Source organism: Streptomyces sp. NRRL F-5630 (genome assembly GCF_000719475.1).
In the GTDB taxonomy this organism is placed as follows: Bacteria; Actinomycetota; Actinomycetes; order Streptomycetales; family Streptomycetaceae; genus Streptomyces.
Genome location: NZ_JOGO01000027.1, coordinates 1 through 56,356 on the forward strand (window position 1 = coordinate 1; position 56,356 = coordinate 56,356).

At 73.6% G+C, this 56,356-nt stretch carries 51 protein-coding genes and 1 rRNA gene; 29 read left to right on the top strand and 23 right to left on the bottom strand.

Annotated features, from left to right (window positions below; genetic code table 11):
• The 8 genes from rrf to IF99_RS0114905 form a co-directional block, all read left to right on the top strand.
• Positions 1-91 (top strand): 5S ribosomal RNA (gene rrf, locus IF99_RS31640); the annotation flags it as partial.
• 88 nt (positions 92-179) lie between these two features.
• The gene (locus tag IF99_RS0114875) at positions 180-824 is read left to right on the top strand and encodes an HAD family hydrolase (RefSeq protein WP_030996956.1); all 645 of its coding nucleotides are present in this window, start codon (positions 180-182) and stop codon (positions 822-824) included.
• A gap of 41 nt (positions 825-865) precedes the next feature.
• Positions 866-2,107, top strand: a complete 1,242-nt coding sequence (locus IF99_RS0114880; RefSeq protein WP_030996957.1) for an MFS transporter — start codon at positions 866-868, stop codon at positions 2,105-2,107.
• A complete protein-coding gene (locus IF99_RS0114885) occupies positions 2,076-3,248 on the top strand; it encodes an acetoin utilization protein AcuC (protein ID WP_030996958.1) in 1,173 nt (390 codons plus the stop codon). The genes IF99_RS0114880 and IF99_RS0114885 overlap by 32 nt, the downstream gene beginning before the upstream one ends.
• Before the next feature lie 611 nt (positions 3,249-3,859).
• On the top strand, positions 3,860-4,072 hold the full coding sequence (locus tag IF99_RS0114890) for a helix-turn-helix domain-containing protein (protein WP_030996959.1): 213 nt from the start codon (positions 3,860-3,862) through the stop codon (positions 4,070-4,072).
• A 186-nt stretch (positions 4,073-4,258) separates the two neighbouring features.
• On the top strand, positions 4,259-4,357 hold the full coding sequence (locus tag IF99_RS32335; protein ID WP_003948845.1) for a 30S ribosomal protein bS22: 99 nt from the start codon (positions 4,259-4,261) through the stop codon (positions 4,355-4,357).
• A gap of 201 nt (positions 4,358-4,558) precedes the next feature.
• Positions 4,559-5,587 carry an NAD-dependent epimerase/dehydratase family protein gene (locus IF99_RS0114900; RefSeq protein ID WP_030996960.1) on the top strand — a complete coding sequence of 343 codons (1,029 nt, stop codon included), beginning with the start codon at positions 4,559-4,561 and terminating at the stop codon, positions 5,585-5,587.
• 28 nt (positions 5,588-5,615) lie between these two features.
• Positions 5,616-6,581, top strand: a complete 966-nt coding sequence (locus IF99_RS0114905; protein ID WP_030996961.1) for a lysophospholipid acyltransferase family protein — start codon at positions 5,616-5,618, stop codon at positions 6,579-6,581.
• Between the two features lie 128 nt (positions 6,582-6,709).
• Here IF99_RS0114905 and IF99_RS0114910 read toward each other — a convergent pair whose 3' ends face one another.
• The 3 genes from IF99_RS0114910 to IF99_RS0114920 form a co-directional block, all read right to left on the bottom strand.
• Positions 6,710-7,996, bottom strand: coding sequence for a DUF5667 domain-containing protein (locus IF99_RS0114910; protein WP_030996962.1), 1,287 nt, complete (start codon positions 7,994-7,996; stop codon positions 6,710-6,712).
• A 234-nt stretch (positions 7,997-8,230) separates the two neighbouring features.
• Complete coding sequence (locus IF99_RS0114915; protein ID WP_009067884.1) at positions 8,231-9,004, bottom strand: ECF subfamily RNA polymerase sigma factor, BldN family; 774 nt, start codon at positions 9,002-9,004, stop codon at positions 8,231-8,233.
• Between the two features lie 392 nt (positions 9,005-9,396).
• Complete coding sequence (locus tag IF99_RS0114920; protein ID WP_030996963.1) at positions 9,397-10,314, bottom strand: HAD family hydrolase; 918 nt, start codon at positions 10,312-10,314, stop codon at positions 9,397-9,399.
• 98 nt (positions 10,315-10,412) lie between these two features.
• Between IF99_RS0114920 and IF99_RS0114925 the strand changes: the two genes are divergently transcribed.
• The 7 genes from IF99_RS0114925 (at position 10,413) to IF99_RS0114955 (ending at position 17,671) form a co-directional block, all read left to right on the top strand.
• The gene (locus IF99_RS0114925) at positions 10,413-10,694 is read left to right on the top strand and encodes a glutaredoxin family protein (protein WP_420705673.1); all 282 of its coding nucleotides are present in this window, start codon (positions 10,413-10,415) and stop codon (positions 10,692-10,694) included.
• A gap of 352 nt (positions 10,695-11,046) precedes the next feature.
• Positions 11,047-11,859, top strand: coding sequence for a redox-sensing transcriptional repressor Rex (locus tag IF99_RS0114930; RefSeq protein ID WP_030996965.1), 813 nt, complete (start codon positions 11,047-11,049; stop codon positions 11,857-11,859).
• Positions 11,856-13,262, top strand: coding sequence for a glutamyl-tRNA reductase (locus IF99_RS0114935; protein WP_030996966.1), 1,407 nt, complete (start codon positions 11,856-11,858; stop codon positions 13,260-13,262). Before IF99_RS0114930 ends, IF99_RS0114935 begins: the two co-directional genes overlap by 4 nt.
• Positions 13,259-14,230 carry a hydroxymethylbilane synthase gene (hemC, locus tag IF99_RS0114940; RefSeq protein WP_030996967.1) on the top strand — a complete coding sequence of 324 codons (972 nt, stop codon included), beginning with the start codon at positions 13,259-13,261 and terminating at the stop codon, positions 14,228-14,230. The genes IF99_RS0114935 and hemC overlap by 4 nt, the downstream gene beginning before the upstream one ends.
• A complete protein-coding gene (locus IF99_RS0114945) occupies positions 14,227-15,894 on the top strand; it encodes a uroporphyrinogen-III synthase (protein ID WP_030996968.1) in 1,668 nt (555 codons plus the stop codon). The genes hemC and IF99_RS0114945 overlap by 4 nt, the downstream gene beginning before the upstream one ends.
• 32 nt (positions 15,895-15,926) lie before the next feature.
• Positions 15,927-16,922, top strand: coding sequence for a porphobilinogen synthase (gene hemB, locus IF99_RS0114950; RefSeq protein WP_030996969.1), 996 nt, complete (start codon positions 15,927-15,929; stop codon positions 16,920-16,922).
• A gap of 236 nt (positions 16,923-17,158) precedes the next feature.
• Positions 17,159-17,671, top strand: coding sequence for a GNAT family N-acetyltransferase (locus IF99_RS0114955; RefSeq protein WP_030996970.1), 513 nt, complete (start codon positions 17,159-17,161; stop codon positions 17,669-17,671).
• A 6-nt stretch (positions 17,672-17,677) separates the two neighbouring features.
• Here the strand turns inward: IF99_RS0114955 and IF99_RS0114960 are convergent, their stop codons facing one another.
• From IF99_RS0114960 to IF99_RS31645, 4 genes are all read right to left on the bottom strand, one after another.
• On the bottom strand, positions 17,678-20,113 hold the full coding sequence (locus IF99_RS0114960; protein WP_030996971.1) for a beta-L-arabinofuranosidase domain-containing protein: 2,436 nt from the start codon (positions 20,111-20,113) through the stop codon (positions 17,678-17,680).
• Between the two features lie 300 nt (positions 20,114-20,413).
• Positions 20,414-21,892: a SulP family inorganic anion transporter gene (locus IF99_RS0114965; RefSeq protein WP_030996972.1), complete on the bottom strand. Its 1,479-nt coding sequence runs from the start codon at positions 21,890-21,892 to the stop codon at positions 20,414-20,416.
• Positions 21,889-22,467 carry a carbonic anhydrase gene (locus IF99_RS0114970; protein WP_030996973.1) on the bottom strand — a complete coding sequence of 193 codons (579 nt, stop codon included), beginning with the start codon at positions 22,465-22,467 and terminating at the stop codon, positions 21,889-21,891. Before IF99_RS0114970 ends, IF99_RS0114965 begins: the two co-directional genes overlap by 4 nt.
• A 74-nt stretch (positions 22,468-22,541) precedes the next feature.
• A complete protein-coding gene (locus IF99_RS31645) occupies positions 22,542-22,889 on the bottom strand; it encodes a hypothetical protein (protein WP_051703511.1) in 348 nt (115 codons plus the stop codon).
• A gap of 465 nt (positions 22,890-23,354) precedes the next feature.
• Here IF99_RS31645 and IF99_RS0114980 point away from each other — a divergent pair, with 465 nt between their 5' ends.
• Positions 23,355-24,014, top strand: coding sequence for a hypothetical protein (locus tag IF99_RS0114980; RefSeq protein WP_030996975.1), 660 nt, complete (start codon positions 23,355-23,357; stop codon positions 24,012-24,014).
• 70 nt (positions 24,015-24,084) lie between these two features.
• On the opposite strand, the gene IF99_RS0114985 is transcribed toward IF99_RS0114980, so the two are convergent.
• The 6 genes from IF99_RS0114985 to IF99_RS0115010 form a co-directional block, all read right to left on the bottom strand.
• Positions 24,085-25,050 carry a hypothetical protein gene (locus IF99_RS0114985; protein ID WP_030996976.1) on the bottom strand — a complete coding sequence of 322 codons (966 nt, stop codon included), beginning with the start codon at positions 25,048-25,050 and terminating at the stop codon, positions 24,085-24,087.
• A 40-nt stretch (positions 25,051-25,090) separates the two neighbouring features.
• Positions 25,091-26,017 carry an NAD-dependent protein deacetylase gene (locus tag IF99_RS0114990; RefSeq protein WP_030996977.1) on the bottom strand — a complete coding sequence of 309 codons (927 nt, stop codon included), beginning with the start codon at positions 26,015-26,017 and terminating at the stop codon, positions 25,091-25,093.
• A gap of 61 nt (positions 26,018-26,078) precedes the next feature.
• Entirely contained in the window at positions 26,079-26,594 is a 516-nt protein-coding gene (locus tag IF99_RS0114995; protein WP_030996978.1) for a DinB family protein, read from the bottom strand.
• A gap of 43 nt (positions 26,595-26,637) precedes the next feature.
• The gene (locus IF99_RS0115000) at positions 26,638-26,994 is read right to left on the bottom strand and encodes a VOC family protein (protein ID WP_030996979.1); all 357 of its coding nucleotides are present in this window, start codon (positions 26,992-26,994) and stop codon (positions 26,638-26,640) included.
• Positions 26,995-27,039: 45 nt separating this feature from the next.
• Complete coding sequence (locus IF99_RS0115005; protein ID WP_030996980.1) at positions 27,040-27,546, bottom strand: cupin domain-containing protein; 507 nt, start codon at positions 27,544-27,546, stop codon at positions 27,040-27,042.
• Between the two features lie 118 nt (positions 27,547-27,664).
• Complete coding sequence (locus tag IF99_RS0115010; RefSeq protein ID WP_030996981.1) at positions 27,665-28,225, bottom strand: TetR/AcrR family transcriptional regulator; 561 nt, start codon at positions 28,223-28,225, stop codon at positions 27,665-27,667.
• A gap of 110 nt (positions 28,226-28,335) precedes the next feature.
• Here IF99_RS0115010 and IF99_RS0115015 point away from each other — a divergent pair, with 110 nt between their 5' ends.
• Positions 28,336-29,820: a DHA2 family efflux MFS transporter permease subunit gene (locus IF99_RS0115015; RefSeq protein WP_051703512.1), complete on the top strand. Its 1,485-nt coding sequence runs from the start codon at positions 28,336-28,338 to the stop codon at positions 29,818-29,820.
• Positions 29,821-29,949: 129 nt separating this feature from the next.
• Here the strand turns inward: IF99_RS0115015 and IF99_RS0115020 are convergent, their stop codons facing one another.
• Complete coding sequence (locus IF99_RS0115020; RefSeq protein ID WP_030996984.1) at positions 29,950-32,385, bottom strand: terpene synthase family protein; 2,436 nt, start codon at positions 32,383-32,385, stop codon at positions 29,950-29,952.
• Between the two features lie 387 nt (positions 32,386-32,772).
• Between IF99_RS0115020 and IF99_RS0115025 the strand changes: the two genes are divergently transcribed.
• Positions 32,773-34,176, top strand: a complete 1,404-nt coding sequence (locus tag IF99_RS0115025; protein WP_030996985.1) for a family 2B encapsulin nanocompartment shell protein — start codon at positions 32,773-32,775, stop codon at positions 34,174-34,176.
• A 122-nt stretch (positions 34,177-34,298) separates the two neighbouring features.
• Here IF99_RS0115025 and IF99_RS0115030 read toward each other — a convergent pair whose 3' ends face one another.
• Positions 34,299-35,093 (bottom strand): DUF4232 domain-containing protein, encoded by a 795-nt coding sequence (locus IF99_RS0115030; RefSeq protein ID WP_030996986.1) that lies wholly within the window; start codon positions 35,091-35,093, stop codon positions 34,299-34,301.
• A gap of 255 nt (positions 35,094-35,348) precedes the next feature.
• Here IF99_RS0115030 and IF99_RS0115035 point away from each other — a divergent pair, with 255 nt between their 5' ends.
• Complete coding sequence (locus IF99_RS0115035; protein ID WP_030996987.1) at positions 35,349-36,833, top strand: helix-turn-helix domain-containing protein; 1,485 nt, start codon at positions 35,349-35,351, stop codon at positions 36,831-36,833.
• A gap of 186 nt (positions 36,834-37,019) precedes the next feature.
• A complete protein-coding gene (locus IF99_RS0115040) occupies positions 37,020-38,243 on the top strand; it encodes a PLP-dependent aminotransferase family protein (protein WP_030996988.1) in 1,224 nt (407 codons plus the stop codon).
• Positions 38,244-38,427: 184 nt separating this feature from the next.
• Here the strand turns inward: IF99_RS0115040 and argS are convergent, their stop codons facing one another.
• Positions 38,428-40,248 (bottom strand): arginine--tRNA ligase, encoded by a 1,821-nt coding sequence (argS, locus tag IF99_RS0115045; RefSeq protein WP_030996989.1) that lies wholly within the window; start codon positions 40,246-40,248, stop codon positions 38,428-38,430.
• A 203-nt stretch (positions 40,249-40,451) separates the two neighbouring features.
• Between argS and lysS the strand changes: the two genes are divergently transcribed.
• Positions 40,452-42,191 carry a lysine--tRNA ligase gene (gene lysS, locus IF99_RS0115050; protein WP_030996990.1) on the top strand — a complete coding sequence of 580 codons (1,740 nt, stop codon included), beginning with the start codon at positions 40,452-40,454 and terminating at the stop codon, positions 42,189-42,191.
• Positions 42,192-42,260: 69 nt separating this feature from the next.
• Here the strand turns inward: lysS and IF99_RS0115055 are convergent, their stop codons facing one another.
• The 3 genes from IF99_RS0115055 to IF99_RS0115065 form a co-directional block, all read right to left on the bottom strand.
• Positions 42,261-43,844: a DUF2637 domain-containing protein gene (locus IF99_RS0115055; protein ID WP_030996991.1), complete on the bottom strand. Its 1,584-nt coding sequence runs from the start codon at positions 43,842-43,844 to the stop codon at positions 42,261-42,263.
• A 236-nt stretch (positions 43,845-44,080) separates the two neighbouring features.
• On the bottom strand, positions 44,081-45,043 hold the full coding sequence (locus tag IF99_RS0115060) for a hypothetical protein (RefSeq protein ID WP_030996992.1): 963 nt from the start codon (positions 45,041-45,043) through the stop codon (positions 44,081-44,083).
• Between the two features lie 140 nt (positions 45,044-45,183).
• Positions 45,184-46,098, bottom strand: coding sequence for a hypothetical protein (locus tag IF99_RS0115065; protein ID WP_030996993.1), 915 nt, complete (start codon positions 46,096-46,098; stop codon positions 45,184-45,186).
• 329 nt (positions 46,099-46,427) lie between these two features.
• Between IF99_RS0115065 and IF99_RS0115070 the strand changes: the two genes are divergently transcribed.
• The gene (locus IF99_RS0115070) at positions 46,428-47,621 is read left to right on the top strand and encodes an RtcB family protein (RefSeq protein WP_030996994.1); all 1,194 of its coding nucleotides are present in this window, start codon (positions 46,428-46,430) and stop codon (positions 47,619-47,621) included.
• Between the two features lie 166 nt (positions 47,622-47,787).
• Here the strand turns inward: IF99_RS0115070 and IF99_RS0115075 are convergent, their stop codons facing one another.
• From IF99_RS0115075 to IF99_RS0115085, 3 genes are all read right to left on the bottom strand, one after another.
• Entirely contained in the window at positions 47,788-47,982 is a 195-nt protein-coding gene (locus tag IF99_RS0115075) for a hypothetical protein (RefSeq protein WP_030996995.1), read from the bottom strand.
• Positions 47,972-48,733, bottom strand: a complete 762-nt coding sequence (locus IF99_RS0115080; protein ID WP_030996996.1) for an SDR family NAD(P)-dependent oxidoreductase — start codon at positions 48,731-48,733, stop codon at positions 47,972-47,974. The genes IF99_RS0115075 and IF99_RS0115080 overlap by 11 nt, the downstream gene beginning before the upstream one ends.
• A 116-nt stretch (positions 48,734-48,849) precedes the next feature.
• Positions 48,850-49,185, bottom strand: coding sequence for a YnfA family protein (locus IF99_RS0115085; protein ID WP_030996997.1), 336 nt, complete (start codon positions 49,183-49,185; stop codon positions 48,850-48,852).
• Positions 49,186-49,262: 77 nt separating this feature from the next.
• On the opposite strand from IF99_RS0115085, the gene IF99_RS0115090 reads away from it, so the two are divergent.
• The 5 genes from IF99_RS0115090 to IF99_RS0115110 all read left to right on the top strand — a co-directional run bounded on the left by IF99_RS0115090 (position 49,263) and on the right by IF99_RS0115110 (position 53,174).
• Positions 49,263-50,036, top strand: coding sequence for a hypothetical protein (locus IF99_RS0115090; RefSeq protein ID WP_030996998.1), 774 nt, complete (start codon positions 49,263-49,265; stop codon positions 50,034-50,036).
• Positions 50,037-50,249: 213 nt separating this feature from the next.
• Positions 50,250-51,344, top strand: a complete 1,095-nt coding sequence (locus IF99_RS0115095) for an LLM class flavin-dependent oxidoreductase (protein ID WP_030996999.1) — start codon at positions 50,250-50,252, stop codon at positions 51,342-51,344.
• Positions 51,344-51,976, top strand: coding sequence for an FMN reductase (locus IF99_RS0115100; protein ID WP_030997000.1), 633 nt, complete (start codon positions 51,344-51,346; stop codon positions 51,974-51,976). The genes IF99_RS0115095 and IF99_RS0115100 overlap by 1 nt, the downstream gene beginning before the upstream one ends.
• 71 nt (positions 51,977-52,047) lie before the next feature.
• Positions 52,048-52,530, top strand: coding sequence for a cupin (locus tag IF99_RS0115105; RefSeq protein ID WP_078655103.1), 483 nt, complete (start codon positions 52,048-52,050; stop codon positions 52,528-52,530).
• 68 nt (positions 52,531-52,598) lie between these two features.
• Complete coding sequence (locus IF99_RS0115110; RefSeq protein ID WP_030997002.1) at positions 52,599-53,174, top strand: Uma2 family endonuclease; 576 nt, start codon at positions 52,599-52,601, stop codon at positions 53,172-53,174.
• Between the two features lie 82 nt (positions 53,175-53,256).
• Here IF99_RS0115110 and IF99_RS0115115 read toward each other — a convergent pair whose 3' ends face one another.
• The gene (locus IF99_RS0115115; protein WP_078491270.1) at positions 53,257-53,820 is read right to left on the bottom strand and encodes a hypothetical protein; all 564 of its coding nucleotides are present in this window, start codon (positions 53,818-53,820) and stop codon (positions 53,257-53,259) included.
• A 321-nt stretch (positions 53,821-54,141) separates the two neighbouring features.
• Here IF99_RS0115115 and hemL point away from each other — a divergent pair, with 321 nt between their 5' ends.
• Positions 54,142-55,464: a glutamate-1-semialdehyde 2,1-aminomutase gene (hemL, locus tag IF99_RS0115120; protein WP_030997003.1), complete on the top strand. Its 1,323-nt coding sequence runs from the start codon at positions 54,142-54,144 to the stop codon at positions 55,462-55,464.
• Positions 55,465-55,524: 60 nt separating this feature from the next.
• Positions 55,525-56,229 (top strand): histidine phosphatase family protein, encoded by a 705-nt coding sequence (locus tag IF99_RS0115125; RefSeq protein WP_030997004.1) that lies wholly within the window; start codon positions 55,525-55,527, stop codon positions 56,227-56,229.
• Positions 56,230-56,356 lie beyond the last annotated feature (127 nt).

A 56,356-nucleotide genomic window follows, 5' to 3' on the forward strand; every position in this document is an offset into this window, starting at 1 on the left:
GCCCGGTCCCATTCCGAACCCGGAAGCTAAGCCTCAAAGCGCCGATGGTACTGCAAGGGGGACCTTGTGGGAGAGTAGGACGCCGCCGAACAATCTTTGTGGGGAGCCCCGCACCGTTTATGGTGCGGGGCTTTTCCGCGTTCAGGGCCCGTATTCCGTGCCGCGTTATTGTCGGAGCCATGCGCTACGACCTGGTCATCTTCGACAACGACGGAGTCCTCGTGGACAGCGAACCGCTGTCCAACACGGTGCTCGCCGCGTACCTCACGGAACTCGGCCACCCCACCACGTACGAGGACTCCCTCCGGGACTACATGGGCGGCGCTCTGCACCGGGTGCACGACACGATCCTCGAACGGACCGGACAGAGGCTGCCCGAGACCTTCGACGCGGACTTCCACGAGCGGGTCTTCGCGGCCTTCGCGCGCGAGCTGAAGCCGGTTGAGGGTGTCATCGAGGTCCTCGCCCGGCTGAAGGAGAGCGGGACGCCGTACTGCGTCGCCTCCTCCGGCAGCCACGAGCGCATCCGCTTCGGGCACGGCGTCACCGGGCTCGACCGCTGGTTCCCCGAGGACCGCGTCTTCAGCGCCGAGGACGTCGGCCGGGGGAAGCCGGCTCCCGACCTCTTCCTGCACGCGGCCCGCGCGAGCGGAGTGCCCCCGAAGCGGTGCGCGGTCGTCGAGGACAGCCCGCTCGGCGCCGAAGCCGCGCGGGCCGCCGGGATGGACGTGTACGGATTTACCGCCATGACCCCGGCGGCCGCACTCGGCCCGGTCACCGCCGACTTCGGGCGCATGGCCCAACTCCCCGATTTGCTCGGCTGATTGGCCTACCGGCTGGTAGTGCGGGCGCCTACGCTCCCGCCATGACCGCTCCCGCCACCGTCGAGGGACGCCTGCGGCACGGCAGGGCCGCGCTCGCCCTGAGCTTCTTCGTGCAGGGTGCGGCCTTCGCGCTGCTCGTCACCCGCATCCCCGCCGTCCAGGACACGTACGGGATATCCGACGGGCTCCTGCCCGTCTTCCTCGCCGCGGTCCCCGTCCTCGCCGGTGCCGGGAGCGTCGTCACCGAACAGCTCGTCAAGCGGGCGCGGCCCAGCCGGGTGCTGCGCTGGTCGCAACCCCTCGCGCTGCTCGCCCTCCTCGGCGTCGGCTACGGCGACCGCGTCGTGGCCCTCGCCCTCGCCCTCGCCGTCTTCGGGCTCGGCGTCGGGGCACTCGACGCCTCGATGAACATGCTCGGCGTCAGCCTCCAGCGGGCCTACGGCCGCAGCATCATGCTCGGCTTCCACGCCGTCTACAGCCTCGGCGGCATCCTCGGCGCCTCGCTCGCCTGGGCCGGCGCGCACTGGCACCTCTCCCTCGGCGTCTCGTACCTCCCGCTCGTCGCCGTCACCCTCCCCGCCGCCCTCATCGGCAGCCGCTGGTACGCGGACACGCGCAAGAGCGAGCAGGAAGAGGCCGTCCCCGGGCCGCGAGAGCAGGAGCGGCAGCGGGCGCCGGAAACCGGCGTCGTCTTCCGGACGCTGCTCCCGCTCTGTCTCGTCATGACCTTCGCCTACATCGGCGACTCGACGGTCTCCAACTGGAGTGCGAAGTACCTCCAGGACGTCCTCGGCAGCTCGGAGCAGCTTTCGACCGTTCCCTACAACGTGTACATGGTCACGACGCTCATCGGGCGGGGGCTGGGGGACTTCGGGGTGCGGCGCTTCGGCCCCGTCCTGGTCGTACGGGCCGGTGCCGTGCTCGCCGCGACAGGCTTCGGGGCCGTGGCGCTCGCGCCCGGTCCCTGGGCGGGGATGCTGGGGTTCACGCTGCTCGGGCTCGGGCTGTGCGTCCTCGTACCGCAGACCTTCGCCGCCGCCGGGCGGATGTTCCCGCACGCCTCGGACGCGGCCGTCGCGCGGCTCAACGTCTTCAACTACGTCGGTTTCCTCGTCGGCTCCCCGCTCGTCGGGGCGCTCGGCGACGCCTGGAACTACCGGGGCGCGATGATCGTCCCGCTCGTCCTCGTCCTCCTCACGCTGGGATACGCGCGTTCCTTCGCGCCCGCGCCCGCCCGGTACGGTGACGGGCATGAGCGGCCTCGCGCACTTGATGTGGGATGACGGCGTCACCGCGTACGACTTCGGCGACGGTCACCCGATGGACCCCGTACGGCTCGACCTGACCCGCAAGCTCGTCGCGGGCCTCGGTGTCGACGCCGCGCTCAAGGTCGTCGCGGCCCCGCCCGCCGGGGACTCGACGCTGCGGCTCGTCCACCGCGAGGACTACATCGCCGCGGTCAGAGCCGCCTCCGCCGACCCGGAGCACGCCGACCAGCGGTACGGGCTCGGCACCACCGACGACTGGGCGTTCGCCGGAATGCACGAGGTGTCGGCGCTCATCGCCGGGCAGTCCGTGGCCGCCGCGGAGGCGCTGTGGCGCGGGGACACCGCGCACGCCGTGAACTTCACCGGCGGCCTCCACCACGCGATGCCGGCCGCCGCCTCCGGATTCTGCGTCTACAACGACGCGGCGCTCGCGATCGCACGGCTCCTCGAACTGGGCGCCGAGCGGGTCGCGTACGTCGATACGGACGTGCACCACGGGGACGGCGTCGAGGCCGCGTTCTGGACCGATCCGCGTGTCCTGACCATCTCGGTCCACGAGCACCCGCGCACCCTCTTCCCGAACTCCGGCTGGCCGCAGGAGACGGGCGCCGAGGAAGCGGAGGGCTCGGCGGTGAACCTCCCGCTGCCCGCGGGGACCGGGGACGCGGGATGGCTGCGCGCCTTCCACGCCGTCGTGCCCGAACTGCTCGCGGACTTCGACCCGCAGTTCCTCGTCACGCAGCACGGCGCCGACACCCACTTCGAGGACCCGCTCGCACACCTCGCCGTCTCGCTCGACGCGCAGCGCGCCGTGCAGTCCGCGTGCCACGACCTCGCGCACACGTACGCGGGAGGACGCTGGCTCGCGCTCGGCGGCGGTGGCTACGCGGTCGCCGACATCGTGCCGCGCTCCTGGACGCACCTCACCGCGATCGCCGCGCACCGGCCCGTCGAACCGCTCGCGGCCGTGCCGGAGGAGTGGCGGCAGCAGGTGTACGCCGGGACGCGGCAGCAGGCGCCGTACCGGATGACGGACGGCCGCTGGCCCGTGCGGTGGCAGCCGTGGGAAGAGGGCTACGACCCGGCGGACCGGATCGACCAGGCGGTCATCGCGACGCGCAAGGCCGTCTTCCCCCTGCGGGGGCTCCTTCCGTAAGGCGCGGCGCGGCCCTCGGCGCACCCGCCCTACGCCCAACGCGGGACCTCCCCCTGGCCGCTTCGCCCTCCTCGTCTCCTCCCGTGTCCGCACCGAGGTGTCGACGCAACGACCCGCTTCGGCCTACGCCCGCCCTGCCTCGCCTACGTTTTCCCGTTTCCTCCCCTCGCTTCGGCGCCCTCCGCTCGCGCCGGGTGTGAGCCGGGCGCGAGCCCTTGGCGGGGGCCTCCCGGGACGGACCGGCTCACGGGGGGCGGACGAGGGAGGAGCCGTGGTGGGGCGCGGGGGAAGGGCCGGGGTGGCGGTGCAGGTCAGCTCGGTCGTGGGGCGGCGGGGCACGGGGGGCGCACAGGGACCCCGCCGGGCGGCGGTGGGAGGGAGGGGCGGGGGACGTTCCCCGTTCCGCTTGGTGGTGCCGTGCGGACCGGGTACTACCGGTCGATTACTCGTTATGTACTCAATCCGGCGTGTCTGTCACGGTAAACAGAGGATGCCTGCTCCTCTTCCCCACTCGCATCACCCGCCCCTAATCTGGGGAGTGAGCGCTCAGCGACGAGGAGTCACCGGAGGGGAAGCCGGTGCGCGTCCGAGCGGAAGGTACAGGTGTAGTGATGGCCACTGCTGACGAGCGTCCTCTCCACGAGGTCCAGTTCCTGACCGTCGCCGAGGTCGCCTCGGTGATGCGAGTGTCGAAGATGACCGTGTACCGCCTGGTGCACAGCGGTCATCTGCCCGCCATCCGGGTCGGAAGGTCCTTCCGGGTCCCCGAGCAGGCGGTGCACGAGTACCTCCGCGAGTCCTACGTGGGGGTGGAGACCGCCTGAGGCCGCTCCTCCCTGCCCGGAACCCGGTGCTCGGCCGGGCCCCGGGCAGGGGGGATGCCCTCGATTTAGGGCTCGGAGCGGGTGGCGGGTAGGCTGGGCCGACGTAGGTCGTGTGGGCCCATGCAGCCCCGCACCAAGTGCCCCCGCCAGTTGCGGGGGTGTTCCGAGTAGTGAGCGAGGGTTGTTGTGGGCTCTGTCATCAAGAAGCGGCGCAAGCGGATGGCCAAGAAGAAGCACCGCAAGCTGCTGAAGCGTACGCGCGTCCAGCGTCGTAACAAGAAGTGAGCCCTTCCCCGCGAGAGCGGGGCGCTCCACCGCGGCCCTTCCCCGGTTCACTCCGGGGGAGGGCCGCGGTCCTGTGTCCGGGCGGGCGCGCGGCCTCACGGGGCTGAGACCGCCCCCACCGCCCCCACCGCTCCCCACCCCGTGTCCCCCGCCCGCTACCGTGGCCCCATCGGCGTACGCCACGGAAGGGCGGCGGATCGCGTGGGCAGTGTCGTGCTGGTGACGGGGGCCGGGCGCAGGCTCGGGGCGCGGTTCGTCCGCGCCGTGCAGGAGGACCCGGCGGTGGACCGGGTGATCGCGGTGGACGCCGCGGCGCCCGCGCAGCCGCTCGGGCGGGCGCAGTTCGTCCGCGCCGACCTGCGGCAGCCCGTCATCGCGCGGGTGCTCGCCGAGCACGCCGTCGACACCGTCGTGCACCTCGACGTGACCGGGACGGCGCCCGGAGTGCCGCGCGCCGGGGTCAAGGAGACCAACGTCATCGGGAGCCTCCAGCTCCTCGGCGCCTGCCAGAAGTCCCCGTGGGTGCGCCGCCTCGTCGTGAAGTCCTCGACCGCCGTGTACGGTTCGGCCGCCCGCGATCCCGCCGTCGTCGACGAGACCGGCCCGCACCACGCCCCGCCGCACAGCGGCTTCGCGAAGGACGTCGGCGAAGTCGAGAACTACGTACGGGGCTTCGCCCGCCGCCGCCCCGACGTCGCGGTCGGCGTGCTCCGCTTCGCGGGCATCCTCGGCCCCGGTGCCGAGTCCCCCTTCGCCGCGTACTTCGCACTGCCGGTGCTGCCCACCGTGCTCGGGCACGATCCCCGGCTGCAGTTCGTTCACGAGGACGACGTGCTCGCCATCCTGCGGCTCCTGGCCTGCCTGCCCGAGAGCGCGTCGACGCGCGGCGACGGCACGTACAACGTCGCGGGCGAGGGCGTGCTGCTGCTCTCGCAGTGCGCCCGGCGGCTCGGGCGGCCCACGGTGGCGCTGCTGCCGCCCGTCGCACGCTGGGCGGGTGCCGCGCTGCGCGGCGCGGGGCTCGGGGACTTCTCGCCCGAGCAGTGGCGGATGCTCACCCACGGCAGGGTCGTGGCCACCGACCGGCTCCGCGAGGACCTCGGCTTCACCCCGGCGTACGGGACGGCCGCGACCTTCGCCGACTTCGCGCGCGCCCGCGGCCCCGGGCTGCTCCCGCCCGCGCTCGTGGGCGCCGCCGTCGACCGCCTCGCCCAGCTCCGTACGCCCTGAACCACCGCACCCGAAGGAGTCCCGCCCCATGGCCGACGCGAAGGTGATCCCGTTCGACGACGATCGCGCCCGCGAGCGGCGCGGCGAGCGGCGGGACGGCGGCGAGGCGGAGGTACGGGAACTGCCGGGCGCCGCGCGCGAGGAGGAAGCCGGGCCCGAGTGGGAGCGGCGGCTGGCGGGCGGGCTCGCCTTCCTGCGGCGGCGGCTCACGGGCGCGTACGAGGTCGACGACTTCGGGTACGACGCCGAGCTGACCGAGGAGGTGCTCCTGGAGGCGCTGCGGCCGCTGTACGAGAAGTACTTCCGCGTCGAGGTGAAGGGCTTGGAGCACGTGCCCGCGGACGGGGCCGCGCTGCTCGTCGCGAACCACTCGGGGACGCTGCCGCTCGACGGGCTCATGCTCCAGGTCGCGCTCCACGACGAGCACCCGGCCGCCCGGCGGCTGCGGCTGCTCGCCGCCGACCTCGTCTTCCGGCTGCCCGTGGTCGGGGAGCTGGCGCGCAAGGCGGGGCACACCCTCGCGTGTGCCGAGGACGCCGAACGCCTCCTCACCGCGGGCGAGCTGGTCGGGGTGATGCCGGAGGGGTTCAAGGGGCTCGGCAAGCCGTTCGCCGAGCGGTACAAGCTCCAGCGCTTCGGGCGTGGCGGCTTCGTGGCGACCGCGCTGCGCGCCGGGGCGCCGATCGTGCCGTGCGCGATCGTCGGCGCCGAGGAGATCTACCCCATGATCGGCAACGCGAAGACGCTCGCCCGCCTCCTCAACCTCCCGTACTTCCCCGTCACGCCGACCTTCCCGTGGCTCGGGCCGCTCGGCGCGCTCCCGCTGCCGACGAAGTGGACCATCGAGTTCGGCGAGCCGCTCGACACCTCGGGCCACCCGCCGGCCGCCGCCGAGGACCCGATGCTCGTCTTCAACCTCACGGACCAGGTCCGGGAGCGGATTCAGCACATGCTGTACGAGGCGCTTGTGCGGCGGCGGTCGGTGTTCTTCTGACGGGCCGCGCGCCTGATGGGCCTCTCCGCCTGTCGGGCCTCACTGCCGGGACCGGGCAGCGGGGGCGGGACCGGTCAGAGGTACGGGACCGGGCAGCGGGGGCCGGACCGGGACACGGCGGCTGTGTCCTAGGAGTCGTCCTGCGCGCCCAGGCCGAGGCCCGGGAGGACCCCCGGCAGGAGCGGGGGCAGGGTGATGTCCGGGACCGGGTCGGGTGCGCGCTCGCGGTCGCCGCCCGTGCCGCCCTGGTCGCCCTTCGAGCTCCCGGCGCCGCTGCCGTCCGGGGACGAGGAGCCGGCCGAGGGCTTGAGGGGGTCGAGGAGCCGGCCCGCGCCGCCGAGGAGGCCGTCGTCGTCCTGGGCCGGTCCGGAAGGCGCGGGAGGGGTGCTGTGCCCCTCGCCCTTGGAGGGTGTCCCGCCCGAGGCCCCGTCCTTGCCGTCCCCGGTGTGCCGGTCGCGCTCGCCGGTGTGCGGGGAGGCGCTGTCGCGGTCGCCCGCGGTCGGGGAGCCCGGCTGCTCGGGGGTGCCGGGCTTCGCCGCCGGGGTGTGCGGCAGCAGCGGGGTGACCTCGCTCTCCATCGCGTCGAACACCGAGGTGACCTCGTCGCTCACGTCGACGAACTGGACCGGGAGCCGCTCGCGGAGCTGGTCCCAGGCCTCGCGATGGGTGCCCGCGAAGGAGGAGAGGGCCTGGAGGTGACCGAGCGAGTGGTCGGCCTTGTACGCCTTGCTGAGCAGCCGGTGGCCCTCGCCGGCGTCGTACTTGACGCCGTTGAGCGCGCGGCGGATCTCGCCGAGGTGCTCGTGGTCGATGCGGCCCGCGCTGCCCCGGTCCATGAGTCTGCGGGCCTCGGAGAGCCGCGTCCCCGCCTGGTCGAGGAGCAGTTGCCCGCGATCGGCGTCGTCCCCGGCCATGCCGAGTCTGAGGTCCTCCATCCCGCGCTTGAGCCCGTAGAGCGAGTCACCGGGGAGGGCGTCGCCGCTCGCCGCCGCGACCCCGCCGAAGGCCCCCGCGGCGACACTCACCGTGAGGCCGCCGGCGGCGAGCCGCTTGGAGAGGCGGGTGCGGGGCTTGAGCTTGCTGAGCGGGTTCGCCCGGTGGGCGCCCTTGCGGGGGCGCTGACCGGGCATTGAAGGGCGTGGGCTGTCCAGGCCCGGCACGGTGCCCTCGCGGAGCATGGTTTCCATCGCGGCGACCAGCTGGGCCCGCTGGACCACTTTCACCTCGGGGTCCAGCAGGGGCGGTGGCAGGGCGCCGAGTCCGGTGGCGAGCGCGAGCATCCGGCTCGGCTCGTCGGTGCGGTCCCCTTGGTCCTGCGCGGTGCCCTGCTGTGCCGCGAGGCCCTCTCCGGGCCGCTCGTCCAGGGCCTGGGCGAAGGCGTTCGCCCGCCGGTGCGCCGAGACGTTCGCGATCACTGGCGGCACCTCCTCTCGTCATGACGATCGGCTCCCCGGAAGGTCCTGGTGGGGGTCGCCGCCAGGCGGCGGCGGCGTGACCGGAGGGAGCCTGCGCTCGGGACAACGACGGGCTTGGGGGCGGGGTTACGGACGGGTGACGAAGAGGCGGGGACTGTGTCCGTACGTGGTCGTCCGGGCGCTCCGCGTGAGGGCTCGTCGCCGGTGCGACCGCCCTCGGTGAAGCCGTCTCGGTCAGCGGGCGTCCTCCGGGAGGAGGCGGGCCAGGGTGCGGACGGCCCGGTACTGGAGCGTCTTGATCGCGCCCTCGTTCTTGCCCATGACGCGGGCCGTCTCGGCGACGGAGAGGCCCTGGAGGAAGCGCAGGGTCACGCACTCCTGCTGCTGGGGGTTGAGGCGGCGGACGGCGTCGAGGAGGGCGGCGTTGGAGAGGGATTCGAGGACGGAGTCCTCCGGGCTGCGCTCGACCTCGTTGGCGTCGAGCATCTCGCCCGTCGTGACTTCGAGGCGGAAGCGGCTGGACTTGAAGTGGTCGGCGACGAGGTTGCGGGCGATCGTCACGAGCCAGGCGCCGAAGTCGCGGCCCTGCCAGGTGAAGGTGCCGATCCGGCGCAGGGCGCGCAGGAACGTCTCGCTCGTGAGGTCCTCTGCCGTCGCCTTCCCGCCGACGCGGTAGTAGATGTAGCGGTAGACCGTGTCGCTGTACTGGTCGTAGAGGCGGCCGAAGGCGTCGGCCTCGCCGCTCTGCGCCCTCTCGACGAGGTCCATCATGCGGGCGCTGTCGCTGTCCGCGGCAGGCCGGCGGTGGGTGGTGGTGGCCGCGGCGGACCTGCCGCGTCTGCCGACGGCCGTGCTCGACTCGGCCAGGGCGTAGCACGGTCGAGCGGGCGCGGGCGTGGCGAACACGGGTGTGGCGTACGCGGTGGGGACGAAACCGCGCAGGCGGTCGACTACCGAGGCGCGGAGAGCGGCCAGGCCCGCGGCGTCAACCCCGACGTGTGGGTACACGGGACTCCCAGAGGCAGAGCTTCCATCACGTGCACTCCGGCTCCTCCTCCCCGTACGGCTCGGGCTCATGTTCACTCGGCGTACTGGAGGCGGGGGGCCGTCATGCGTTTGAGGAGAATAACGCTTCGTGCAGGCGGCGCTACACCGAGTTGCCTAAATCGTCGCTTGCGTCGCTTCTCTTATGGAGCCACGAGCATTGGTGATCGCTCAAAAACCCTGTTGGTGACCGTTTTTGCGCGAAGTCTTCCGAGTGCGTGTCGCGGGGGCACGGCTCCCCGGAATCGGGACTACCGGCCGCCCCTGCTGGGTATGGCTGACGCTCGGGCCTTCGCGGCGAGCTTCACGCAGAGTGAGGTGGAGGGGTCTGACGTGCCGCTTCGCGGTGTGCGCGGTCAGTGACGGCGGCGGTGGATGGCCACCGCGGCGGCCGTGCCGCCCGCCACGGCGCCGAGCCCCGCGGCGGCGGGGACGCCGATCCTGGCCGCCTTGCGGCCGGTCCGGTAGTCACGCAGCCGCCACTCGCGGGCGCGGGCATATTTGCGCAGTTTCGCGTCAGGATTGATCGCGTACGGATGTCCGACGAGGGAGAGCATCGGGACGTCGTTGTACGAGTCGCTGTACGCCGCGCAGCGCGCGAGGTCGAGCCCTTCCGCCGCCGCCAGGGCCCGTACCGCCTCCGCCTTCGCCGGGCCGTGCAGCGGTTCGCCGACGAGGCGGCCCGTGTAGACGCCGTCGACGGACTCCGCGACCGTGCCGAGCGCGCCGGTCAGGCCGAGGCGGCGGGCGATGAGCGTCGCCGTCTCGACGGGCGCGGCCGTCACGAGCCACACCTTCTGGCCCGCGTCGAGGTGGGCCTGGGCGAGCGCGCGGGTGCCGGGCCAGATGCGGTCGGCGAGGTACTCGTCGTAGATCTCCTCGCCGATCGAGGTGAGTTCCGCCACGCGGCGGCCCTTGACGATGGAGAGGGCGCTGTCCTGCGCGTCCTGCATGTGCGCCGCGTCCTCGACGCCCGCGATCCTGAACCACGCCTGCTGCCAGGCGAAGCGGGCGAGTTCGCGGCGCTCGAAGAAGCGCCGCTTGTACAGCCCCTTGCCGAAGTGGAAGAGGGCCGCGCCCTGCATGACGGTGTTGTCGAGGTCGAAGAAGGCGGCGGCGCGGGTGTCCCCGGCGACCGGGAACTCGGGCTCGGCGGCCTCCCGGGCGGACTCGCTCTCGCTCTTCCGCGCGGCCTCGGCCGCGGCCTCGCCCGCCAGTACGCTGCGCGCGGTGGCGGGGCGCCTGCGGGGGGTGAGCCATCCGGGAGCGGCCATGCGGTTGAGCATAACGAGTCGGCGGGAACGGTGGCGGAAGGGCAGCGGTCGTCCCGGGGGCGCGGGGGCGGCGGGACGGGGTGGCGGCCGGGCGGAGAATGGCGCGTATGACTGGACGACTCTTCGGCCGTCGCAGGCCCGCCGCCGAACGGACCGTGACGCTCATCGCCAAGCCCGACTGCCACCTGTGCGAGGACGCCGAGCGCGTCGTGGAGGCGGTGTGCGGGGAGTTGGGGGTCGCGTGGGAGACGAAGGACATCACGCGGGACGAGGCGCTGTACCGGGAGTACTGGGAGCAGGTGCCGGTGGTCCTGGTGGACGGCGAACAGCACACGTTCTGGAAGGTGGACCCGGAGCGTTTGCGCAAAGCGCTGCGGTGACGGCTCGCGGGTCGCGCCGGGCGCCGCGGTGACGGCTCACGGCGCCCGGTCCCGGATCTCGCTCCTCTTTCGCCGAGGGGCTTGTTTTTCCGGGTCGTTTACCATCGAATCGCAGGCTGCGGGGGCACTGAGCATTCGGAAAGAGGTGTCGGGCTTGTCCCCGCACGGTCGTTCGCGCCCCGCGCGCATCGGTTCCCCGACGTGGGGATTCGGCCACGTGACCCCGGTCACTTTGGCCGGACAAAACGGACACCATCTTTGTGCACGCGTTCACAAAGACATAGCCTGCTGGCGACGGGGCGGTCCTGGGACAACTGACCGCCCAGAGCCCCGCTCTACCCGCAGGAGCACCGTGGCAACTGGCCGAACTCACCGACCGGCGACCCGCAGCCGAGGAATCCCCGAGGCCACCGTCGCCCGGCTTCCGCTGTACCTGCGCGCACTCAACGCACTCTCCGAGCGCTCGGTCCCCACGGTCTCCTCCGAGGAACTCGCCGCTGCCGCCGGGGTCAACTCCGCGAAGCTGCGCAAGGACTTCTCGTACCTCGGCTCCTACGGGACCCGCGGTGTGGGCTACGACGTCGAGTACCTCGTCTACCAGATCTCGCGCGAGCTGGGCCTCACCCAGGACTGGCCGATCGTCCTGGTCGGCATCGGCAACCTCGGCGCGGCCCTCGCCAACTACGGCGGCTTCGCCTCGCGCGGCTTCCGGGTCGCGGCGCTCGTCGACGCGGACCCGGCGCTCGCCGGGAAGCCCGTCGCGGGCATCCCTGTCCAGCACATCGACACGCTGGAGACGGTCATCCGCGAGCAGCACGTCTCGATCGGGGTCATCGCCACACCCGCCGGGGCCGCGCAGCAGGTCTGCGACCGGCTCGTCGGCGCCGGGATCACCTCCATCCTCAACTTCGCCCCCACGGTCCTCGCCGTGCCGGAGGGCGTCGACGTGCGCAAGGTCGATCTCTCCATCGAACTCCAGATCCTCGCCTTCCACGAGCAGCGCAAGGCCGGTGAGGAGAACCCCGCCGAGGAGAGCGCCGTGCGGAACGCGCCGACCACCGCCGTCAGCGGCGTCGCGGCGAAGGAGACCCCCGGCGAGCGCGCCGCGCGCGCCGGGGACGGCCCGGGACCGGAGGGTGACCTGCCCGCCGTGATGCGGGCATGAGTCTCCTCGTCGTCGGGCTCAGCCACCGCAGTGCCCCCGTGAGCGTCCTGGAACGCGCCGCGCTCAGCGCCGAGGCGCAGGCCAAGCTCCTCCAGGACACCCTCGCCGCCGAACCGGCCGCCGAGGCCGCGGTCCTCGCCACGTGCAACCGCGTCGAGCTGTACGCGGACGTCGACAAGTTCCACGCGGGCGTCGCCGAACTCTCCACGCTCCTCGCCCTGCACGCGGGCGTCGGCCTCGAAGAGCTGACCCCGTACCTCTACGTCCACTACGAGGACCGCGCCGTCCACCATCTCTTCTCGGTGGCCTGCGGACTGGACTCGATGGTCGTGGGCGAGGGGCAGATCCTCGGGCAGATCAAGGACGCCCTCGCGCGCTCCCAGGACCTGCACACCGCCGGGCGGCTCCTCAACGACCTCTTCCAGTCCGCGCTCCGCGTCGGCAAGCGCGCCCACAGCGAGACCGGGATCGACCGCGCGGGCCAGTCCCTCGTGAGCTTCGGCCTCGCACAGCTCGCGGAGAGCACCCCGGCCGGGGACGGCACCCCGGGCGAGGGCGCCTCGCAGAACGCCACCTCCGTCGAGGACTGGGCGAAGGGCAAGCGCGCCCTCGTCATCGGCGCAGGCTCGATGTCCTCGCTCGCCGCCGCCACGCTCGCGCGGGCAGGCGTCGCCGAGATCGCCGTCGCCAACCGCACCCGGGCCCGCGCCGAGCGGCTCGTCGAGATCCTCACCCAGCCCGGCGGTACGGGCGTCGCCGCGCGCGCCCTGCCGATCGGCGAGGCCACCGACGAGCTGCCCCGCGCGGACATCGTCGTCTCGTGCACGGGCGCGACCGGACTCGTCCTGCCCGCCCAGGCCATCGAGGAGGCCACGACGGGCCGCGCCGCGCGCCCGCTCGCCCTCCTGGACCTCGCCATGCCGCGCGACATCGACGCGGCGGCGCACCGCCTCGACCACGTCCGCCTCGTCGACATCGAGTCGCTCGCCGCGGCCAGCGCCGACGCGCCCATGGCCGCCGACGTCGAGCGGGTGCAGCACATCGTGGCCCAGGAGGTGGACGCCTTCGGCGCCGCCCAGCGGGCCGCGCACATCACGCCCACCGTGGTGGCCCTCCGCACCATGGCCGCCGACGTGGTGGCCGCCGAGACGGCCCGCCTGCACGGGCGCCTTCCCGGCCTCGGCGAGCGTGAGTTCGCCGAGATCACCCAGACCGTGCGGCGCGTCGTGGACAAGCTCCTGCACGCGCCGACGGTGCGGGTGAAGCAGCTCGCGAGCGAGCCCGGCGGCGCCGGGTACGCGGACGCGCTGCGCACCCTCTTCGACCTCGACCCGCAGACGGTGGCCGCCGTCAGCCGGGCCGACGCGAGCAGTACAGACGACCCGAATCGAGGGCGGTCATGACCGACAAGCCACTCCGGCTCGGCACCAGGCGCAGCAAGCTCGCCATGGCGCAGTCCGGGCTCGTGGCCGATGCCGTGCGCGAGGCGACGGGCCGTCCCGTCGAGCTCGTGGAGATCACGACGTACGGCGACACCTCGCGCGAGCACCTCGCGCGCATCGGAGGTACGGGGGTCTTCGTCACCGCGCTGCGCGACGCGCTGCTGCGCGGTGACGTGGACTTCGCCGTGCACTCCCTGAAGGACCTGCCGACCGCCCAGCCCGAAGGGCTCGCGCTCGCCGCGGTCCCGCCGCGCGAGGACGCCCGGGACGCGCTCATCGCGCGCGACGGGCTCACCCTGGAGCGACTGCCGCGGGGCGCGCGGATCGGGACCGGGTCGCCGCGCCGCATGGCACAGCTCAACGCCCACGCCCGCGCGCGGGGACTCGACATCGAGACGGTGCCGATCCGCGGCAACGTCGACACGAGGATCAACTTCGTACGGGACGGTGAGCTGGACGCCGTGGTTCTCGCCGCGGCCGGGCTCAACCGGCTCGGCAGGGGCGGTGAGGTCACCGAATACCTCGCGCCCGACACCGTCCTGCCCGCGCCCGGACAGGGGGCGCTCGCCGTCGAGTGCCCCCCGGGGCCGCTCGCCGAGGCGCTCGCCCGGCTCGACGACCCGTCCACGCGGGCCGCCGTGGCCGCCGAGCGGGCGCTGCTCGCGGCGCTCGAAGCCGGGTGCAGCGCACCTGTGGGCGCGCTCGCCGACTTCCCCGACGGAACGCAGGACCAGGCCGCGCAGCGGCAGACCACCGAAATGCGCCTGCGGGGCGTCGTCGGCTCGACCGACGGCTCCTCGCTGGTGCAGCTGACCACCACCGGTCACGTGCCCTCCACGCAAGCGGAGGCCGAGGCGCTCGGCGCGGAACTCGCCGCCGAGATGCTGGCGAAGGGCGCGGCCGGTCTGATGGGGGAGCGAGCACGATGAGCCCCACCACCTCCGCCCTTGCCGCCGTCGCCACCGAGCCGGCCCACGGGCATGTCACCTTTCTGGGCGCGGGCCCGGGCGACCCCGGCCTGCTCACCCTGCGGGCCGTGGAAGCACTGGCCGCGGCCGACGTGCTGATCGCCGAGCCCCGGGTGCTCGACGTCGTCCGGGCGCACGCGCGCGGCGACGCGGACGCACCCCTGCTCACCGACGAGGCGTCAACCGAGCCCGGAACGCCGGGAGTCGGTGACGCCGTCAATCTTGTCATGGAGGCCGCACGGGGCGGCAGGCGGGTCGTCCGAGCCGTCGCGGGGGACCCCGGTCTCGACACCTACACGGCCGCCGAGATGCTCGCCTGCGCCGCCGAGGGCATCCCCTTCGAGGTCGTCCCCGGCATCGCCGCCGCCCTCGGGGTCCCGGCCTACGCCGGGGTCCCGCTGCGGGACGCGCAGGGCACCGACGTGCGGTTCGTGGACGCGGCCTCGGCCTCGGAGCGCTGCTGGAGCGAGGTCGGCCAGAGCGACGGCACCGTCGTCGTCACGACGACCCTGGAGAGCGTCGCGCGCGCGGCCGGTGAGCTGGTGAGCGCCGGGCGCAAGCCCGACACCCCCATCTCGCTCACCGTCGCGGGCACCACGACCCGGCAGCGGACCTGGACGGCGACCCTCGCCTCCGTGGGCCAGGTGCTCAAGCAGGCGAAGGTGCTGCCCTCGCCGGAGGGCGCGCAGCCCGTCATAGCGGTGGTCGGGGAGCGTTCCGCCCCTGCGCTGCGCGATCAGCTCGCCTGGTTCGAGTCCAAGCCGCTCTTCGGCTGGAAGATCCTGGTCCCGCGCACGAAGGAGCAGTCCCGCGCGCTCTCCGACCAGCTCCGCTCCTACGGTGCCGTGCCGCACGAGGTGCCGACGATCGCCGTCGAGCCGCCCCGTACGCCGCAGCAGATGGAACGCGCCGTGAAGGGCCTCGTCACGGGGCGCTACGAGTGGATCGCGTTCACCTCCGTCAACGCCGTCAAGGCGGTGCGGGAGAAGTTCGAGGAGTACGGGCTCGACGCGCGCGCCTTCGCGGGCATCAAGGTCGCCGCGGTCGGCGAGCAGACGGCCAAGGCGCTCATCGCCTTCGGCGTGAAGCCGGACCTGACCCCGAGCGGCGAGCAGTCGGCCGCGGGGCTCCTGGAGGACTGGCCCCCCTACGACCCGGTCTTCGACCCGATCGACCGCGTCTTCCTGCCGCGCGCCGACATCGCCACGGAGACCCTCGTGGCCGGGCTCATCGAGCTGGGCTGGGAGGTCGACGACGTCACCGCGTACCGCACCGTGCGGGCCTCGCCGCCCCCGGCCGAGACGCGGGAGGCGATCAAGGGCGGCGGTTTCGACGCGGTCCTGTTCACCTCCTCCAGCACCGTCCGCAACCTCGTCGGCATCGCGGGCAAGCCGCACAACGTCACCGTCATCGCGTGCATCGGCCCGGCGACGGCCAAGACGGCCGAGGAGCACGGGCTGCGCGTGGACGTCATGGCCCCCGAGCCCTCCGCGCTCAAGCTCGCCGCCGCGCTCGCCGACTTCGGCACGCGGCGCCGGCTCGCCGCGCTCGACGCGGGGGAGCAGGTGACCCGGCCGAGCGAGCGGCGTCCCGGGGCGCGCAGGCGGCGCAGCGCCACGTCATGACTTCCCGTGTTTCCCGTAAAGGTGGTTCGAGTATGAGCGAGTACGGCGACGGTTTCCCCGGCATCCGGCCGCGTCGGCTCCGTACGCACGCGACGATGCGCCGTATGGTCGCGGAGACGCGCCTCGACCCGGCGGACTTCATCCTTCCCGCGTTCGTGCGGGAGGGCATCAGCGAGCCCGTCGCGATCGAGACCATGCCCGGGGTCGTGCAGCACACGCGCGACACGCTCCGCAAGGCGGCGGTCGAGGCGGCCGAGGCGGGAATCTCGGGGATCATGCTCTTCGGCGTGCCCGAGGAGGCGAAGAAGGACGCGGTGGGGACGGCGGGGACCGACCCGGACGGCATCCTCCAGCAGGCTTTGCGCGATGTGCGGGCCGAGGTCGGCGACGACCTGCTCGTCATGTCGGACCTGTGCCTCGACGAGTTCACCGACCACGGGCACTGCGGGGTCCTCGACGCGCGGGGGCGCGTCGACAACGACGCGACGCTGGAGCGGTACGCGGAGATGGCGCAGGTCCAGGCCGACGCGGGCGCGCACGTCGTGGGCCCGAGCGGCATGATGGACGGCCAGGTCGGCGTCATCCGTGACGCGCTCGACCAGACGGGCCACGAGGACGTGGCGATCCTCGCCTACACGGCGAAGTACGCCTCCGCGTTCTACGGCCCGTTCCGCGAGGCCGTCGGCTCCTCGCTGAGCGGCGACCGCAAGACGTACCAGCAGGACCCCGCGAACCTCCGCGAGTCCTTCCGCGAACTCGCCCTGGACCTCCAGGAGGGCGCGGACATGGTCATGGTCAAGCCGGCGGGCCCCTACCTCGACGTCCTCGCGAAGGTCGCCGAGTCGGTCGACGTCCCGGTCGTGGCGTACCAGATCTCCGGCGAGTACGCGATGATCGAGGCGGCGGCGCAGCGCGGCTGGATCGACCGCGAGGCCGCCATCCGCGAGTCCCTCCTGGGCATCCGCCGCGCGGGCGCCCGCAACGTGCTGACGTACTGGGCGGTGGAGGTGGCGCGGGCGCTGCGGTGACGCGTCCGCGTGCCGGGTCCCGGCGCGGGCCCCCGCTTCCGGTGCTCCGGGGGCGGGGGCCTTCGTGCGCGGGGGCTTGGGCGTGCGCGCGGGGCGGCGGCGTGGCCTGGGCGCGGGGCGCGCGGGACCCGTCCCCCTGGTCCGTCCCGTCCTGGACGCGAGGTGCGGGGCCGCCTCCCGTCCCCCTGTTTGCCCGCGATCGCGGGGAACGGCTGCGGAGTGCGGCCGTACCTGGTATGCCCGTAGCCATGGCTGCTGATCTCGCGACGAGGCGACTGGTGTTGCACCCCCTGACGGTGGCGGAGGCCGAGCAGATCGCGGCGGGGGTGCCGGGGGTGGGGCCCGGGGCCGTGCCGTGGGGCGAGGGGTATCCGGGGCACAGCTCGCGGGTCGGGGCCCTGCACTACCTGGAGATGGTGGAGAAGTACGGGTACCCGGCGGAGTTCCCCGCGTACGAGATCCGGCGGCGCCAGGACGGGGCCGCCGTGGGCGGGATCGGCTTCCACGGGCCGCCCGACGAGCGCGGGTGGGTCGAGCTGGGCTACGACCTCGTACCGGCCGTGCGGGGGCGGGGGTTCGCGTCCGAGGCAGTGCGAGGGCTGCTCGTGTTCGCGCGCGAGCAGGGCGCGTGCGGGGTCGCCGCCGACACCGACGCCGGCAACCTGGCCTCGCAGCGCGTCCTCCTCGCGGCCGGTTTCGCCTTCGCGCGCGAGGAGGACGGGGTGCGGTACTACGGGGTCCGGCTGTAGGGCGCGTCAGGTCAGCAGCTCCCACACGTGGTCGTCCGTGCCGTTGTCGGCGAACTGGACGACCTGCGCGGAGTCGGCCGTGGACATGCCGTCGACGCCGAGCACCTTGCCCGAGTGCCGCACCTTGAGGCGGTGGCCGCCGTCCGGCGCGGGCAGGAACTGCCACAGGTGGTCGTCCGTGCCGTTGTCCGCGAACTGCACGACGTGCGCCGAGTCCGCGGTCGACATGAGGTCGACGCCGAGCACCTTGCCCGACTCGCGGTTGCGCACCCGGTACCAGCCGTCGCCCTCGGGGACGAGTTCCCACAGGTGGTCGGCGGTGCCGTTGTCGGCGAACTGCACGACGCGCGCCGAGTCCGCGTGGGACATGCCGTCCACGGCGAGGACCTTCCCGGAGTGCCTGTTGCGCAGCCGGTACCAGCGCTGCGTGAGCCACGGCGTGCCGCCCGCGTGCGCCGTCGGCAGTACGGAGACACGCAGCCGGGCGGCGCCGAGCGGGACGAGGGTCACGTCCCGCTCGGGCTCGGTACCGCGCGCCGGGCTCTGTTGCAGCGGCCACACGACGTGCTGCGCGTCGGTGCTCCACTCGGGCAGGCGGCGGGCCCGCGCGGTGAGCGCGAGCGGGGTGCCGTCGAGCGTGAAGGGGTTCGCGTCCGGATCGGCGCCGGTGGAACGGACCGCGGGCGTCGGGCCGTCGGGCAGCAGGGCGTAGTTCCACGCACTGGTGGCGTGGACGGCGTACTCGGGGAACTGCTCGCTGCCGCCGAGGCGTTCGTACCGTTCCCCGACGCGCAGCGCGTAGGCGAGCGGCCCCCGGTAGACGCTCACCGCGCCGTGCTGCGCCGCCCACGTGCGCACGGTGACGCGCTGCGGGAGGCGGAGCCGTACGGTGTCGCCGTTCCGCCACGTGCGGCGCACCGTGGTGAGAGCGGGACCCGCGGGTGCCGCCGACCCGGCCCCGTTGACCGTGAGTTCGGGTGCCTCGCACCAGGCGGGGACGCGGAGCCGCAGCGGGAAGGCGACGGGGCGCGGGGTGCGTACGGTGAAGGTCAGGGTGTCGCCGAAGGGGTAGGCCGTGTCGGTGCTCACGGTCACCTCGGTCGCCTCCGCGCCGACCTTCGCGCGGACCTCGTTCGGCGCGTACATCAGCGCGGCGAGGCCGTGGTCCGGTGTCGCGAGCCACAGTTCCTGCGCGAACCAGGGCCAGCCCATGCCGTAGTTGTGCGGGCAGCAGCGGTACTGGTCGACGCCGGGGAGGTACGCCTGCATCGCGAAGGCGTTCTGGAACTGCCGGTCGGACTTCGGGGTGTTGTCGAGGTCCACGCTGTTGGCGCTCGTGACGTAGTGGACGGCCCTGCCGGACGGGTCGAGGGAGGGCGGCAGGGCGTTGAACGCCAGTTCCTCGCAGCGGTCGGCCCACAGCGGGTCCCCGGTGAGCCGGGTCAGCAGCTCGTGGCTGGCCATGAACTCCACGACGCCGCACGTCTCGAAGCCCTGGCGCGGGTCGTCGTGCCCCTCGCGTATGTTCTCGTCGCCCGCGAAGCCGCCGCCGGGGAACTGCCCGTGCCGCATGGCGAGTTCGTACGTCGTGTACGTGGCCCGGGTGTCCGCGTCGGCGCCGCTGCGCAGCGCGTACTGGGCCGGTTCGCGGAAGCCCTGCGCGATGTTCACGTTGTGCGGGCTCGCCAGACGGGCGCGCCAGTCGGCGCCGTGCGTGTGGATCTTGTCGGCGAGGTCGAGGAGGAAGGCGTCGCCGGTGCGGTTGTAGAGCCAGTAGACCGTGTCGAGGCCGTCGCCCCACCGCAAGGACACCCAGCTCTGGTTGAAGGCGCTCGGGCCCTGCGCGTGCATGTAGCGGAGGAAGGCGGTGAGGGCGGGGAGCACGCGGGCATCGCCGTCGTACTCGTACCAGGAGCGCAGTGCCTGGAGCAGCGGGAGGTACGGCCAGAAGTCGGGGCCGCCGCCGAGCGAGGTGCGCAGCCGCGCCGGTCCGAAGAAGCCGTCGGGCTGCCGGGTGGCGAGGATCGCGTCGACCCAGTCGCGTACGGCCGCGAGCGCCTCGGTGTCGCGCGTGACGAGGGCGAGGTCGGTGTATCCCCGCAGCCAGTAGGGGAGTTCCTCCCAGCCTTCGCGCTCCGGGTGGGCCCAGCCGCTCGTGGCGCGGTCGAGGAAGTGCGAGGTCTTCGCGTACTGGCCGCACAGGCCGCGCAGTTGGAGCGTGAGCTGGGTCGCGAGCCAGCCGCGCGGGGTGACGGCGGTGGGCGGCAGGCGGAGGAAGGCGGTGGGGCGCAGGGGTGCCCTGCTGGGGGTGTAGTGGCCGCCGCGAGCGGGCGCGGCGCGGTGTTCCGCGGCCGTGGCGAGGCCGGAGAAGCGGGTGCCCAGGACGAGGGCGCCGGCGGTGGCGAGCGAGGCGGAGGCGAACTGTCTGCGGTTCAGGTGCATGGGGGTGGTGCTCCTGTCGGCTCGGCAGATGGTTCCGGAGGGTGCGGTGTGCGGGCAACTCCCTTACAACGTTGGAAAAAAGAGCGGTCGGCGGTATGACAGCACTCGCGTGGGCGGGTGTCCAGAGGGGCGGCGCGGTTCTCTCCCCGCGGCGGTCCGGCCGACCGTCCGCGGCCCACCGGGCTTCCGCGGGGCGGGCACGGCGGGCCGGGCGCCCTGACCGGGGGTCAGGGCGCCCGGCTGCCATGGCCCGGCTCGCGGAGGCAGGGGCGGTCGCCATGCTCGACGACCACGGCCGGGTCAGGTGGTGGTGACCTTGACCGGTTCCGTCTCGGCGGAGCTGTGCCGCTCCGCCCAGTTCTCCAGCGCCGTCCTGCACGCGTGGTCGAGGTGGTTGACCCCGGACAGGTGCAGCTCGACGGGCCGGTTCTGCGGCAGGGCCTCCAGGCTGTCGAGGATCTTCGGCAGCCGCAGGAACGTCGCGTTGCCCGTCAGGTACGCCTGGACGGGACCCGCCCCCTTGTCGATGACCTCCAGCTTCACGTGCGAGGCCTCCCAGGCCGTCTTGGCGACGGACAGGGCGATGCCGACGAGGACGCCCTCGAACATGCTGACCGCGACGATCGACACGGCGGTGACGACGAGGATCAGCGCCTCGCCCCGGTGCTCGCGCCACAGCGTCACGAGCGAGCGCGCCGGGATCAGCTTGGCCCCGGCGTGCACCAGGACGCCCGCGAGCGCGGGGAGCGGGATGTAGGCGAGGACGCCCGGCAGGAGCGCCGCGAACAGCAGCAGCCACACGCCGTGCAGCACACGGGACGCCTTGGTGCGGGCGCCCGCCTGCACATTGGCCGAGCTGCGCACGATCACCGCGGTCATCGGCAGCGCGCCGAGCACCCCGCACACCGCGTTGCCCGCGCCCTGCGCCATCAGCTCCTTGTCGTAGGCGGTCCGGGGCCCGTCGTGCATCCGGTCCACGGCCGCCGCGCTGAACAGGGACTCGGCGGACGCGATGAGCGTGAACGCCACGATGGTGGCGATCAGGCCGAGGGCCGTGAGTTCGCCGAACGCGTCCAGGGACGGCGGCTGGATCGACCCGAGCAGGCCGTTGACCTCGACGGTGGCCACGGGCGCGGAGAAGACGACCGAGGCCGCCGTCGCGAGGCCGACCGCGGCCAGCGGCCCGGGAACCACCCGCACCCGCGCGGGCAGGTACTTCCACAGCACCAGGATCGCGACGGTGCCCGCGCCGAGCGCGAGCGAGGCGAGCCCGGCGGTACTGCCCGCGACGCCGAAGAACGCCTCGGGCAGCCCGGCTATCTTGCCGAGCCCCGACTCCGGCGCCTTCGCGGCCAGGACGGTGTAGAGCTGCCCCGCGGTGAGGACGAGGCCGATCCCGGCGAGCATCCCCTCGACCACCGACACCGAGATGGCCCGGAACCAGCGGCCTATCCGCAGGGCGCCCATGCCGATCTGGAGCAGCCCGGTCGCCAGGACGATGACGCCGAGCACCGGCAGGCCGAACTCGTCCACGGCCTCGTACACGAGGACGGTGAGCCCGGCCGCCGGGCCGGACACCTGGAGGCTGCTGCCGCGCATGAGGCCGGTGACGAGACCGCCCACGATGCCGGTGACCAGGCCGAGTTCGGCCGGGACGCCGGAGGCGACCGCGACGCCCACGCACAGCGGCAGCGCGACGAGGAAGACGACGAGGGAGGCGGTGAAGTCGGCCCTGAGGTGGGGGTACTTGCGCGCGTCCGCGCGCTCGGGGGTGCTCACAGCGCCTCGAAGGCGTCGGTCCCGGCGCGGTGCGTCCGGACGCGGCCGGTGTGCACCTCGTAGTACCAGCCGTGCAGGCGCACGCGGCCGTCCGCGAGCCGCCGCTGCACGCACGGGTAGGCGCGCAGCCGCTCCAGCTGGGTCACGACGTGCCGCTGGACGGCCGCCTCGACCGTGGGGTCCGAGGGGTCCTCACCGGTGGGGCCGGTCGCGGCGTACGCGAGCCAGTCACGGACCTGGGGGACGGCCGTGAGGTCGTCGCCGCGCACCAGCGCGCCGACGGCGCCGCAGTGCGAGTGCCCGCACACGACGACGTCCTGGACGCCGAGCACCTCGACGGCGAACTCGATGGTCGCGGCCTCGCCGCAGGGACCGCCGGACGGGTCGGGGACGATGTTGCCCGCGGTGCGCAGTTCGAAGAGCTCACCGGGGCGGGCGCCGGTGATCAGCGCGGGCACGACCCGCGAGTCGGAGCAGGTGATGAAGAGGGCCTGGGGGGACTGCCCTTCGGCGAGCCCGGCGAAATCCTCGGGGCGCTGTCCGAACGTACGGGCGCGGTCGATGAGGGGCTGCATGACGTGACGTTTCCTCCTGGCGCGCCGTGGGGGCGCGTCGGACTGACAGGACGGTGGGGGGTGGCAGCGCCCTGTCAGCAGAGGAAGACCTGCAACGCGGCGGGGGTGAGATCGGGGACGGAGCGGCACGGGCGGGCGCGCACCTCCGTGTCCGGGAGGAGCGGGGCGTACCCCGGGTGCCGCTGCTCCGCGGGCAGCGGCACGGGGCCGGGAGAGGGGGCGCCGCGGGCGGCGGCCCGGTGCCGGTCCCGGGTGCGGAGCACCTCCGCCGGGTCGTGGGCGCGCGGCTGTCCGTGCCCGGCGACCGGAACCCGCTCGGCGGCGGTCGCCACCGTTGCCAACCGCTGCTCGTGTGCGGGAGTGAACGCGGGGGCGAGGGCGAAGGAGGCCAGGGTGAGTACGGCCGCGACGGCCAGCGTCACCCAGACACGAGCCCTCCGACCTCGCACCACGCGCCTCCTCCCCCCACTTCCGAACGTCAAGCACCAGCCAATGATTGGTCAACCAATGGTCAAGAGGAAGATTAGCTGTGCAATGGTGATCGCCGGGTTAACAGCATGTTGCGGTGCTGAGGAAGCGTGAAAAGTGCGGTCCATTGGCGAAAAACAAGCTGGTGGACACGGCGCGTGCGCGGCGGCCGGGGGCCGGGGCCACCCGGTCGGGGGAGTCGCTCGGGGCGGCTTCGGCAGGCGCTGACGCCTCGTGCCGCGTGCGCAGGAGGGCCCGCCGTCAAGCTCGTTGAGGGACGCATCGCGGCGAAACGCGCCGAGGGGGCGGGCGGGGCGGCGTGCGCGGGCGGGGCCGGCTGGTTAGCGTCGGTGCGGTGGTGCGTACCGGCGGCGCGTGGTGCGTACGGCTGTCCCCGCGCACGAAAGGGAGCCCCGGCCATGGCCTGGAACGCGAACGTCCTCTTCTTCAGCTTCCCCGACCCCAGCGACACCTACGCGGCCTTCCACGACGCCGAGGAGGCCGAGGAGGTGAGCCGCGCCGCCGTCCTGGAGCGCGCGAACGACGGCACCCTCTCCGTCACCGAGACCTACGCCCCCGCCGAGTACCTCACGACGGGGGCGGGCGGGGCTGTCGGCGCGCTCCTCGGCGTCCTCGCGGGCCCGGTCGGCGTCCTCTTCGGCTGGACGGCGGGAACGCTGTTCGGGCTCGCGGCCACCGGCGAGGAGGAGGCCGGGGAACTGGACGCGCTCACGGTCCTCAGCCGGGGGCTGCCCGACGGCTCCAACGTCCTCGTCGTCGCCGTCGACGACGAGCGGGACCCCGCCGTCGCCGACAGCCTCGCGGCCCGCTACCGGGGCCGCGTGCTGCGCGTCCCGGCCGGGGTCGTGGCGGAGGAGGTACGGGCCGCGCAGGAGGCGGCCGACGAGGCGGCGCGCAACGCCCGCGCGAAGGTGCGCGAGGAGCGCCGGGCGGAGGCACGGGAAGCGGCCGAGGACTTCCGCGCCCGCACGGCCGCCTTCTTCCGGGGCGACCACCGCCAGGCCCGGGGCGGCCCGGCGGGACCCGCGCGGGGGGAATGGGCGGCGGACGGGGCGTGAGCGGGGCCCGAGCGCGCCAGGGCGGGCGGGCGCCGGTGGGGCGGCGGGCGGCGGGTGACCGGCCCGGTGCTCAGGGACGCAGGGTGCGGGCCACCTCGGCCGACGGGTACGGGGTGTTCCTGGCGCCCTTGGCGACCGCGACGAGGAACGGCGTCAGTACGGCGGTGAGCGGGGCGTCGCGCGCCAGGAGGGCGGCGCCGGGGCCGGGCTCGTCGAGGGGGCGGGGTGCGCGGATCCAGGCGTGCCGTTCGGCGCTCGTCAGGCCGTACGCCCGCGTGAGGAGCCAGTTGACGAGGAAGCTGCGCGTGTAGCCGAGGTCGTGGTCGCGGTGGTCGGCGAGGAACGCGGTCTCCCGCGCGGTGAGCGCGAAGGTGTCCGCGAGCGCGAGGCCGAAGTCGGTGAAGAGGACGCGGTGGCCGTCGGTGAGGACGTTGCCCCAGTGCCCGTCGAAGTGCACGAGCCCGTGGGCGCTCATGGTCCGCGCGGCGGAGTCGAGCCGGTCCGCCACGCGCGCCACCTCCCGCTCCCCGGCGGCGCCCCGCAGGCGGGGAGCGAGCCAGTCGTCGAGCGTCTGCGGCACGTACTCCATGAAGAGCGCGAGACTCGCGGGTGCGTGCCGCAACTCCGTCACGCGGAGCGCCGCTTCGGGGCCCCAGCTCCGCGACACGGCCTCGGTGTCGGCGAGTTCCGCGGGCAGCAGGGGCGGCTCCGTCTCCGCCACGAGCCGCCAGTGGTACAGCCGCGGCGCCAGTCCCAGGGCCTCGGCGGCCCGGTGCGCCTCCAGTTCGCGCCACGCCCCGCCCGCGGGGCTCGCGCCCATCCCGTAGTGGCAGACGAGCGGCAGCCCGTACGGATCGGCGGTCGACCGCCGCTCCGCCTCGCGTGCCGTCAGCGGCACGCGCTTGACGAACACGGGGGTGCCCGCGATGTCGAGCCGTGCCGTGCGGCCCCCGATCCCGGCGGCGAGGGGCGTGCTCGTGGCGAGGAGGCGGGCGAGGGCGGTGTCGTCGAGTGCGGCGAGTGCTGCGGCGGGCACGGGGTGCCTCCTGGTGCGGCGGCGGGGGCCGATGGCGGTCTCACTGGGGCGGCAGGGGTGCGCCGAGCCGGTGGGCGAGGGCGGGGAGGGCGGTGCCGAGGGGGAGGTCGAGGCGCAGGGTGGCGCGGTCGTCGCCCCGCGTGGGGCCCTGGTTGACGATCGCGACGGGTTTGCCCGCGCGGGCCGCGTGCCGTACGAACCTGAGGCCCGACATGACCGTGAGCGAGGAGCCGAGCACGAGGACGCCCTGCCCGGCGTCGACGAGGTCGAAGCAGCGCCGGACGCGCGGCTTCGGGACCGTCTCGCCGAAGAAGACGACGTCCGGCTTGAGGACGCCGCCGCAGGCCGCGCAGGGGGCGATACGGAACTCCCGTACCAGTTCCTCCGGCAGTTCGACATCCCCGTCCGGGTTGACCCGCGCGCCCGCCGCCTCGCCGAAGTCGCCGTTGAGCGCGCGCAGCCGCCCGTCCAGCTCCTCGCGCGCGGTGACCCGGCCGCAGTCGAGGCAGATCACCCGGTCGAGCCCGCCGTGCAGTTCGACGGCCTCGCGCGTGCCCGCCGCGCGGTGCAGCCCGTCGACGTTCTGCGTGATGACACCGGAGACGAACCCGGCGCGGCGCAGCGCCTCGACCGCGTGGTGCCCCGCGTTGGGCGCGGCCCGCCAGATCCGCCGCCACCCGGCGTGACTGCGCGCCCAGTACCTGCGCCGCCCCTCCTCGCTGCCGGTGAACTCCTCGTAGGTCATCGGCGTGTGGTGCCTGAGGCTCCCGGCGGGGCCCCGGTAGTCGGGGATGCCGGACTCGGTCGAGATGCCCGCGCCGGTGAGGACCGTGACGCCACCGGCGGCGAGGAGGCGGACGAGGGCGTCGTAGGCGGGGCCGGCGGGGGCGTCGGGGCCGGCGGCCGTGGGGGCGTCGGGCGCGGAGCCGGGGTGCTGGTGCGGCTGCGGCTGCGGCTGCGTGGACATGGGGCCAGGCTACGACGCGGGGCGGCGGGGCGGGGGGCCCGCTGCGGGAGCGGGCCCGCCCCTAGGAGTAGCCCTTCGTGCCGTCGAGCATCTCGCGCAGGAGGTCCGCGTGGCCCGCGTGCCGCGCCGTCTCCTCGACGAGGTGGAGGAGCATCCAGCGGAGGGCGGCGCCGCTGTCGTGGAAGTCGGGGTGCCGGCCGGTGTCGTCCAGAGACGCCGCGGCGACGATCTCGTCACTGCGGGCGCACTGTGTCTCGTGCTCCGCGAGCAGCTCGGCCAGGGGACGGCCGCCGGTGTGCCAGTCGGCGTCCTCGGCCGACGGGTCGAACGCCGGGTTCACCCGCTTGTCGCCGCCGAGGAACGCCACCTCCAGCCACATGTGCTCGGTCCAGCGCATGTGCGAGAGGAGACCGGCCATCGTCATGGCCGGTGAGGTCGGGACGAGGGAGCGGTGCGCGTCCTCGTCGCTCAGTCCCTCGCACTTCCAGCGCAGGATCTTCCGTTGCAGGTCCAGCCAGCCGGTGAGCGCGGTGCGTTCGTCCGCTCGGAGCGGGGGGCGGTGCTGTCGCGGTGCCATGCCGGCGCACCCTACCGGGCCCTCGCGCCCGCGTCCCCGGACCTCACCCGCCGTGGGCCAGCACGTTGAGCACCGCTCCGCTGCCCGGCTCCCGGACGAAGAAGCGGCGGACGCCCCACTCCTCGTCGCGCGGCGCGAACAGCACCTCCGCGCCGCTCGCGCGCAGCGTCTCGTACGCCGCGTCCACGTCGTCGACCTCGATGCTCAGCACGGGCGTGACGGGCCCTGTCGCGTCGCCCGTCGTCGTGCTGAGCTGGGCGCTCGGGGTGGCGGGCGCGGCGTGGGTGGCGATCCAGCCGTGGTCCATCACCTGCTCCATGCCGAGAAGGGCGAAGAACTCCCGGCTACGGGCGGGGGACCGGGTGCGCAGGAGGGGGACGACGCGGCGTACGGAGACCATCGGGGCCGCCTCTCGGTCGGGGGCGTGCTCGGTCGGTGGGCCGGCTCAGTCGGTGGGCCAGCGCTCCCCGCATTGTGAGCAGAACACCGGGCGCGTGTCCGCCGATACGCGCCCGCACCCCGGGCACACGAGCGGCAGCAGGCAGGCGGGCTCGCCGCCCTCGGCCGCCGCTTCCGCCCGCCGCCCCGTGATCGTCAGCCCCGCCCTGCGCCGGTGCGCCGTCACGTACGCGAGCCCGCGCGCCCCCGCCCGCAGCTCTCGCGCCGCCCCGCGCGGCAGCCACACCGCGCTGCCAGGACGCACCGCCGTCCCCCCGGCCGACCCCGTCCCCGCCACGACGAGCAGCAGTACGTCCACCGCGTCCTCGCGGTGCGCACCGACCTCCTCGCCCGGCCCCAGCCGCACGAGGTTGGCGTCGAGCTGGCGTCCTTCCTCCGCGAGCCGCCACAGCGCCCCGCGCGCCTCGCCGGACGCCTCGCGCAGCACCGTGCCGAAGTCCGCGAGGAGGCGCGGCGCGGGAGTCCGTGGGGGGAGGGGCGCGGGGTCCGTCATGGGAGGGGCCTTTCGGGAGGCGGTGCCAGGGCGGCGGTGCGGGAGGAGCGGCGGTACGGGGCCGGGGGCGTGGTCCGCCCCGGCGTGCCGTGACCCCCGGCGGGCGGGGCGGGGGCCCCTACCTCACCAGCGGCAGCACGATCGTGTCCACGATCTCTTCGAGCACCTCGTCCGGCACCGGCGCGAACGAGATCAGGATCTCGTGGCGCAGCAGGTCGAAGGGGAGTCTCTTGATCCGCTCCGTCAGACGGCCGGGGGCGATCTCGCCGCGTGCCAGCGCCCGTTCCCAGATCACGTCGCCGTTCGCCTCGCGCGCCTCCGTCAGGAGGTCCCCCGGGTTCGTGCCCGTCTCCTGGTAGTAACCGGCGAGGTGCGCGTTCATGACCGTGATGAGCCGCACGCGCGTCTCGTTGATCGTCCGCATGAGGGTCAGGACGTCCCCGCGCAGGCTGCCCGTGTCGGGTACGTCGATGTGCGAGCGCTTCAGTACGTGGCCGACGGCGGCCCGTACGAGCGTGTCGCGGTCCGGCCAGCGGCGGTAGAGGACCGGCGGGCTCGTCCCCGCGCGCCGCACCACCGCGTCCATCGTGAAGCCGGCGTACCCGTGCGCCGTCAGCTCCTCCCACGCCGCGTCCAGGAGCGCCCGCTCCAGGGCGGCACCGCGTCGCCGCTCGGCCATCCACCTACCCTCCCCACCCTTTAGATAGACTTGCCTATCTAAAGCTGGACCCCTACTCTCGTTCCCGAAAGCTCTAGATAGGACTGTATATCTTAAGGCGGTGTCCCGTCATGCCCGCTCACTCCTCCGCACCCGTCCCGCCGGACCCCGCGCCCGCCGCTCGCGGCCCCGCCGGTCCCGGCGGCCCCGCCCCTGTCGATCCCGCCGTCTGGCGGCTCGCCTTCACCGTCGTCATCGGGGCCCTCGCCGTCGTCTTCGACACGACGATCGTCACCGTCGCGTTCGACGACCTCACCCGCTCCCTGCACACCTCGATCGCCACGATCCAGTGGGTGGGCACCGGCTACCTGCTCGCCGTCTTCGTCACGATCCCGCTCACCAAGTGGGCCCAGGCCCGGGTCGGCGGCAAGCGCCTGTGGACCGGCGCGCTCACCGTGTTCCTGCTGGGCTCCGTGCTCAGCGCGCTCGCCTGGAACGCGCCCGCGCTCATCGCCTTCCGCGTCGTCCAGGGGATCGGCGGCGGCATCATGATGCCGCTCATGGCGACGCTGATCATGCAGGCGGCGAAAGGTCGCGAGATCGGCCGCGTCATGGCGACCGTGACCCTGCCCACCGCGCTCGGGCCCCTCCTCGGCCCCGTGCTCGGCGGCCTCCTCCTGAGCGTCGGGAACTGGCGCTGGCTCTTCCTCGTCAACATCCCCTTCTGCCTCGTCGGCGCGGTCCTCGCCCACCGCGACCTCCCGGACGACCGCCCCGCCCCCGGCGCCCCGCGCCCCGCACTCGACGTCGTCGGTCTGCTGCTGCTCTCGCCGGGCGTCGCCGCGCTCCTGTACGGGCTCTCGCGGGTCGAGGGCAGCGCGGGCCTCGCCCGCGCGGGTGTGCTCGTGCCGCTGGTCGCGGGTCTCGTCCTCGTCCTGGCCTTCGTCGCCCGCTCGCTGCCGCGCGCGCACGCGCTCATCAACCTGCGGCTCCTGCGCCACCGCGCGCCCGCGGCCTCCGCCGCCCTGCTCTTCCTCGGCGGCACGAGTCTGTACGGCGCCATGCTGCTGCTCCCGCTCTACTGGCAGCAGGTACGGGGCGAGGGCGCGCTCGGCGCGGGGCTGCTCCTCATCCCGCAGGGCCTCGGCACGCTCGTCGCCCGGACCCGCGCGGGGCACCTCACCGACCGGCTCGGGCCGCGCCCCGTCGCCCTCACCGGCTTCGCGCTGGTGACGCTCGGCACCCTGCCCTTCGCCCTCGCGGACGCGCACGCGCCCACGGTGCCGCTCCTCGCGGCGCTCTTCCTGCGCGGACTCGGCCTCGGTGCCGCGATGGTCCCGCTCAACGGCGCCGCCTTCCTCGGCCTCGCCCACCACGAGATCCCGGACGCGAGCATCATCTCGCGCGTCTCCCAGCAGATCGGCGGCTCGGTCGGCACCGCCGTGCTCGCCGTCGTCCTTCAGCACACGACGGCGAGCGCCGAGACGGTGGCCGCCGGTTACGGCACGGCCTTCTGGTGGGCGCTCGGGGCGACGGCGCTGGCACTGCCGCTGTCACTGCTGCTCCCGGGACGGGAGGCCGAAGGGGCCTCGTCGAGCGGGGGGAGCGGGCGGTGAGGGGGCGGACCAGGGTGGACGGGGGCTCGGGGGCAGGGCGGCCGGTGTCCCGCCCCGGACGCGATCCGCCCGCCGCCCCGCCGACCGCACCCCCCGGGCGTCGCGCCCCCTCGCGAACTGCCCCCCCGTCTAGCGCACCGCGCCCGACCCGACCCGCGCCGCGCTCGTCCCGATCCCCGAGGGATACCGCCACCCGGCCACCGAGGCGGGCACCGCCCCAGTCGCCGCACCGGGCGCCGCCGAGGCCGCCGCATCGGGCACCGGGACCGCCGCGCCCGGGAGCGCCGCACTCGGCGCCGCAGCAGGCGCGGGAACGCCCGCCGTCCCCCGCACGCCACCCCCGGCCGTGCCGACCGCCCCCGCCGTGCCGACCGCCCCCGCGACCCCGCGTCCCGGCGTCGCCGCCCCCGCGATCCCCCGCCCCGTCGTCTCGGGCACCGCCCCGTACGGCAGGCAGGCCGGGAGGAAGGCCGCGTCGTAACGCCGGACTCCCCGGTGCCAGTTGAGGATGCCCGCGAGCCAGTCCCGCAGTTCGTCCAGGTACTTCTCCATCGTCGCGATCTGCCCGCGCGTGAGGCCGAAGTCCGCGTACAGTACCGGCAGTTCGTGCGCCACCGCGTGCTCGAACTGGTCGAGTCGCGCTGCCATCAGGTGCTCCACCATGCGGAACGCCGTCGGGTAGTCGCACCCGAAGAAGTTCTCCACCACCAGTACGAGGTTGTGCAGCTCACCCTCGTACTGCACTTCCTTCTGGTACGAGAACACGTCGTTGATCAGGCAGCCGTAGTCCGCCACCGCGTTCTCCAGCGCGCGCACCGTGCCGCTGTCGAGCACCCCGGCGGGAAGCGTCGCGGCGTGGCGCATCCGGCTGAGGCTCATGGTGAGTTCGGAGCCGAAGGTGTGGCGGCGCATCTCCAGGTAGTCCACCGGGTCCGGGACGCGGTGCTGCGCCTGGTTGCCCAGTTCCCACAGCCAGCTCTCCAGCATGTGCTCCACGCCGTCGCGGAACGCGGCGCGCGTGACCGGTTCCATCGCTCCCGCCGTACGCGCCCACAGGTCGGCGAGCGCGCGCTCGATCGGTGCCGCGGCGAAGCCCGCCGCGAGCGACGGCTCCTCCAACGGCATGCAGGTAAGCAGCCGTTCGTGCAGGACGCGGGCCGCCGCGAGGTCGCGGGGACGGCCGAAGACGAGCGGGTAGTAGTCGTCCCCGTACGTACCCCACGTCAGCCACTCGGCGCTGAGTTCCAGCTCCTCCGGGCTCGCGTCCGGGTCGAGCCCCGCCGAGCAGAGCGCGAAGTCGTAGCCCTCCAGCTTCTCGCGGTCCCAGATGTCGTGGAGCAGCCCCATCCGCTCGGCCCAGTCCACGGAGGCCGCGCGTGCCCGTTCGTGGTGCGGGCTCAGGCCGAGCGGGTAGCTCAGCGTGAAGTCCGGCAGCAGGGACGGGCCTTCGTGGGTGTGCGGCGGGCGGGTGTGGGAGCGCAGACGGGCGCGGGCCGGTTTGCCGAGCGCGGCGGCGAGGTGCACCGCGCTCGTCCCGAGCACCCCGCTGAGACCGGCGGCGACGCCCGAGACGGCGCCCTCGTTCATGTAGCGGCTGGAGCGCAGGTGCCACTCGTGGCCGCCCGACTGCCAGTCCTGAAGTCCCTTGACGTACAGGGCGAGTGCCGCGTTCTCGGCTGGATCGAGACCGTACTCGGCGCTCAGCGCGGGCAGTTCGACCAGCGCGGTGTTCTCGAACTGCTGGAGCCGGGAGGTGAGCAGGTCGTTGACCGCCTCGGCGGCCTCCGGCGTCGTGCACCCCAGGAAGTGCTCCAGCACCAGGACGCCGTTGCTGAGTTCGCCCTCGTCCTCGACCTCGCGCTGGTACGAGAAGAGGTCGTTGCGCAGGTGCACGGCGTCCGAGAAGGCGTCCGTGAGGACGCGGAGGGGGCGGGTTCCCGCGACCCTGGCGGGGAGTTCGGCCCCCGCCGCGTACTCGACGAGCCCCGCCGACCACGGCGCCCCGCCGACCTTGCGGCGCATCTCGATGTACTCGACCGGGTTGGAGATCCGGCCCGCGTTGATGTTGGACAGCTCCCACAGCGACTCGTTGAGGAGATTGCGCGTCGAGGTCGAGAAGCGCTCGCGCCAGTCCGCCGACATCGCGGGGACCGTGCGCCGCCACAGGTCCGCGAGTCCCGCCTCGACCGGGTTCTCCGGCTCGGGGAAGCCGTCCGCGAGGTCCGCCGGCATGAAGGCGGGCAGCCGGTCCAGGTACGCCTTGCCGCCCTCGCGGTCCTGACCGCGCTTGAACAGCTCCAGGAAGTGGTCGTCGAAGAAGAAGACCCACACGTACCAGTCCGTGACGAGGTTCAGCGCCTCCTCGTCGCAGTCCGGGTGCGTGTAGGCGCACAGCAGCGCGTAGTCGTGCGCGTCGAGGTCGCGCTGCTCCCACACCCCCGAGCCCTCCAGCATGCCCATCGACCGGGCCCACGCGCGCGCGTGGACGCGGGCGGCTTCGAGGTGCGGGTTCAGCCGGGCCGGGTACGGGACGTAGAAATCGGGGAGCGTGAAGGGCTGGGCCATGGATCAACGCCAATACGCGTCGGGAATACGGACCCATGGAGTATCCGCGACCGGCCCGAGGCCCCGCAATACTTTCGGCTTTTCCGCACAGCGGTAACGGAGGCGGAGCGGAAAACGTGGACAGAGGAAAAATTCGTACGGGCCTGACGCTGTTTTTCGTACGTCGTCCCCGCCCGGGTGATCACCCGCCAAACAGCTTGACCAGCATCGGAATCCGTGCAGTTCGGCGGGGGTTTGCCCGTGATATCGCGGGTCTCGCCTCGCCCGCGCACCCCGCCCCGCGCCTCACTCGTACGGAGGTTCGGCGATTCACTCCGCAGGTGGGTGCCGAGAAATGAGATCGGCTGTAAAAATGGCTCGGCATTTCACCGACACGGAGGTATTCATTTGTCCGTCCGCGCTGAAAACGAAGCACAGGAAACGCCCCAGCAGGCACTCGGGGCGGCGGCGGCGCGTAATCTCGCCACCACCACGAAGTCCGCCCCGCAGATGCAGGAGATCACCTCCCGCTGGCTGCTCAAGGCGCTGCCGTGGGTCTCCGTGCAGGGCGGCACCTACCGGGTCAACCGCCGCCTCTCCTACTCCGTGGGCGACGGTCGCGTCACCTTCGTCCAGACCGGCTCGCAGGTCAGCGTCATCCCCGACGAGCTGCGCGAACTGCCGCCGCTGCGGGACTTCGAGGACGCCGACGCGCTCCGCGAACTCGCCTCCCGCTGCGAGCAGCGCGTCTACCCCGCCGGTACGGTCATCACGACCGCCGGTGAGTCCGCCGACGCCGTCCACCTTCTCGCCCACGGCCGCGTCGCCCGGCTCGGCACCGGCTCGTACGGCGACGAGACGAACCTCGGCGTCATCGGCGACGGCGCCTACTTCGGCGAGCAGGCCCTCCTGTCCGAGGACGCCGTCTGGGAGAGCACGGCCCGCGCCGAGACCGAGTGCACCGTCCTCGTCCTCAGCCGCGCCGACGTGCTCAACCTCGCCGAGCGCGCCCCCTCCCTCGCCGACCACCTGCGCCACGCGGCCCGCCTGCCCGAGCAGCGCACCAACAAGTACGGCGAGGCCGCGATCGACCTCGCCGCCGGGCACAGCGGCGAGCCCGTCATCCCGCACACGTTCGTCGACTACGAGGCGAGCCCGCGCGAGTACGAACTCTCCGTCGCGCAGACGGTGCTGAAGGTCCACACGCGCGTCGCGGACCTCTACAACCAGCCGATGAACCAGACCGAGCACCAGCTCCGGCTCACCGTGGAGGCTCTGCGCGAGCGCCAGGAGCACGAACTCGTCAACAACCGCGACTTCGGGCTCCTCGCCAACGCCGCCTACGACCAGCGCCTCCAGCCGCACGACGAGGTGCCGAGCCCGGACGACATGGACGAACTCCTCTCCCGGCGCCGGGGATCGAAGCTCTTCCTCGCCCACCCGCGCGCCATCGCCGCCTTCGGCCGCGAGTGCAACAGGCGCGGCCTCGTCCCCGAGTCGATCGACGTCGGCGGCCACCGCATCCCGACCTGGCGCGGCGTCCCGATCTACCCGTGCAACAAGATCCCGGTGGGCGAGGACCGCACGACCTCGATCATCTGCATGCGTACGGGCGAGGAGGAGCAGGGCGTCATCGGCCTGCACCAGCCGGGCATCCCCGACGAACTGGAGGCGAGCCTGTCCTGCCGCTTCATGGGCATCGACGAGCAGGCGATCATCTCCTACCTCGTCACCGCCTACTACTCGGCGGCCGTCCTCGTGCCCGACGCGCTGGGGGTCCTGGAGAACGTGCAGGTGAGCCGCTGGCGCTGAGCCGACGGCGCCGCGCCCCCGCACACACGGCGGCCCGTACCCCCTCGGGTGGGGTACGGGCCGCCGCGCGTCCGCCGGACCGGCGCGGTCCCCGGGGCCGAGCCGGCACCGGTGCCGCGCGGTCACCAGGTCAGCGCGTCGCTCATCTCGTACTGCCAGTAGGTGACCCCGGCGTTGTCGTCCAGGTACACCTTGCCGCCCGGCGCCTTCAGCGTGGCCACCCCGCCGACCGTCCCAGCGTCGTTCCTGCCGGGCATCGAGACCGCGATCTTGCGGGAGGTACGGCCGTGGTCGCCGTCGCCGCCGAGCGCGATGGCGGCGTAGGCGTGCTCGCCCGGCGCGAGTGTCACGACCGCCTGCGGCTTGGACTCCTCGATCCGCCGCGTGGCGGCCTGGTCGCCGTCGAAGCCGACGTACGGCGCGTAGTACGCGTTGCAGGTGGCGCCGGAGGTGTTGGTGAGGGTGATGAGGAGGTGGTTGATGGGGCGGGTGACGGAGGAGACCTGGACCTTGCTGTTGGTCGCGGTGCAGGGGGTGTCGGCCCGGCCCTTCCCGGCACTCCGGCCGGTCTGCGCTCCGCCGCTCGCGGCACCGGCCGAGTCCTTCGCCGTACCGCCGGCCGCACCCGCACCGGCGTGCGAACCGGAAGAGTCCGAGGAGTCCGACGAGCCCGAGGAGCTGGACGACCCGGCCGCGCCGCTCGCGTCGCCGCTCCCCTTGCCGGACTCCTCCGCGCCCTTCCCCTCCGCCTTCTCCTTCTGACTCGCCTGGGAGACCGTGGTCGCGGGACCCGCGTCCTTCGCCTCGCCGACCCCGCCGCTCCCGCCGCCCGAGCAGGCGGTGAGCGCGAGGGCGCCCGTCGCGACGAGGGCGGCGGCGAGGGGGCGAAGGGAGCGGGTACGGGTGAAAGCGCGCATGGCGAAGACCTCTCGGGCGGTACGTGGTGGCGCACGGCCACCGGCGGTGTGCCCGGTGGGCGGCCGGTCGTGAACCGGCGCCGTGCTTTGATGTCCTGAGCTTGGCCCCGCCCGTGTCCCGGCCGCCAGCGCGACGGCCCCGGCCGGGACGCCGGAACGATTCCACCCCCTCTGAGCTGCGCGAACGAGGGGTTCCTGGAACGGCCGGACGGGACGGCGGCGGGGGTACGGAGGACTGAGGGAAGGCGGTACGGGGTGGCTTCGGGGAGCGAGAACGAGGCGTTCGCCGCTCGGTTGAAGGAGCTCAAGGAGCGGTCCGGGCTGAGCTACGGCCAGCTCGCCAAACGCCTGCACCTGAGCACGTCGACCCTGCATCGCTACTGCAACGGGGACGCGCTCCCGGCGGAGTTCACTCCCGCCGACCGCCTGGCGCGCCTCTGCGGCGCCGACCGCGCCGAGCTGATGGACCTGCACCGCCGCTGGCTGCTCGCGGACGCGGCGAGGGCCGCGGCGAAGGACCAGCAGGAGACGGCACGGGGCGAACGGGGGCCATCGGCGCGGACGGAGCCCGAACCGGAGAAGGCGGCGGAGACACCTGTAGCGGCGGAGACACCCGCGCCGGAGAAGGCGGCGCAGTCCCCCGCGCCGGAGAAGGCCCCGGAGACCCCCGGACGCGCGGAGACCCCCGGAGGGGGCGGGGTCACCCCGGGCTCCCTGCGGGAGGAGGCCGCCGAAGCCCCCGCGCCGGAGGTCCCCGCGCCGCCGGAGCCACGGCCCGCGCCGCCCGCCGCCGGGGAGGGGCCCGCCGGGACCCCTGTCACCGGCACGGTCCCGCCTTCCCGCTCCCGCCGACCCCGCCTCCTCCTCGCCTCCGCCGCCGCGCTCGTGGTCCTGGTGGCGGGGGGCGGGATCGCGGCGGGGCGGCTCGCGGGCGGGGACGCGGGCGGCGGCCACGCGGCGGCGAAGGGGGGACCCGCGGCGGCGGGCCACGCGGTGACCCCGAGCCCTGCGGGGACCGAGAGCGCCGCGGCCTCGGAGAGCCCCTCGCCCTCGCCCTCGTCCCCGCCCTCGCCGCGCACGACCCCGGACCGTACGGCCTCCTCCGCGCCGGGCACGTCGGCGCCGGCCCCCCTCGCCACCGGCACCCCGGTCACGGCGCGCGTCAACGCGCACGCGTGGGAGGACCCGTGCAGCCCCCGCTACCTCGTGCACAGCGGCCCGGAGGAGGTGCCGCCCCCGCCGACCGAGGGCGACGCGGCGGGGTGGGCGCGGGCGCTGGGCGCCGTGCCCGCGGGGGAGCAGCGGATCGCGGTGACGCTCCAGGGCAGGGGCGCCGAGACGGTCGTCCTGAACGCGATGCGGGTGCGGGCGCTGCGCAGCGGGCCGCCGCTCGCCTGGGACGCGTACATCATGGGCGTGGGCTGCGGCGGCAACGTCCCCGCGGAGGGCTTCACGACCGACCTCGACGCGCCCCGGCCCGAGCTGAAGCCGCTCTCGGGGCAGCGGGACTTCCCGTACAAGGTGAGCGCGAGCGACCCCGAGGTCTTCTACGTGACGGCGCGCACGTCGGCGCACGACGTCACGTGGTGCCTGGAGATCGACTGGTCCAGCGGCGACCGACACGGCACCCTCCGCGTCACCGACGCGGGCACCCCCTTCCGCACGGCCCCCGCCAAGGGCCGCCCCACCTGGCGGCAGCCGCCCGGGGACACGGCGTGGGGGCCGGAGGTGAAGGGGTAACAGGCCGGACCGAGGGCCCCGGCCCCGCGTACGGTGCGCTTTCCGGCCCGGGGGCCCGCGCTCCCCGGCCCCGCACACGGTGCGCTCCCCGGCCCCGCTTCCCCCGCGCCGGCGGACCCGCGTTTTCCGGCCCGGCCCTCGGACCGCCGTACCCCTCCCGGCGCCCACGCCCTAAGCTGCGCAGCCATGACACCCGCACCCGCGTCCGCGCACGCCGAAGCCGTTCCCCGTCAGCAGCCCGCTCCGCTCGCCGCCCGTGCCGCCTCCGTCAAGTCCTCGCCCGTGCGCGACATCCTCGCCGTCACCGCGCGTCCGGAGGTCATCAACTTCGCGGGCGGCCTGCCCGCGCCCGAGTTCTTCGACGTGGCCGGGGTCGCCGCCGCCTTCGCGGCCGTGCTCGGGGAGAGCGGCGGCAAGGCGCTCCAGTACGCGACGACCGAGGGCGAGCCGACGCTGCGGGCCGCGCTCGCCGCCCGTACCACCGCGCGCGGGCTGCCCACCGAAGCGGAGGACCTGCTCGTCACGACCGGTTCGCAGCAGGGCCTTCACCTCGTGACGAGCGCGCTCGTCGAGGCCGGGGACACGGTGCTCGTCGAGAGCCCGTGCTACCTCGCCGCGCTCCAGGTCTTCGCCTTCGCCGGGGCGCGCGTCGTGCCCGTGCCCTGCGACGAGGACGGCGTCGACCCGGAGGCGCTCGACGCGCTCGCCGCGCGCGAACGGCCGAAGTTCTTCTACTCCGTGCCGACCTTCCAGAACCCCACCGGGCGCACGACGACCGCCGCCCGCCGCGCCGCTGTCGCCGCCGTCGCCGCGCGGCGCGGCCTCTGGCTTCTGGAGGACGACCCCTACGGGGAGCTGAGGTACGAGGGCGAGCGCGTGCCGTGGCTCGCGACGTACCCGGGCGCCGAGGACCGCACGGTGCTGCTCGGCAGCTTCTCGAAGGTCATGGCGCCGGGGCTGCGGCTCGGCTGGCTGCGCGCGCCCGAGGCGCTGCGGCGCGCCTGCGCGGTCGTCAAGCAGTCCACGGACCTGCACACCCCGACCCTCAACCAGCTCGCCGCCGCACGCTACCTGGCCGACCACGATCTCGACGCGCACGTGGCGACCGTCGCCGCCGCGTACGGGCGGCGCAGGGACGCGATGCTCGCCGCGCTCCCCGCCGCCCTCCCGGACGGCGCGGAGTTCGCGCGGCCCGAGGGCGGCATGTTCGTGTGGGCGCGGCTCCCGGCGGGGGCGAACGCGGCGGATCTGCTGCGCGAGGTGGTCACGTACGACGTGGCGTACGTGCCGGGGGCGCCGTTCTACGCCGCCGACCCGGACCCGCGCACCCTGCGGCTGTGCTTCGTCACGCAGGACGAGGCCACGATCGGGGAGGGGCTGGCGAGGCTGGGGGCCGCGCTGCGGAGGTGACGGCGACGCGTCCCCGCCGTGGCGTCAACGCCCGGTCACGGCAGGGCCGATGTCCCGCCCGGTGTCCGGCGGCCACCGCGCCGGGCGCTCGGAGCGCACCCGGCCCCGCCGTCCGCCCGCCCGGCCGCCGCCGCGCGTCACCCGCGCGGCGACGCAGCCCCGGCGCGCGGGGGACCCGCCCCCCTCACAGGCTCTTCGGCGCCCTGATCCCCAGCAGTCCCAGGCCCGCCGCCAGCGTCCTGCCCGTCAGCTCGCACAGGAAGAGGCGGTTCGCCACGACCTCCGGCGCGTTGTCGTCCGACAGGACGTGGCACTGGTCGTAGAACGTCGTGTACAGCGAGGCCGTCTGGTAGAGGTACGCGGCGAGCTTGTGCGGCGCGTACTCGTGGGTCGCCTCCAGGACCTGGTCCCCGAAGGCGTCGAGGTGCAGGCCCAGGGCGCGCTCCGCCGGGGCGAGCGGCAGCTCCGGGTGCGCGGCCGGGGCCGGGGCGCCCGAGTCGGTCGCGCGCCGCAGGATCGACTGGATACGGGCGTACGCGTACTGGATGTACACGCTGGTGTCGCCGTTGAGCGAGACCATCTGGTCCAGGTCGAACTTGTAGTCCCGGCTCGCCGAGGTCGACAGGTCCGCGTACTTGACCGCGCCGATGCCGACCTGCGCGCCCCGCTCCGCGATCTCGTCCTCGCTCAGCTGCCCCTTGACGTCCTTCTCGCGCACGACCGCGGTCGCCCGCTCGACGGCCTCGTCGAGGAGGTCCACGAGCCGGACGCTCTCGCCCGCCCGCGTCTTGAACGGCTTGCCGTCCGCGCCGAGCACCGTGCCGAAGGCGAGCTGCACGGCCCGGACGTCCTCGCTCAGCCAGCCCGCCCGCCTCGCGGTCTCGAAGACCATCTTGAAGTGCAGCGCCTGCCGCGCGTCCACGACGTAGAGGAGCGTGTCCGCCTTGAGGTCGAAGACCCGGTTGCGGATCGCCGAGAGGTCGGTCGCCGCGTACCCGAAGCCGCCGTTCGACTTCCGCACGATGAGCGGGACCGGGTTGCCGTCCGGGCCCTTCACGTCGTCGAAGAAGACGCACAGCGCGCCCTCGGAGCGCACCGCGACGCCCGACCGCTCCAAGAGGTCGCACGTCTCGGCGAGCATGTCGTTGTACCCGGACTCGCCGACGATGTCGGCGTCCCTGATGTCCATGTCGAGCTTGCCGAAGAGCGCGTTGAAGTAGACCTTCGACTCGTCCACGAAGCGGTGCCAGTAGCGGAGGGTCTCCTCGTCACCGGCCTGGAGGTCCACGACCCGGCGCCTGGCCCGGTCCTTGAAGCCCTCGTCCTCGTCGAAGAGCCGCTTCGATGCCTTGTAGACCCGGTTCAGGTTCGACATGGCCGCTTCACCGGCGGCCTGGGACGCCTCACCGGAGCCGGAGCCGGAGCCGGAGCCGGAGGCCGCGTCCGAGCGGTCCAGCTCCGCCGGGTGCTCGATGAGGTACTGGATGAGCATCCCGAACTGCGTGCCCCAGTCGCCGATGTGGTGCCGCCTGATCACGGTCTCGCCGGTGAACTCCAGCATCCGCATCACGGCGTCGCCGATGACCGCCGAGCGCAGGTGCCCGACGTGCATCTCCTTGGCCACGTTCGGCTGCGCGTAGTCGATCACGGTCCGGCCCGGGTGCTCCGCGTACGGGACGCCGAGCCGCTCACCGGCAGCGGTCCGCGCCGCCAGGTTCCGTACGAGCGCCTCGTCCGAGACCGTGATGTTGAGGAAGCCGGGGCCCGAGACCTCGACCTCCTTGATCACCGTGCTGTCCGGGAGCGCCGCCACGACCCGCGTCGCCAGCTCCCGCGGATTGGCCTTGGCCTTCTTCGCGAGCGCGAGCACCCCGTTGGCCTGGTAGTCGGCCCGGTCGCTTCGGCGCAGCAGCGGGTCGGCGTCCCCGGCGGCCGGCAGGGCGGCGGCGAGAGCGTCCTTGAGCTGCTGTTCGACGGAAGCGGTGAGGGACGTGACCGAAGCCATAAGAGAGGGAGCCGTTCTCCTCGGGGGTGCAGATACTCCCGCCAGTATCCCACCAGCGGGAGAGGGCTCTCGAACGGTTATCGGGCCGCCCCGGACGGCGCCCGCGGACCGTCCCGGCGGGCGGCGTCCCCTCCCGCTTCCCCCCACGCCCCCGCTCCTGGGACAATGGCCGGGACCATCCCCGTTCTCCCCGGAAGAAGGACGTGCCGATCGTGGCTCAGAGCACAGAGACCGCAGACTGGGTCTCCCGTTACGCCGACGAGGTCATCGCCGAGTCCGAGCGTCGTGCCCCGGGCAAACCGGTCGTCGTCGCCTCCGGGCTCTCGCCCTCGGGCCCCATCCACCTCGGCAACCTGCGCGAGGTCATGACCCCGCACCTCGTCGCCGACGAGATCCGCAGGCGCGGGTACGAGGTGCGCCACCTCATCTCGTGGGACGACTACGACCGCTACCGCAAGGTCCCGAACGGCGTCGAGGGCGTCGACGAGTCCTGGGCGGCGCACATCGGCAAGCCGCTCACCTCCGTCCCGGCCCCGAAGGGCTCCGCGTACCCGAACTGGGCGGAGCACTTCAAGGCCGCCATGGTGGACGCGCTCGCCGACCTCGGGGTCGAGTTCGACGGCATCAGCCAGACCGCGCAGTACACGGCGGGCGTCTACCGCGAGCAGATCCTGCACGCGATGCGCGAGCGCGGCCGTATCGACGCGATCCTCGACCAGTACCGCACGAAGAAGGACCCGAAGGGCGCCAAGAAGAGCCAGAAGCCCCTCGACGAGGCCGAGGTCGAGGCCGCCGAGGGCTCCGGCGCGGCGAGCGAGGACGACGGCAGCGGCGGCGCGGGCGGCTACTACCCGTACAAGCCCTACTGCGGGAACTGCGCGAAGGACCTCACGGTCGTCACGGCGTACGACGACGAGAGCACCGAGCTGTCCTACACGTGCGCCGACTGCGGCTTCTCGGAGACGGTCAGGCTGTCCGAGTTCAACCGCGGGAAGCTCGTCTGGAAGGTCGACTGGCCCATGCGCTGGGCCTTCGAGGGCGTGATCTTCGAACCGTCCGGTGTGGACCACTCCTCGCCGGGTTCCTCGTACGTCGTCGGCGGGCAGATCGTCCGCGAGATCTTCGGCGGCACGCAGCCCATCGGCCCGATGTACGCGTTCGTCGGCATCAGCGGCATGGCGAAGATGTCCAGCTCCAAGGGCGGGGTCCCGACCCCGGCCGACGCGCTGCGCATCATGGAGGCGCCGCTCCTGCGCTGGCTCTACGCGCGCCGCCGCCCGAACCAGTCGTTCAAGATCGCTTTCGACCAGGAGATCCAGCGCCTGTACGACGAGTGGGACAAGCTCGGCGCGAAGGTCGCGGACGGCTCGGCGCTCCCTGCCGACACCGCCGCGTACACGCGCGCGGTCGGCACGGCGGCGGGCCCGCTGCCCGCGACGCCGCGCCCGCTCCCGTACCGCACCCTCGCCTCCGTCGCCGACATCACGGCGGGCGCGGAGGACCAGACGCTGCGCATCCTCGGCGAGCTGGACCCGAACCACCCGCTCGCCTCGCTCGACGAGGTGCGGCCCCGGCTCGACCGCGCCGAGGCGTGGATCTCCACGTACGTCGCGGCCGACCAGCGCACGGTGGTGCGGACCGAGCCGGACGCGGAGCTGCTGGGCTCGCTCGGCGAGACCGACCGCGAGTCGCTGCGGCTCCTCGCCGAGGGGCTCAGCACCCACTGGTCGCTCGACGGCCTGACGACGCTCGTCTACGGCGTGCCGAAGATCATGGCCGGGCTCGACCCGGAGGCGAAGCCGACGCCGGAGCTGAAGACCGCGCAGCGCACGTTCTTCGCGCTCCTGTACCGCCTCCTCGTCGGCCGCGACACGGGCCCGCGCCTGCCCACGCTGCTGCTCGCGGTGGGTGCGGAGCGCGTGCGGTTCCTGCTGGGGCAGTGAGCCGCAGCCGTGCGGGAAAGGGCCGGACCTCCTCTCGGGGGTCCGGCCCTTCCGGCTGGGCGGGGTGGCTCAGGCGGGTGCGTCGGCGTCCAGCTCGCCGGTGTGGCGCGGCTCGAACTCCGCCAGCCACGCGGCGAGTTCACGCTCGGGGAGCGGGCCGCCCCCGGGGGCGGTGACGTTGTAGTTCTCCAGCAGGTACTTGCCGAACTGGCGGGGGTTCGGGAAGCCGCCCATCTCGCGCACGTACTGCCGGAAGACGCCGTAGTACGCCTCCTCGCGCGAGATGTCGTCGGGCAGCCAGTCGTCCTTCCCGGAGGGGGCGTCGCCGGGGGCGGCCTCCTCGGCGGGCGCCTCGGCGGCGGGGGAGTCCTGGTGCCGGCCGGGGACACGGGAGCCGGGAGCGGCCTCGGCCCCGGAACGCTCGGCGAGGGGCCGGGTGCGGTGCGGACCGGCCGGGACCTGGATGGGCTCCGTCCCCTCTTCCTCCCGCCGCCCCGGCTCCTGCCCGGGTGCCCGCTGCTCCCGCTCCCGTGCCTGCTCCCGCTCCCGTGCCTGCTCCCGCTCCGGTGCCTGGTCCTGCTGCCCCTCGTGGTCCTGCTGCCCCTCGTACCAGTGCTGCGGCTGGTACGGGGCGTGGAAGCGCGGGGCGAAGCGGGGGTCCTCCTCGTCGACCGGGGGCTCCGGGTACTCGGGGTCCTCGGGCAGGGCGTACGACTCGGGGGCGAAGGACGGGTCGTAGCCGCCCTGGTAGGCCACGGCCTGCGGGTGGCCCTTGAACCACGGGCTCGTCGGCTCCTGCGCGGCGGGCTGCTCGTGGACGGGCGCGGCCTGCGGCTGCTGGGGCTGCTGGGGTGCGGGGGGCGTGGGTGGCGCGGGCTGCCGCGCGGCCTGGGCCGTGAGCTGGGCCCTGGGCCCCGCCTCCGTGACGGCCGCCGCCTCCACGGGGGCCACGACGGGCTTGCTCGGGTCGATGCCGGCGGCGGCGAGCCCGTCGGGCGCCGTCTGGGAGAGCGGGACGCCGTACCGCGCCAGGCGCAGCGGCATGAGCGACTCGACGGGCGCCTTGCGCCGCCAGGAACGGCCGAAGCGGGAGCGCAGCCGGGCCCGGTAGACGAGCCGCTCCTGCTCCAGCTTGATGACCTCCTCGTAACTGCGCAGCTCCCACAGCTTCATGCGCCGCCACAGCAGGAAGGTCGGCACGGGCGAGAGCAGCCAGCGGGTGATCCGCACGCCCTCCATGTGCCGGTCCGCCGTGATGTCGGCGATCCGCCCGATCGCGTGCCGCGCGGCCTCGACCGAGACGACGAAGAGCACGGGGATGACGGCGTGCATGCCGACGCCGAGCGGGTCCGGCCAGGCGGCGGCACCGTTGAAGGCGATCGTCGCGGCTGTGAGCAGCCAGGCGGTCTGACGGAGCAACGGGAAGGGGATGCGAATCCACGTCAGGAGCAGGTCGAGCGCGAGCAGGACGCAGATGCCCGCGTCGATCCCGATCGGCAGGACGTAGCTGAAGTTCCCGAAGCCCTTCTCCAGGGCGAGTTCGCGCACGGCCGCGTACGAACCGGCGAAACCGATCCCCGCGATGATCACCGCGCCCGCGACGACCACACCCACGAGGATGCGGTGAGTCCGTGTCAACTGCGTCGCGGCCACCCGCGATCCCTCCCTCTCGCTGCCAGGCGCCTTCCGACGTGCGCCCCCACAGGTTGGCACACGCGTTCGGCGGGTGAGGCCACCGGGCGGCCCCGCACGCGCCCTCGCGCACGGGTTCCCGCAAGCCGGAGCGGGGGAGGGGCGTGTCCTGATCGTTACGGCGGGGGTACGCGAAACCCCCGTACCGGCCGGTCCTGGGGAGGGGCCGGGTACGGGGGTGACGGGGTGCGCGGGGCTCAGTCCGCCGACTTCTCCTCGTCGGCGTCCTTGCCGGTGGACGTGTCGGCCGACGCGGAGCCGGAGGGGCTCGCGGCCGGGGACTTCGAGGACGTGGCGTCCTTGCCGGACTTGTCCGCGTCCGACTTCTTGCCGTCGTCCTTCTTCGGGGACTCGCTCGCACCCTTCGAGGCGTCGTCCGCGCCCGAGTCGCCGGAGCCGTTCCCCGCGCCGCCGTTCGCCGCCGCGACCGCCGCGACCGCGTCGTCCGCCGCGCGCTTGGCGTTCTTGAGGAGCTTGGCCGGGTCCGGGTCCTTCTCGCCCGCGAGGCCCGCGCCGTTGTAGTCGAGGGTGAGGACCGCGTTCGCCGTGCGCACGAGCAGCGTCTGCTGCCGGAAGTCCCCCTCCTTCTTCTTCAGCTTGTACGTGACGGCGGTCGCCTCGTCGCCGAGCCCCGTGAGCTTCTCGCTCTTGAGGCCCTTCGCGTCCGCCGTCGCCCGCGCCGCCGCGATCTGCTTGGCGAGGTAGGAGGCGGCGCGCTCGTCGCCCGTGCCGAGCGTCGCGTCGGAGTCGAAGCGGACGAGGGCGAGGCTCAGCCAGCGGTACTGCGAACCGTGCACGCCGTTGCTGTCGAGGCTGTTCCAGGAGCAGGTGCCGCGCGCGTTCAGGTCGTCGGAGCTGCCCTGGCTGCCCTTCTTGTCCTTCGCGGCGGGCACGAGGGCCTTGAGGGTCTTGGCGCTCACCGCGGCACAGGGCTCGGGGAGCTTCGCGTACTTGGCCCGTACGGTCGCCGTACCGGTGGCCTCGGGGGAGGCGCTGTCGCCCGTCTTCGCGCTCTCGCCGCTCCCGGCGGCGGCGGACTTCTTGGCGTCGTCCTTCGCCCCCGCGTCGTCGGAGCCGGAGGAGCAGCCCGCCGCCACGAGGATCACGGGAACGGCCGCGCAGGCGAGTATGCGGGAGAGACGCTGTACTGGTCGGTGCATGGTTCCTTCGCTCAGGTCGGGCGACCGGGGCCACGGGGGCCCGGCCGACAGGTCCGGTGAGTCACCGTACGCCGGACAAAGGCCCCCGTACGCCCCGTGCGCCTCCCCGGGCTCCGGCGCGAAGCCGCCGTCCCGCCTGCTCAGTCCTCGAAGGCGCTCGCGATCCGGTCCGCCAGTTTCCGTGCCTTGTCCTGCATTTCCCTGCTGTCGGGCACCTCGTCCCCACCGCCCGGCCGCTGCTGGTAGATGACGCTCACGACGACGTTCGACGTGCGGAACACCACAGTGACGGTGCGGTGCGAGGCGCCCGCCGAGGCGGTGTCCAGGGAGTCGTTCAGGAAGGCGTCGTTGCCGAGGCCCGAGAGCGTCCGGGGGAGGAGTTCGGCGGGAGTGGTGGTGCTATCGCCCGAAGTGGTGGGAGAAGGGCTGGTGCTGGCGGATTGCCCGCTCTTGCCCTTTTCCTTGTCTCCGGCGGAGGGGCTTCCGGAGGGAGAGCCGGAGCCGCCGGGCGACGGGGAGCCGCCGGCGCTCGCGGACGCCGGGCCGCTCGGGGAGCCGCTCGCGGTCCCGGACGCCGAGCCGCTCGGGGACGGGTCCGGGATGTGCGCGGCGGTGAGGCGCTTCTCGAAGATCTCGCGCGCCCTGTCGTCGTCGCTCTTCGCCGCGTCGTAGGAGACGACCCGCTCCAGGTCGAGCGTGAGCGAGTCGGTGCGGCCCTCGCCACCGGCGGCCTGGGCGGACTCGGCCTTCCAGGCGCAGCCGGACTTGCGCTCGTTGTCGAAGGTCGGGGCGAGCGTGCCCGCGTAGCCGTCCTCGCGGTCGTCCGCCGCGAGTTCGCGCAGTCCGGGGAGGAGGGAGTCGAGCGTCGGGCGGTCGACGGCCTTGCAGGGCTGCGGGAGGGTGTCGAAGCGGCCCGGGCGGGGGGCCGCGGCCGTCGTGGTGTCGCTCGCGCCGCGCTTGGCGTCCGGGTCCCCGGCGTTCTCGCCGCCCGTGCACCCGGCGAGTGCCACCGCCAGCAGGACCGCGACGCCGGGCGCCCACGCCTTCCCGCGCATTCGTGCAGCTCCCCTCGTCACGACCCGCGCCGCCTCGGGGCGCGTGCGGCGCGCCTGGGAGCGGGGTCTCGTGCCGGTTAATCGGTTGCCGCGGGTATGCGGCCGATGGAGACAATGTGTACCGCACGAGCCGAGGAGCACGCCGGTCGCTTGTCCCTTTTGATGCCCCTGGCTGCGGTATGTGTGACCGCATTTTTGTGTGAACGAGATGGAGTGCGGGCGCAGTTCTGCCCGTCACATGATCATTTTTGCCCATTCCCGGCTTTTTCCGTCGAGGCGTGTTCGTACGCCCTGACGGGTGTCCCTGCCGGGTGTTCCGAGGGGGAACCATGCCGTACACCGAACTGCCCGGAGCGCGGGTGCCGATCCGGCTGTGGGCCGACCCGGCCGAGGTCGATCCCGGCGCGCTCGACCAGCTCCGCAACACCGCGACGCTCCCGTGGATCGCGGGCCTCGCCGTCATGCCGGACGTGCACTACGGCAAGGGCGCCACGGTCGGCTCGGTGATCGCGATGCGCGACGCGGTGTGCCCGGCGGCGGTCGGTGTGGACATCGGCTGCGGGATGTCGGCGGTCCGCACCTCGCTGACCGCGAACGACCTCCCCGGCGACCTCTCCCGCCTGCGCGCGCGCATCGAGCAGGCGATCCCGGTCGGGCGCGGGATGCACGCCTCCCCCGTCGACCCGGGCCGTCTGCACGGCTTCCCCACAGCGGGCTGGGACGACTTCTGGTCGCGCTTCGGCACGGTCGCGGAGGCCGTGCGCTTCCGCCGCGAGCGGGCGGGGCAGCAGATGGGGACGCTCGGCTCGGGCAACCACATGATCGAGTTCTGCCTCGACTCGGAGGACCAGGTGTGGCTCATGCTCCACTCCGGGTCCCGCAACATCGGCAAGGAACTCGCCGAGCACCACATCGGCATCGCGCAGGCGCTCCCGCACAACCAGGGCCTCGTCGACCGCGACCTCGCGGTCTTCCTCGCGGGGACCCCGCAGATGGCCGCGTACCGCAACGACCTCTACTGGGCGCAGGAGTACGCGAAGCACAACCGCGCCGTGATGATGGGGCTCTTCAAGGACGTCGTCCGCAAGGAGTTCAAGAAGGCGAAGCCGGTCTTCGCGCAGGAGATCAGCTGCCACCACAACTACGTGGCGGAGGAGCGCTACGAGGGTGTGGACCTGCTCGTGACACGCAAGGGCGCGATCCGGGCGGGCAGCGGCGAGTACGGGATCATCCCGGGTTCGATGGGCACGTCCTCGTACATCGTGAAGGGCCTCGGCAATGCCGCCGCGTTCAACTCCGCCTCGCACGGCGCGGGCCGCCGCATGAGCCGCAACGCGGCGAAGCGGCGCTTCACGCTCAAGGACCTGGAGGAGCAGACGCGGGGCGTCGAGTGCCGCAAGGACGCGGGCGTCATCGACGAGATCCCGGCCGCTTACAAGCCGATCGAGCAGGTCATGGAGCGGCAGCGGGACCTCGTGGAGGTCGTCGCGAAGCTCAAGCAGGTGGTGTGCGTCAAGGGCTGAGGGACGGGGCGCGGCGGGGCTCGGGGCGCCGCCGCGCCCGCGCCCGGCCGCCCGCGCCGCCTCGGCCGGACGGGCGTGACGCCCTGGCCGGACGGGCGTGACGCCCACCCGCCTCGGCCGTGACGCCCACCCGCCTCGGCCGGACAGCCGTCGCGCCCGTGCCGCCTCAGCCCGCGTGCTTGATCGCGAGGATCAGGACGAAGGCGACGAGGTGGATGCCGAAGAGGAAGTAGCCCAGGTACCACCACAGGTACCGCTCGTTGCGCTTCTCCTCGGCGAGCCTGCGCCGGTCGTACTCCTGCTCCAGGCGGGCGAGCGGATCGGCCTCCGGAGGGACCTCCGGGGGGCCGTCAGGATTCACGGTGCACCTTCGTGTTGCTGGCCTGGGCACGGGGCCGTACGACCAGCAGGTCGATGTTCACGTGGGCCGGACGTGTCACCGCGAAGGCGACGGTGTCCGCGACGTCCTCGGCGGTCAGCGGCTCGGCGACGCCCTTGTAGACGTTCGCGGCCTTCTCCTCGTCGCCGTGGAAGCGGGTGAGGGCGAAGCCCTCGGTACGGACCATGCCGGGCGCGATCTCGATGACGCGCACCGGCGTCCCCACGATCTCCAGGCGCAGCGTCTCGGCGAGCACGTGCTCCGCGTGCTTCGCCGCGACGTACCCGGCGCCGCCCTCGTACGTGCCGTGCCCGGCCGTCGAGGTGAGCACCACGACGGTGCCGTCCCCGCTCGCCGTGAGCGCGGGGAGCAGGGCCTGCGTCACGTGCAGCGTGCCGAGGACGTTGACCTCGTACATCCGCCGCCACTCGTCCGGGTCACCGCTCGCGACCGGGTCGGCGCCGAGCGCCCCGCCCGCGTTGTTGACGAGGACGTGCGCCTCGTCGAGAGTGCGGGCGAAGGCGTCCACGGCGGCACGGTCCGTGACGTCCAGCGCGTACGCCTCGGCCCGGTGCCCCGCCGCGCGCAGCTTCGCGGCGAGTGCCTCGATACGGTCCGCGCGGCGCGCGGTCAGGACGACGCGGAAGCCCGCCTCGGCGAGCCGCTCGGCACTCGCGGCACCGATGCCCCCGCTGGCTCCGGTGACGACGGCGGTACGGGGGGCGGTGGTCATGGACGGGCTCCTGGGGGCGAGGGGCTACGGGGCGTTTTCCAGCATAGGCGCGGGGGTGGCGCGGCTCGGCGGGGGCGAGGGGCGGCCGCGCTCAGGGAAGCGAGGCGCGGCTGTGCTCAGTGGCCGCGAGGCGCGTACATGATCACGGCCATTCCCGCGAGGCAGATGAGCGCGCCCGTGACGTCGTAGCGGTCGGGGCGGTAGCCGTCCGCCACGACGCCCCAGGCGATCGACCCGGCGACGAAGACGCCGCCGTACGCGGCGAGGATGCGGCCGAACTCGCCGTCGGGCTGGAGCGTGGCCGCGAAACCGTACAGGCCGAGGGCGATGACCCCGGCGCCGATCCAGATCCACCCCTTGTGCTCGCGCACCCCTTGCCAGACGAGCCAGGCGCCGCCGATCTCGAAGAGGGCGGCGAGGACGAAGAGGAGGCCGGAGCGCAGGACTGTCACGCGGGAATGGTGGCACGGGACCGGGTCCCGGAGGAGAGCGGGCGCTGGTCGCGGCCCCGGCCCGTACGCTCTCGTCCGTGGACGACCTCACCCTTGCCGCGCGCCTCGGCCGGTTCCGCGCCTCCGTCGCCCGGGGGCAGGCGCTCCGTGTCGCCGAGGTCCCCGGCGGCCTCGCCGTCCTCGACGACGAGTTCCCGCTCTCGCACGAGCACAACCAGCTCCTCCTGACGGAGCCGGAGCTCGCGCCCGACGACCTTCCGGCGCTCGCCGACGAGCTGTTCGCCCACCTCCCGCACCGCCGCGTCGCCCTCCTCGACGGCACCCTCACGGCGGCGTACGCGGACGTCCTGGGCCGCGCCGGGTACGCGCGCGAGGACGAGGTCGTCATGGTCCACGAGGGGCCGGTGCCCGCGCCCGCCGCGTCGGTGCGCGAGGTCGGCGCCGCCGCGCTCTCCGGCCCCTACGGCCGCCGGCTCCGTACGTGGATGCCCGAGGCGGGGCCCGAGCTGCTCCGCCAGCTCGTCGAGCGCAGGCGGCGCAGGCGCGCGGGAGCCGAGGACGTGCGCTTCCTCGCCTCGTGCACGGAGAGCTGCGAGATCGCCTCCTGGGCGGACCTCTACCTCGACCGCGCCGCCGGGATCGCGCAGACCGAGGAGGTCGTGACCGCCGGGGAACACCTCGGGCACGGCCACGGCGACGCGGTGCTCGCGACCGCCCTGCACCTCGCCGCCCGGGCGGGCTGCGGCGTGCGCTTCCTCGTCGCGGACGCGGCGGACTGGCCGCGCGAGTGGTATGGGCGGCGGGGCTACCGGGCGGTGGGCACCAGCAGCGGCTTCGTCCGCACGGGCTGAGCGCCCCCCGCGCGGCCCCGGTTCCCCCGGAAGCCCAGCTCAGCGCCTTCCCCCTGCACCCTCCCGTGCCCTGTGCTGCCCTGGAAGGGCCGGTCCGTGCGCTCCGGCGCGGGGACGGAATACGGCGGGGGCCCCTCCCCGTTGTCGCGGAGGCACCGTATGGTTGAACCGTAAACTATATGGGCAGTCGAGAGGCGGACGAGAGTCATGGGTATGCAGTTCGGCATCTTCAGCGTGGGGGACGTCACCGCCGACCCCACGAACGGCCGCACGCCGAGCGAGGCGGAGCGGATCAAGGCGATGCTCACCATCGCCGAGAAGGCGGAGGAGGTCGGGCTCGACGTCTTCGCGACCGGCGAGCACCACAACCCGCCCTTCGTGCCGTCCTCGCCCACGACGATGCTCGGCTACCTCGCGGCGAAGACGGAGCACCTCGTCCTCTCCACCGCCACGACGCTCATCACCACCAACGACCCGGTGAAGATCGCCGAGGACTTCGCGATGCTCCAGCACATCGCGGACGGCCGCATGGACCTCATGCTCGGGCGCGGCAACACCGGGCCGGTCTACCCCTGGTTCGGCAAGGACATCCGCGAGGGCATCCCGCTCGCGATCGAGAACTACGCGCTGCTGCACAAGCTGTGGCACGAGGACGTCGTGAACTGGGCGGGCAAGTTCCGTACCCCGCTCGAATCCTTCACCTCCACCCCGCGCCCGCTCGACGGCGTCGCGCCCTTCGTGTGGCACGGCTCGATCCGCTCGCCCGAGATCGCGGAGCAGGCGGCCTACTACGGCGACGGCTTCTTCCACAACAACATCTTCTGGCCGATGTCCCACACCAAGCGCATGGTGCGCCTGTACCGCAACCGGTACGCGCACTACGGGCACGGCACCGAGGCGCAGGCGATCGTGGGTCTCGGCGGCCAGGTGTTCATGCGGAAGAACTCGCAGGACGCGGTGCGGGAGTTCCGCCCCTACTTCGACAACGCGCCCGTCTACGGGCACGGCCCCACGATGGAGGAGTTCACCGCGCAGACCCCGCTCACCGTCGGCTCGCCGCAGCAGGTCATCGAGCGCACGCTCTCCTTCCGCGACGAGATCGGCGACTACCAGCGGCAGCTCTTCCTCATGGACCACGCGGGGCTCCCGCTCAAGACGGTCCTCGAACAGCTCGACATCCTCGGCGAGGAGGTCGTCCCCGTCCTGCGCGAGGAGTTCGCCAAGGGCCGCCCGGCGGACGTGCCGGACGCGCCGACCCACGCCGCCCGCGTGGCCGCCGCCCCGGCCCCGGAAGGAGCGAACACCTGATGAAACTCGTCGTCGTCTCAGCGGGCCTCAGCGTCCCCTCGTCCACCCGGCTGCTCGCCGACCGCCTCGCCGAGGCGGTACGCCTCGCGGTCGCGGAGAAGGACCCGGACGAGCCGGTCGAGACCGAGACCGTCGAACTGCGCGACCACGCCAAGGACATCGCGAACACCTTCGTGACGGGCTTCCCGCCGCCCAAGCTCGAAGAGGCCCTGGAGCACGTGACGCGCGCGGACGGCCTGATCGTCGTGACGCCGATCTTCTCGGCCTCCTACAGCGGCCTGTTCAAGTCCTTCTTCGACGTGCTCGACCAGGACGCCCTGACCGGCAAACCGGTCCTGATCGCGGCGACGGGCGGCTCCCCGCGCCACTCCCTCGCCCTGGAACACGCCCTGCGGCCCCTCTTCGCCTACCTCCGCGCGGTCGTCGTCCCGACCGGCGTCTACGCGGCCTCGGAGGACTGGGGCAGCGAAGGCTCCGCGGACGGCCCGCTGGCGGGCCGCATGTCCCGGGCCGCCGGGGAGCTGGCCGCCCTCACCTGCGGCACGGGCAGCCGTCCAGGGCCGCCGCGGGACGCCTTCGAGGAGGTCGTGCCCTTCGCGGAGCAGCTCGCGGCGCTGCGCGGCGAGGAGTAGCCCCGGCGCGGCGGGTACCCGCACGGCGCTCTCGCCGTGCGGGCGGCGCCGCTCCGGGTGAGGCTGGTCCCATGGAGCTGATGGAACCGATCTCGCTCGACACCATCGCGAACGAACTGCACCTCGAAGCGATGGCGTCCCCCTCGAAGCGTGCGGCCCGCACCGTCCAGGGCGGTACGGGCCATGCCCTGCGCCAGACGGTCATCGCACTGTGCGCGGGCACCGACCTCTCCGACCACGAGGGCCCCGACGAGGCCACCCTCCAGGTCCTCAAGGGCCGCGTGAGGATCACCCGCCCCCAGTCCGACACGCTCGCCGAGACGGTCGTCGACATGGGCGAGATCCTTTTGGTCCCCCGCACCTTCCACGGCCTGCGCGCGGTCAACGACGCGGTCATCCTCCTGACCGTCTCCATGGCCGAGGCCGCCGACAACGCGAGGCCCCCGGCCGAGGAGTCCCAACCCCTGCCCCCGGCGGAGGAGTCCCGGCCCCTGACCTCCACCCCTCAAACCCCGCTCTCCACACCGCAGGAGCCGCCGAGCGGGGTGGCGTGAGGGAGCCCTTCGGCAGCGCCGGGCCGCTACCCTTGAATCCCACACCGGGACTTGAGGGGCGGCGGCACATGGCGACAGCTGTTGATCACCGCCCGCAGATGAGTACCGAGGACTTCGAGGAGTTGACGGCACACGCGCCGGAGACGGTCACTCTGGAGTTTCTGGGGGGAAAAATCGGGGTGAAGGCAGTGCCGGACGGGTACCACAACGCGATCATGCTGTGGTTGTTGCGGCGCTGCATTCAGGCCCGGCCTGATCTGGACCTGTGGATCGAGCAGTCGCTACAGGTCGAGGGGTACCGCAAGGGGCGCGCTCGCGTGGATGGCGTGCTCGCACCGGTGGATCACTACGCGGTCCCCGAGGAGTGGGCGAGCCCCGAAGGCGCTCTGATGGCGGTCGAGGTCACCTCGTACGAAGCGGACACCAACCGCCGTGACCGCGTCGAAAAACCCGCCGCCTACGCCGAGGCGGGAATCCCCCTGTACCTCCTCATCGACCGCGATTCCTGCGAGTCGGTCGTGCACAGCGAACCGGAGGGCGGCAAGTACCGCACGATCCACTCGTACCCCTTCGGCGCCGACTTCTCCCTGCCGGGTCTCGGCATCGCACTCGCCACGGAAGACCTCAAGCGGTACGTGCGCTGAACACCGGCCCGGGAGCGCGAGGCGTTCCCGGGTGCGAACCGCCCGCCTCGCGCCCAGGCTCAGCCGCCGGCCGTGCGCACGCTCAGGGCCACACCAGGCAGTACGGCTGATGCCCCGCCTCATGCAGCCGCTGGCTGAAGTCCTGCCACTCGTGCAGCAGGCGGTAGATGTCGAAGGCGTCGCGGGGGCCGCCGCGGTCGGGGACCGTGGACCAGATGAAGGCGGCGGCGCCGACCGACTCCTCGCCGATGCCGCGGAGCGGGTCGACCGCCGTCATGGGGAGCTTGACCACGGCGTAGTCGGGGTGGAGGACGACGAGTTCGAGGGGCGGGACGCGGTAGAGAGGTATGCCCTGGATGCCGGTGAGGACCATCGCCGCCATCGTCTCCGGCTTGATCTTCGTGAACATCCCGTTCATGCCCAGCTCGTCGCCGCCCAGCTCCTCGGGCCGCATCGAGACCGGGACCCGGGCCGCCGTCGCTCCGTCGGGCGCGCCGAAGTACTTGTAGGTCACCCCCATGCGCCCGCTCCCCCCTGTGGGCACTTCGCGGCGCTCCTCCGTGTCGTCGCGCCGGTGCCGTCCCCGCCTGGCACGCCGAGGACCGAGGTCACCGGTCCCCTCGCCCAGTCCGCCACCGCGTTGCATATGTCCACCCGACTGCCCTCAGCGTCGCACGGTCCCGCCGTACAACCCGATCATCGTGTCGTTGACCTCCCCCGCACCAGCCCGCCGAAACGTGCCCCGCCGGATCGGCCGGAACCCCCGCGCGACCCGCGGGCTCCCGCCGCGTCACGGCCGCCGCCGGTCCCTGGTCGGGAGAGCGCACGCGGCTCTGACACCATGGCGGGAGTGAGCTGTTCCGTACGGGCCCCAGTTTCGCAGACGCGCGCGGGAGCCGGGCCGAAGCGGGCCCGACCGGACACCGAGCAGCCGCGACCGCCCACCGCCGAGCCCTGAGAGACCGCCGTGACCCAGCCTTACCCCTACGAAGCCCCCGTCTCGCAGCGCCTCTTCGACCGCGCGCTCCAGGTCACCCCGGGCGGGGTGAACTCGCCGGTGCGGGCCTTCGGCGCGGTCGGCGGCACCCCCCGCTTCATGGCCTCGGGACAGGGCGCCTGGCTCACCGACGCCGACGGCCGCGAGTACGTCGACCTCGTCTGCTCCTGGGGCCCGATGATCCTCGGCCACGCCCACCCCGAGGTCGTCGATGCGGTGCGGGCCGCCGTCGGGCGCGGCACCTCCTTCGGCACGCCCGTCGAGGGCGAGGTCGCGCTCGCCGAGGAGATCACCGCCCGTGTCGCCCCCGCCGAGCAGGTGCGCCTCGTCTCCTCCGGCACCGAGGCGACGATGTCCGCGATCCGCCTCGCCCGCGGCTTCACGGGCCGCGCCAAGGTCGTGAAGTTCGCCGGCTGCTACCACGGTCACGTGGACGCCCTCCTCGCCGCCGCCGGTTCCGGGCTCGTCACCTTCGGCCTCCCCGACACCCCCGGCGTCACCGGCGCCCAGACCGGCGACACCCTCGTCCTCCCCTACAACGACCTCGAAGCCGTCCGCGCCGCGTTCGCCGCCCACCCCGGCGAGATCGCCTGCGTCATCACCGAGGCGTCCCCCGGCAACATGGGCATCGTGCCGCCCGCCCCCGGCTTCAACGCGGGCCTGAAGGAACTGTGCGCGGCCAACGGCGCGCTCTTCGTCTCCGACGAGGTCATGACCGGCTTCCGCACGAGCCGCGCGGGCTGGTACGGCGTCGAGGGCGTCGTCCCCGACCTCATGACCTTCGGCAAGGTCATGGGCGGCGGCTTCCCCGCCGCGGCCTTCGGCGGGCGCGCCGACGTCATGGCGCACCTCGCCCCCGTGGGCCCCGTCTACCAGGCCGGCACGCTCTCCGGGAACCCGGTCGCCACCGCCGCCGGGCTCGCCCAGCTCCGCCTCCTCGACCAGGCCGCGTACGAGAAGCTCGACGCCGTCTCCGCGCGCCTGCGGGCCCTCGTCACCGAGGCCCTCGACAAGGAGGGCGTCGCCCACCGGACGCAGACGGCGTCCACCATGTTCTCCGTCTTCTTCACCGACAAGCCGGTACGGAACTTCGACGACGCCAAGAGCCAGGACTCCTTCCGCTACACCGCGTTCTTCCACGCGATGCTCGCCGAGGGCGTCTACCTGCCGCCCTCCGCCTTCGAGTGCTGGTTCGTCTCCACCGCCCTCGACGACCGCGCCCTCGACCGCATCGCCGCCGCCCTCCCCGGGGCCGCCCGCGCCGCCGCGCGGGCCACCCCCGACAATGCCTGAGGACCCCATGCACACGGCAGCGATCACGGCACCAGCGGAAGGCGGGCCCTCGTGGCTTCGGTGAAGAACAACGGCGACGACGCGGAACTCACCGTCGTCCACGTCATGCGGCACGGCGAGGTCGAGAACCCCGATGGTGTGCTCTACGGGCGCAAGCCCGGCTACCACCTCTCGGCGCTCGGCCGCGAGATGGCCGAACGCGTCGCCGAGCACCTCGCGCCGCGCGACATCACGTACGCCGTCGCCTCCCCGCTGGAGCGCGCCCAGGAGACGGCGACCCCGCTCGCGAAGAGCCACGGGCTCGACCTCGCGACCGACCGCCGCCTCATCGAGGCCGCGAACGTCTTCGAGGGCAAGACCTTCGGCGTGGGCGACGGGGCCCTGAAGAACCCGGAGAACTGGAAGCACCTCGTCAACCCGTTCAAGCCGTCCTGGGGCGAGCCGTACGTCGACCAGGCGGTCCGGATGGTCGCCGCCGTCGAGGCCGCGCGCGACCGGGCGCGCGGGCACGAGGCCGTGTGCGTGAGCCACCAGCTCCCCATCTGGATCCTCCGCAGCTACCTGGAGCGCCGCCGCCTGTGGCACGACCCGCGCAAGCGGCAGTGCACCCTCGCCTCGCTCACGACGCTCACCTACCGCGGCGACCACCTCGTCTCGGTCGGCTACTCGGAACCGGCGCTCGACCTCGTCCCGCCGCACCTGCGGGCGGGCGCGCGCCCCGCGAAGACGGGCGGCGGGCAGCAGGGCAAGGCATTCGGGGCCTGACGGCTCTTCACGGCCGGGGGCGCCCCCGAGCGGGGCCCCTATGGCCATCCCACGCGGCATGGCCATCCCACGCGGTGCCCGTCACCTCCCGCACGGCGCCCCCTGAGCCACCTCGCGGGCGCCCCAG

Bases quoted from the DNA above. Each gene is read 5' to 3' on its own strand.
- IF99_RS0114875 (WP_030996956.1), top strand. From the start codon at position 180: ATGCGCTACGACCTGGTCATCTTCGACAACGACGGAGTCCTCGTGGAC.
- IF99_RS0114880 (WP_030996957.1), top strand. From the start codon at position 866: ATGACCGCTCCCGCCACCGTCGAGGGACGCCTGCGGCACGGCAGGGCC.
- IF99_RS0114885 (WP_030996958.1), top strand. From the start codon at position 2,076: ATGAGCGGCCTCGCGCACTTGATGTGGGATGACGGCGTCACCGCGTAC.
- IF99_RS0114890 (WP_030996959.1), top strand. From the start codon at position 3,860: ATGGCCACTGCTGACGAGCGTCCTCTCCACGAGGTCCAGTTCCTGACC.
- IF99_RS0114905 (WP_030996961.1), top strand. From the start codon at position 5,616: ATGGCCGACGCGAAGGTGATCCCGTTCGACGACGATCGCGCCCGCGAG.
- IF99_RS0114920 (WP_030996963.1), bottom strand. From the start codon at position 10,314: ATGGCCGCTCCCGGATGGCTCACCCCCCGCAGGCGCCCCGCCACCGCG.
- IF99_RS0114925 (WP_420705673.1), top strand. From the start codon at position 10,413: ATGGCGCGTATGACTGGACGACTCTTCGGCCGTCGCAGGCCCGCCGCC.
- IF99_RS0114935 (WP_030996966.1), top strand. From the start codon at position 11,856: ATGAGTCTCCTCGTCGTCGGGCTCAGCCACCGCAGTGCCCCCGTGAGC.
- hemC (WP_030996967.1), top strand. From the start codon at position 13,259: ATGACCGACAAGCCACTCCGGCTCGGCACCAGGCGCAGCAAGCTCGCC.
- IF99_RS0114945 (WP_030996968.1), top strand. From the start codon at position 14,227: ATGAGCCCCACCACCTCCGCCCTTGCCGCCGTCGCCACCGAGCCGGCC.
- hemB (WP_030996969.1), top strand. From the start codon at position 15,927: ATGAGCGAGTACGGCGACGGTTTCCCCGGCATCCGGCCGCGTCGGCTC.
- IF99_RS0114955 (WP_030996970.1), top strand. From the start codon at position 17,159: ATGCCCGTAGCCATGGCTGCTGATCTCGCGACGAGGCGACTGGTGTTG.
- IF99_RS0114960 (WP_030996971.1), bottom strand. From the start codon at position 20,113: ATGCACCTGAACCGCAGACAGTTCGCCTCCGCCTCGCTCGCCACCGCC.
- IF99_RS0114970 (WP_030996973.1), bottom strand. From the start codon at position 22,467: ATGCAGCCCCTCATCGACCGCGCCCGTACGTTCGGACAGCGCCCCGAG.
- IF99_RS0114980 (WP_030996975.1), top strand. From the start codon at position 23,355: ATGGCCTGGAACGCGAACGTCCTCTTCTTCAGCTTCCCCGACCCCAGC.
- IF99_RS0114990 (WP_030996977.1), bottom strand. From the start codon at position 26,017: ATGTCCACGCAGCCGCAGCCGCAGCCGCACCAGCACCCCGGCTCCGCG.
- IF99_RS0114995 (WP_030996978.1), bottom strand. From the start codon at position 26,594: ATGGCACCGCGACAGCACCGCCCCCCGCTCCGAGCGGACGAACGCACC.
- IF99_RS0115000 (WP_030996979.1), bottom strand. From the start codon at position 26,994: ATGGTCTCCGTACGCCGCGTCGTCCCCCTCCTGCGCACCCGGTCCCCC.
- IF99_RS0115005 (WP_030996980.1), bottom strand. From the start codon at position 27,546: ATGACGGACCCCGCGCCCCTCCCCCCACGGACTCCCGCGCCGCGCCTC.
- IF99_RS0115010 (WP_030996981.1), bottom strand. From the start codon at position 28,225: ATGGCCGAGCGGCGACGCGGTGCCGCCCTGGAGCGGGCGCTCCTGGAC.
- IF99_RS0115015 (WP_051703512.1), top strand. From the start codon at position 28,336: ATGCCCGCTCACTCCTCCGCACCCGTCCCGCCGGACCCCGCGCCCGCC.
- IF99_RS0115020 (WP_030996984.1), bottom strand. From the start codon at position 32,385: ATGGCCCAGCCCTTCACGCTCCCCGATTTCTACGTCCCGTACCCGGCC.
- IF99_RS0115030 (WP_030996986.1), bottom strand. From the start codon at position 35,093: ATGCGCGCTTTCACCCGTACCCGCTCCCTTCGCCCCCTCGCCGCCGCC.
- IF99_RS0115040 (WP_030996988.1), top strand. From the start codon at position 37,020: ATGACACCCGCACCCGCGTCCGCGCACGCCGAAGCCGTTCCCCGTCAG.
- argS (WP_030996989.1), bottom strand. From the start codon at position 40,248: ATGGCTTCGGTCACGTCCCTCACCGCTTCCGTCGAACAGCAGCTCAAG.
- IF99_RS0115060 (WP_030996992.1), bottom strand. From the start codon at position 45,043: ATGCACCGACCAGTACAGCGTCTCTCCCGCATACTCGCCTGCGCGGCC.
- IF99_RS0115065 (WP_030996993.1), bottom strand. From the start codon at position 46,098: ATGCGCGGGAAGGCGTGGGCGCCCGGCGTCGCGGTCCTGCTGGCGGTG.
- IF99_RS0115070 (WP_030996994.1), top strand. From the start codon at position 46,428: ATGCCGTACACCGAACTGCCCGGAGCGCGGGTGCCGATCCGGCTGTGG.
- IF99_RS0115080 (WP_030996996.1), bottom strand. From the start codon at position 48,733: ATGACCACCGCCCCCCGTACCGCCGTCGTCACCGGAGCCAGCGGGGGC.
- IF99_RS0115095 (WP_030996999.1), top strand. From the start codon at position 50,250: ATGCAGTTCGGCATCTTCAGCGTGGGGGACGTCACCGCCGACCCCACG.
- IF99_RS0115100 (WP_030997000.1), top strand. From the start codon at position 51,344: ATGAAACTCGTCGTCGTCTCAGCGGGCCTCAGCGTCCCCTCGTCCACC.
- IF99_RS0115105 (WP_078655103.1), top strand. From the start codon at position 52,048: ATGGAGCTGATGGAACCGATCTCGCTCGACACCATCGCGAACGAACTG.
- IF99_RS0115110 (WP_030997002.1), top strand. From the start codon at position 52,599: ATGGCGACAGCTGTTGATCACCGCCCGCAGATGAGTACCGAGGACTTC.
- IF99_RS0115115 (WP_078491270.1), bottom strand. From the start codon at position 53,820: ATGCAACGCGGTGGCGGACTGGGCGAGGGGACCGGTGACCTCGGTCCT.